This is a genomic window from Flagellimonas sp. S3867, from assembly GCF_014698935.1.
Taxonomy (GTDB): Bacteria; Bacteroidota; Bacteroidia; order Flavobacteriales; family Flavobacteriaceae; genus Flagellimonas.
Window position 1 is genome coordinate 193806 of record NZ_JACVMN010000004.1, and the last position, 53418, is coordinate 247223.

General features: G+C 40.9%; 49 protein-coding genes (1 of these 49 cut by a window edge). 21 read left to right on the forward strand and 28 right to left on the reverse strand.

The genetic code is table 11. The features are described from left to right. Together IAG46_RS17005 and IAG46_RS17010 are read left to right on the forward strand one after the other, a co-directional pair. A protein-coding gene (locus tag IAG46_RS17005; RefSeq protein WP_190811587.1) for a phosphatidylserine decarboxylase family protein crosses the window boundary here: on the forward strand, positions 1 to 101 show its 3' portion. It extends 565 nt beyond the left edge of the window; 101 of the gene's 666 nt are visible here — the last part of the coding sequence; its start codon lies off the left edge, out of view; the stop codon is at positions 99 to 101. Further along, positions 94 to 360 carry an acyl-CoA-binding protein gene (locus tag IAG46_RS17010; RefSeq protein ID WP_190811588.1) on the forward strand — a complete coding sequence of 89 codons (267 nt, stop codon included), beginning with the start codon at positions 94 to 96 and terminating at the stop codon, positions 358 to 360. Before IAG46_RS17005 ends, IAG46_RS17010 begins: the two co-directional genes overlap by 8 nt. Before the next feature lie 64 nt (positions 361 to 424). Here the strand turns inward: IAG46_RS17010 and IAG46_RS17015 are convergent, their stop codons facing one another. The 8 genes from IAG46_RS17015 to IAG46_RS17050 form a co-directional block, all read right to left on the reverse strand. Then, on the reverse strand, positions 425 to 2794 hold the full coding sequence (locus tag IAG46_RS17015) for a spondin domain-containing protein (protein WP_190811589.1): 2370 nt from the start codon (positions 2792 to 2794) through the stop codon (positions 425 to 427). 120 nt (positions 2795 to 2914) lie between these two features. Beyond that, complete coding sequence (locus IAG46_RS17020; protein WP_190811590.1) at positions 2915 to 3553, reverse strand: Crp/Fnr family transcriptional regulator; 639 nt, start codon at positions 3551 to 3553, stop codon at positions 2915 to 2917. 40 nt (positions 3554 to 3593) lie between these two features. Further along, positions 3594 to 4868, reverse strand: coding sequence for a sterol desaturase family protein (locus IAG46_RS17025; protein ID WP_190811591.1), 1275 nt, complete (start codon positions 4866 to 4868; stop codon positions 3594 to 3596). 74 nt (positions 4869 to 4942) lie between these two features. After that, positions 4943 to 6331 (reverse strand): Gfo/Idh/MocA family protein, encoded by a 1389-nt coding sequence (locus IAG46_RS17030; RefSeq protein WP_190811592.1) that lies wholly within the window; start codon positions 6329 to 6331, stop codon positions 4943 to 4945. A 195-nt stretch (positions 6332 to 6526) separates the two neighbouring features. Next, entirely contained in the window at positions 6527 to 6949 is a 423-nt protein-coding gene (locus IAG46_RS17035) for a nuclear transport factor 2 family protein (RefSeq protein ID WP_190811593.1), read from the reverse strand. Between the two features lie 36 nt (positions 6950 to 6985). After that, entirely contained in the window at positions 6986 to 7504 is a 519-nt protein-coding gene (locus tag IAG46_RS17040) for a DOMON domain-containing protein (RefSeq protein WP_190811594.1), read from the reverse strand. 52 nt (positions 7505 to 7556) lie between these two features. Then, positions 7557 to 8015 carry a MarR family winged helix-turn-helix transcriptional regulator gene (locus tag IAG46_RS17045; RefSeq protein WP_190811595.1) on the reverse strand — a complete coding sequence of 153 codons (459 nt, stop codon included), beginning with the start codon at positions 8013 to 8015 and terminating at the stop codon, positions 7557 to 7559. A gap of 77 nt (positions 8016 to 8092) precedes the next feature. Further along, on the reverse strand, positions 8093 to 10378 hold the full coding sequence (locus tag IAG46_RS17050) for an FdhF/YdeP family oxidoreductase (protein ID WP_190811596.1): 2286 nt from the start codon (positions 10376 to 10378) through the stop codon (positions 8093 to 8095). Positions 10379 to 10578: 200 nt separating this feature from the next. Between IAG46_RS17050 and IAG46_RS17055 the strand changes: the two genes are divergently transcribed. Next, the gene (locus IAG46_RS17055; protein WP_190811597.1) at positions 10579 to 12900 is read left to right on the forward strand and encodes an outer membrane beta-barrel family protein; all 2322 of its coding nucleotides are present in this window, start codon (positions 10579 to 10581) and stop codon (positions 12898 to 12900) included. Position 12901: 1 nt separating this feature from the next. Here IAG46_RS17055 and IAG46_RS17060 read toward each other — a convergent pair whose 3' ends face one another. From IAG46_RS17060 to IAG46_RS17075, 4 genes are all read right to left on the reverse strand, one after another. After that, on the reverse strand, positions 12902 to 13432 hold the full coding sequence (locus IAG46_RS17060; protein WP_190811598.1) for a peroxiredoxin-like family protein: 531 nt from the start codon (positions 13430 to 13432) through the stop codon (positions 12902 to 12904). Positions 13433 to 13538: 106 nt separating this feature from the next. Beyond that, on the reverse strand, positions 13539 to 13979 hold the full coding sequence (locus tag IAG46_RS17065; RefSeq protein ID WP_190811599.1) for a carboxymuconolactone decarboxylase family protein: 441 nt from the start codon (positions 13977 to 13979) through the stop codon (positions 13539 to 13541). A gap of 64 nt (positions 13980 to 14043) precedes the next feature. Next, positions 14044 to 14619, reverse strand: a complete 576-nt coding sequence (locus IAG46_RS17070; RefSeq protein WP_190811600.1) for a Crp/Fnr family transcriptional regulator — start codon at positions 14617 to 14619, stop codon at positions 14044 to 14046. 38 nt (positions 14620 to 14657) lie between these two features. Continuing rightward, positions 14658 to 17282 carry a valine--tRNA ligase gene (locus IAG46_RS17075; RefSeq protein ID WP_190811601.1) on the reverse strand — a complete coding sequence of 875 codons (2625 nt, stop codon included), beginning with the start codon at positions 17280 to 17282 and terminating at the stop codon, positions 14658 to 14660. Positions 17283 to 17481: 199 nt separating this feature from the next. On the opposite strand from IAG46_RS17075, the gene IAG46_RS17080 reads away from it, so the two are divergent. Next, complete coding sequence (locus tag IAG46_RS17080) at positions 17482 to 17868, forward strand: DUF1573 domain-containing protein (protein ID WP_190811640.1); 387 nt, start codon at positions 17482 to 17484, stop codon at positions 17866 to 17868. A gap of 56 nt (positions 17869 to 17924) precedes the next feature. Here IAG46_RS17080 and IAG46_RS17085 read toward each other — a convergent pair whose 3' ends face one another. Next, entirely contained in the window at positions 17925 to 19259 is a 1335-nt protein-coding gene (locus IAG46_RS17085) for an aspartyl protease family protein (RefSeq protein WP_223826744.1), read from the reverse strand. A 148-nt stretch (positions 19260 to 19407) separates the two neighbouring features. On the opposite strand from IAG46_RS17085, the gene IAG46_RS17090 reads away from it, so the two are divergent. The 9 genes from IAG46_RS17090 to IAG46_RS17130 all read left to right on the forward strand — a co-directional run bounded on the left by IAG46_RS17090 (position 19408) and on the right by IAG46_RS17130 (position 28184). Next, positions 19408 to 20598 carry a pyridoxal phosphate-dependent aminotransferase gene (locus IAG46_RS17090; protein ID WP_190811602.1) on the forward strand — a complete coding sequence of 397 codons (1191 nt, stop codon included), beginning with the start codon at positions 19408 to 19410 and terminating at the stop codon, positions 20596 to 20598. Beyond that, on the forward strand, positions 20598 to 21614 hold the full coding sequence (murB, locus tag IAG46_RS17095) for a UDP-N-acetylmuramate dehydrogenase (RefSeq protein ID WP_190811603.1): 1017 nt from the start codon (positions 20598 to 20600) through the stop codon (positions 21612 to 21614). The genes IAG46_RS17090 and murB overlap by 1 nt, the downstream gene beginning before the upstream one ends. Before the next feature lie 199 nt (positions 21615 to 21813). Beyond that, complete coding sequence (locus tag IAG46_RS17100) at positions 21814 to 22380, forward strand: RNA polymerase sigma factor (RefSeq protein WP_190811604.1); 567 nt, start codon at positions 21814 to 21816, stop codon at positions 22378 to 22380. Continuing rightward, entirely contained in the window at positions 22377 to 23135 is a 759-nt protein-coding gene (locus IAG46_RS17105; RefSeq protein ID WP_190811605.1) for an anti-sigma factor, read from the forward strand. The genes IAG46_RS17100 and IAG46_RS17105 overlap by 4 nt, the downstream gene beginning before the upstream one ends. Before the next feature lie 73 nt (positions 23136 to 23208). Continuing rightward, positions 23209 to 23418: a membrane or secreted protein gene (locus tag IAG46_RS17110; protein WP_190811606.1), complete on the forward strand. Its 210-nt coding sequence runs from the start codon at positions 23209 to 23211 to the stop codon at positions 23416 to 23418. A 32-nt stretch (positions 23419 to 23450) separates the two neighbouring features. Then, complete coding sequence (locus IAG46_RS17115; protein WP_190811607.1) at positions 23451 to 24011, forward strand: RNA polymerase sigma factor; 561 nt, start codon at positions 23451 to 23453, stop codon at positions 24009 to 24011. 49 nt (positions 24012 to 24060) lie between these two features. Then, positions 24061 to 24936 (forward strand): lipoyl synthase, encoded by an 876-nt coding sequence (gene lipA, locus IAG46_RS17120; protein ID WP_190811608.1) that lies wholly within the window; start codon positions 24061 to 24063, stop codon positions 24934 to 24936. Between the two features lie 18 nt (positions 24937 to 24954). Continuing rightward, a complete protein-coding gene (gap, locus tag IAG46_RS17125) occupies positions 24955 to 25965 on the forward strand; it encodes a type I glyceraldehyde-3-phosphate dehydrogenase (protein WP_190811609.1) in 1011 nt (336 codons plus the stop codon). Then, on the forward strand, positions 25962 to 28184 hold the full coding sequence (locus IAG46_RS17130) for a response regulator (protein WP_223826745.1): 2223 nt from the start codon (positions 25962 to 25964) through the stop codon (positions 28182 to 28184). The genes gap and IAG46_RS17130 overlap by 4 nt, the downstream gene beginning before the upstream one ends. On the opposite strand, the gene lpxK is transcribed toward IAG46_RS17130, so the two are convergent. After that, on the reverse strand, positions 28181 to 29176 hold the full coding sequence (gene lpxK / locus IAG46_RS17135; RefSeq protein WP_190811610.1) for a tetraacyldisaccharide 4'-kinase: 996 nt from the start codon (positions 29174 to 29176) through the stop codon (positions 28181 to 28183). The two genes, IAG46_RS17130 and lpxK, sit on opposite strands and share 4 nt — an antisense overlap. Positions 29177 to 29224: 48 nt before the next feature. On the opposite strand from lpxK, the gene IAG46_RS17140 reads away from it, so the two are divergent. Beyond that, entirely contained in the window at positions 29225 to 30319 is a 1095-nt protein-coding gene (locus tag IAG46_RS17140; protein ID WP_190811611.1) for a Nif3-like dinuclear metal center hexameric protein, read from the forward strand. 6 nt (positions 30320 to 30325) lie between these two features. Continuing rightward, positions 30326 to 31105 (forward strand): zinc ribbon domain-containing protein, encoded by a 780-nt coding sequence (locus IAG46_RS17145; RefSeq protein ID WP_190811612.1) that lies wholly within the window; start codon positions 30326 to 30328, stop codon positions 31103 to 31105. A 50-nt stretch (positions 31106 to 31155) separates the two neighbouring features. On the opposite strand, the gene IAG46_RS17150 is transcribed toward IAG46_RS17145, so the two are convergent. From IAG46_RS17150 to IAG46_RS17170, 5 genes are all read right to left on the reverse strand, one after another. Continuing rightward, positions 31156 to 32511, reverse strand: coding sequence for an NAD(P)/FAD-dependent oxidoreductase (locus tag IAG46_RS17150; RefSeq protein ID WP_190811613.1), 1356 nt, complete (start codon positions 32509 to 32511; stop codon positions 31156 to 31158). 307 nt (positions 32512 to 32818) lie between these two features. Next, entirely contained in the window at positions 32819 to 33367 is a 549-nt protein-coding gene (locus IAG46_RS17155) for a ClpP family protease (protein WP_190811614.1), read from the reverse strand. Positions 33368 to 33451: 84 nt separating this feature from the next. Next, positions 33452 to 34279: a mechanosensitive ion channel domain-containing protein gene (locus IAG46_RS17160; protein ID WP_190811615.1), complete on the reverse strand. Its 828-nt coding sequence runs from the start codon at positions 34277 to 34279 to the stop codon at positions 33452 to 33454. A gap of 26 nt (positions 34280 to 34305) precedes the next feature. Further along, positions 34306 to 34494 (reverse strand): hypothetical protein, encoded by a 189-nt coding sequence (locus IAG46_RS17165; protein ID WP_190811616.1) that lies wholly within the window; start codon positions 34492 to 34494, stop codon positions 34306 to 34308. After that, positions 34495 to 35067, reverse strand: coding sequence for an RNA polymerase sigma factor (locus tag IAG46_RS17170; protein WP_223826746.1), 573 nt, complete (start codon positions 35065 to 35067; stop codon positions 34495 to 34497). Between the two features lie 153 nt (positions 35068 to 35220). On the opposite strand from IAG46_RS17170, the gene IAG46_RS17175 reads away from it, so the two are divergent. Further along, the gene (locus IAG46_RS17175) at positions 35221 to 35895 is read left to right on the forward strand and encodes a hypothetical protein (protein WP_190811618.1); all 675 of its coding nucleotides are present in this window, start codon (positions 35221 to 35223) and stop codon (positions 35893 to 35895) included. Positions 35896 to 35904: 9 nt separating this feature from the next. Here IAG46_RS17175 and IAG46_RS17180 read toward each other — a convergent pair whose 3' ends face one another. Next, a complete protein-coding gene (locus IAG46_RS17180; RefSeq protein WP_190811619.1) occupies positions 35905 to 37053 on the reverse strand; it encodes an MFS transporter in 1149 nt (382 codons plus the stop codon). Between the two features lie 129 nt (positions 37054 to 37182). Here IAG46_RS17180 and IAG46_RS17185 point away from each other — a divergent pair, with 129 nt between their 5' ends. Continuing rightward, entirely contained in the window at positions 37183 to 38049 is an 867-nt protein-coding gene (locus IAG46_RS17185) for an AraC family transcriptional regulator (RefSeq protein ID WP_190811620.1), read from the forward strand. Here IAG46_RS17185 and kynU read toward each other — a convergent pair. After that, positions 38038 to 39306 (reverse strand): kynureninase, encoded by a 1269-nt coding sequence (gene kynU / locus IAG46_RS17190; RefSeq protein ID WP_190811621.1) that lies wholly within the window; start codon positions 39304 to 39306, stop codon positions 38038 to 38040. The genes IAG46_RS17185 and kynU overlap by 12 nt on opposite strands. Before the next feature lie 52 nt (positions 39307 to 39358). After that, positions 39359 to 39823: a GNAT family N-acetyltransferase gene (locus tag IAG46_RS17195; RefSeq protein ID WP_190811622.1), complete on the reverse strand. Its 465-nt coding sequence runs from the start codon at positions 39821 to 39823 to the stop codon at positions 39359 to 39361. Between the two features lie 65 nt (positions 39824 to 39888). On the opposite strand from IAG46_RS17195, the gene IAG46_RS17200 reads away from it, so the two are divergent. Beyond that, positions 39889 to 40530: an O-methyltransferase gene (locus IAG46_RS17200; RefSeq protein ID WP_190811623.1), complete on the forward strand. Its 642-nt coding sequence runs from the start codon at positions 39889 to 39891 to the stop codon at positions 40528 to 40530. Here the strand turns inward: IAG46_RS17200 and IAG46_RS17205 are convergent. The 6 genes from IAG46_RS17205 to IAG46_RS17230 all read right to left on the reverse strand — a co-directional run bounded on the left by IAG46_RS17205 (position 40496) and on the right by IAG46_RS17230 (position 46000). Continuing rightward, positions 40496 to 41068, reverse strand: a complete 573-nt coding sequence (locus IAG46_RS17205) for a phosphatase PAP2 family protein (protein ID WP_190811624.1) — start codon at positions 41066 to 41068, stop codon at positions 40496 to 40498. The genes IAG46_RS17200 and IAG46_RS17205 overlap by 35 nt on opposite strands. Before the next feature lie 2 nt (positions 41069 to 41070). Beyond that, positions 41071 to 41349 carry a twin-arginine translocase TatA/TatE family subunit gene (locus tag IAG46_RS17210; protein WP_190811625.1) on the reverse strand — a complete coding sequence of 93 codons (279 nt, stop codon included), beginning with the start codon at positions 41347 to 41349 and terminating at the stop codon, positions 41071 to 41073. A gap of 82 nt (positions 41350 to 41431) precedes the next feature. After that, positions 41432 to 43738, reverse strand: coding sequence for a M1 family metallopeptidase (locus IAG46_RS17215; RefSeq protein WP_190811626.1), 2307 nt, complete (start codon positions 43736 to 43738; stop codon positions 41432 to 41434). A 60-nt stretch (positions 43739 to 43798) separates the two neighbouring features. After that, the gene (locus IAG46_RS17220) at positions 43799 to 44302 is read right to left on the reverse strand and encodes a DUF6702 family protein (protein WP_223826747.1); all 504 of its coding nucleotides are present in this window, start codon (positions 44300 to 44302) and stop codon (positions 43799 to 43801) included. A gap of 161 nt (positions 44303 to 44463) precedes the next feature. Further along, entirely contained in the window at positions 44464 to 45261 is a 798-nt protein-coding gene (locus IAG46_RS17225; protein WP_190811628.1) for a carboxypeptidase-like regulatory domain-containing protein, read from the reverse strand. Then, positions 45251 to 46000, reverse strand: a complete 750-nt coding sequence (locus tag IAG46_RS17230; protein WP_190811629.1) for a carboxypeptidase-like regulatory domain-containing protein — start codon at positions 45998 to 46000, stop codon at positions 45251 to 45253. Before IAG46_RS17230 ends, IAG46_RS17225 begins: the two co-directional genes overlap by 11 nt. Positions 46001 to 46216: 216 nt before the next feature. Between IAG46_RS17230 and IAG46_RS17235 the strand changes: the two genes are divergently transcribed. From IAG46_RS17235 to IAG46_RS17245, 3 genes are all read left to right on the forward strand, one after another. Beyond that, a complete protein-coding gene (locus IAG46_RS17235) occupies positions 46217 to 48886 on the forward strand; it encodes a hypothetical protein (RefSeq protein WP_190811630.1) in 2670 nt (889 codons plus the stop codon). Between the two features lie 3 nt (positions 48887 to 48889). Beyond that, complete coding sequence (locus IAG46_RS17240; protein ID WP_190811631.1) at positions 48890 to 50056, forward strand: gliding motility-associated C-terminal domain-containing protein; 1167 nt, start codon at positions 48890 to 48892, stop codon at positions 50054 to 50056. Positions 50057 to 50221: 165 nt separating this feature from the next. Then, positions 50222 to 53418 (forward strand): hypothetical protein (locus IAG46_RS17245; protein WP_223826748.1); only part of this gene is annotated, 3197 nt, incomplete at its 3' end.

Sequence of the window (53418 nt, forward strand, 5' to 3'; positions counted from 1 at the left end):
ATCTACTATTACCTTTAGATTGTGACATTGCTGTTAAATTGGGCCAAAAAGTAGTTGGTGCCAAAACCTGCATTGCATCAATTCGGAAAAAAGATGACTGATGAGGATTTAAATATTCAATTTAGGGAAGCTGTTGACTTTGTAAACAGCTACACAGAACCTATGCCTGCTGATTTATTACTCAAACTGTACGCCTATTTTAAAATTGCCAATAAGAATTACAATAATCCTGGCAGTAAAACCCCGCTGATCAACGCTTTTAAGGCAAATGCACTTATTCAGGCAAAAAATATCAGTGCTGAAGACGCCATGCGTAAGTATATCCAAATTGTTGATGCTGAAATTAGAGGCAGCAAATAACAAGAAAAGCCGGAAAATAACTTTCCGGCTCTCCACAATTTAAAAAAACAAAAACGGTCCTGATCTATTGAGGTTGAATATCAATTCTTACCAAATTGTATCCTCCGCGGGGGTCTTGAAGGTATACAACACCAGGGCCATTATTATAAACACCTTTACCAAATTGAACATCTTCCAACTCGCTAACTCTTCTTATTGTGGTATTAGCATCTGCAGGACCTTCATTTGGACCTGATTGTCTAGGCGCTTGGTAGATTCCAAAACCTACAGGCTCGTCTACCTCCGTACCAGCATCAAAAAGATAGGACTCATCACTTTCAGAAGTTCCTGAGAAAGGGGTTCCGTTTTCATCAAATAAGGCCACACCATTGTTATTATAACTGATGAACCAATCATTGGTCTGAACCAACATAGTGCTTATACCCAATTTGTAATCTTGGCCTTGGGGTACATCAATGGAGAAGGACAGATATCCTCCTGGGCCAACGGGTGCTGTTTCATTACTTGCTGCAACGGGTAGTCCCAGGTTGTTAAAATAGGATACTGCAACTGCGTTGTTACCATCTTCTGATAATTCTTCCAAACCACTTCCGTCTCTAGCTTCACCACCTTGTACGAAAAAAGGATCGCTATCGGTGTTAAAAGCATAGACTAATCCTGGTGAGAAAACACTCAAAGATGAAGCCAATCGTAATGGCGAACCATTGCTTCCGGTCTCTGTGAACCATCCGTAAAGTTCTCCGGGCATACCATCTTCGGCAATTCTTTCCAGGCCTACTGCTCTATCTTCTTCTCCTAACGTGAACAATGGCTCAGGAAGTGCATGAAGTACGGCAATACCAGGAGTAACAACAAATCCATTACTTGAACTAGCTGGTTGTCCTGGGTCCGGAGCGTTTATGGCTGTAATTGTCAATGTGAAGGTTCCTGCAGAACTTCCATCTCCGTTGGTATAATCCAACACAGCCGTTACGTAAATATCTCCCGTATCTCTTCCTTCAACCAATCTAACCTCTGTATTTGCATCAGCAGGACCAACATCTGCTCCAGCAGGTGGAAAAGAAGCTGGGTCATTGTCTGCTTCTGTACCTAAATCGTATAAGGAAAGTTGATCGGCAATGTCTACGCCGTTCAAAGCTTGACCGTTAGGGAATAAATCAATTCCATTTAAATCAGTTGGGGCCAAAAACCAGTCGTTGCTATTCCCCATCATGGTCACAGGTGTAAACTTGGTACCAGAAACTGCCTTAAATGATATTTGATATTGAGCACCATTGGTGGTCAATGGTCCGGGATCAGATGCTCCAACCGGAGTTGTAAAGGTATGGACGTTCAAGTAGTTGATAACGTTACTAATGGTTACATTGAAGGTGGTCTTTGCCACTTCAGTGTCATTGGCCAATCCTAAAGATGGGTTTACTTCCTCAGTCCAGTCAGCAGCTGAATCTCCTTCTCCATCATATTCAATACTATAGCTATCCAATCTTACGGTTGGAACAAATTCGCCTGCTGTCCAGATACCCGCCTCAACGGCTACATTCTCACGTGCACTTCCGGCGGCGCCCCATTGTACAAAATCCATTATAGCATCGGCGCTAGTAAAAGAATTATTTGAATAAAGTCCCAATCCACCTTCGGTATCAGGTAAAGCATAGGGTACAACAACAAATTCCCCTGCGGCTAGTTCAATGCTACCACTTTCAGGTGTAACATTTTCCAATTGTACATAAGTACCAGGGCCAAGACACAACCAATATGAGCTTAAGTCAACTGTTACATTTCCATTGTTATATAGCTCAATCAGGTCTTTGCTTCCATATTGCACTTCATTGATGACAATAGATCTAATCTCTTCAGGAACAGTCAATAGGTTGTCCTCTCCAATGGTCACAGTGGTGGTTTCGGCCCAATTTGAAGCTCCAACACCTTCTCCATCAAAAATTATGGTATTATCCGCATTCCCAAGAACTGGAACGAATTCACCTGCAGTCCAAACACCGGCTTCAACTGCTACATTCTCTCTAGCGGTAGATCCAGCGCCCCATTGCACAAAATCGACCAAGGTTGAGGCATCGGTAAAGTCAGAGTTGTTACTGTACAACCCCAATCCGCCTTCTGCGTTTGGCATCTCATAAGAAATAGATAAATAGCTTCCTGCAGTCAATTGCAAATTGCCATTAACGGTCAAATCACTTACTCTTCTATATGTACCTGGGCCCAGGCATAGAAAATAATCACCCAAGTCTACGGTACTGTCACCGTTATTCACAATTTCTACCCAATTGCCAAGGTATTGAACTTCGTTCAACCTCACATCAACCTCAGCGGTCGGTTCGGGCTCGGTTGGAATTTCTCCAACAATGTCATTGTCATCATCGCTACATGATGCCAAAATAGCTGCAAACAGCACTACTTTAAATAGATTTCTTCTCATAATTCTTTTTTTAGATTAATTATGGGCCAAAACTACTTTCCGGAGCAACTGAAAAACGGTGATCAAAATCACCGTTTTCTGTTAAATCTGTATTAAATGCCGTTATACTTTTGTGATATTCTAGCAACCCATCAGCTCGATACATCTTTTATGTTGCACCAAAACACCGGTCTTTTCAAGCTTTTTGGTGATTCTAGAAATAACTTCTCGAGAGGTGCCTAAATCCAGGGCAATCTTTTTATGTGAAAGATGTATTAGATTACTTTTATCCCGTTTAGCCTTGTTCTCCAAATATTTGACAAGACGGTCCTCTATACCAAAACAAACAATCTCTTTTGTGGTTTGCAACAAATCGGCGAAGTTTCGCTGAAAATCATTTATAATGATTCTGGCAAAAGTGGGGTATTTTACAAACCACTCCTTCACCTTGTTGACAGGAAGGGTCATTACAACCGTATCTTCCTCAGTTATGGCTGAAAATTGTACTGGTTTTGGGTCAAATAAATGGTTGAAACTCAATATACAGGATTCCCCAGAATTGATATAGTATAATAAAAACTGTACATCTTCTTCTTCGGCGTACATCTTAATCTGACCTTTTAACACAACCGGTAAAAAGTTCAAATATGCACCTTGTTTTACCACATAACTACTGCTTGGAAATTCATGGTAACTACACGATTCTATAATTTCTTGATAAAGTCTTTCTTCTATTACAGGAAAGCACTGCTTGATGTATGATTGGTTAGTGTCCACCATAGCCTTATTGTTATTTGGTAAAGGATTTCTACGTTAAACCTTAAGTCTCAGAAACCACGCTAACCTTTCGCAATGGTTGATCGTAATAACTGAAATAAATCCCAGCAATAATTGAAATTATGAAGTAGAGCACCATTATATTGCTACCCATAGGTAAATAAAGGTTCAAACCAAACCAATCTTCAGTTAAAAAAATCAACGATACGCCAGCGACACTTCTAACTATTTCAATCCAGGCGGCATACGATATCCTATCCATTAAACTGGTATATCCATAGATTCCCAGAAAAACAAACCCACCAAATAGTAAGAGGTTATTGAACCCTATTTCTGTATAGTTGTAAAACATGAATAGCAACAGTGCAGTATTAAACAGCAGTTGAAAGATCGCATATCCTTTTAGTCTAACAGAAGTTTTTGGTTTGTACTTAGCAAAGTTATAGACATCTTCGATTTTGGAAATGGGATACTTCTGTGTCACATCTTCGGGGCGCCAACCGGTTGGCATAAACCAAATCCGAAATTTGTCCCAAATATTTCTCGTTCTCCATGCATCTCGGCATAATCTCCAAAAATGTTGAAAATTGATTAAGATGGGGTTCCAAGTTGCCGCCGGTTTTAGTACCCCATATTGTGGTGGTACTTCGTCCAACTCTTTTTGAAATGTTCCAAACCATCTATCCCAAATACAAAGTATCTGTCCTAAATTCTTATCAATATACTCTGGATTTATGGCATGATGCACCCTATGTTGCGAAGGTGTTACAATGATGTATTCCAACCATCCCATTTTGCCGATATGTTGGGTATGATACCAGAATTGCGCGAACAAATGTGCAGGAGCCAAAATAGCAATTACCTCTCCCGGAATTCCCAAAAATGCTGCCGGGAGTAGCAATAAAGGAAAATAACCGACCACATTGGAGATAGACTGTCTTAGGGCACAAGCCAAGTTGAATTCCTCACTACTGTGATGGATTACATGTTGGTTCCAAAAAATATTGATATGGTGACTCAATCTATGGTTCCAATATCCGGCAAAATCGATGGCGATAAAAGCGATTAACCACACCGCCCAAGTAGCTTCAACCTGCATAAGGGCAAGATGCTCTGCCAAATAGGGATAGGTAACCAACACGATTGCCAATCCCAAGGAATCCTTAATAATATTGGTAAGTCCGGAGCTAAGACTACTCACGGTATCCATAACATTGTGTTTTTGGTTTTTAATAAAATGCCCATAAAGCACTTCAAAAAGCACCAACGCTATGAAAAAAGGTATTGCGTATAATAAAGCAGTGGCGTAGGTTTCCATATCTCACAGATTTTTAGTGTGATTGAGCGAGATTGGGAGTTAATTTAGTTTAATTTTCTAAACTATGCCACTTTTTATTGCACAATAGCCAACGGAGCTGTTTCTTTCCAGTTACCGCGAGTAAAGTCTGGGAAAGGTTGTGGTGCCCCCCCACTAGCCACAGAACGTTCGCTAAGTGGCGATACGGCGCTCCAAAAACAACCTTCATAGACATTCTGGTCTAATGGAAGACCTTTTTGCAGGCATTCTACAACACGATACATCATAATTCCGTCCATTCCTCCATGACCGCTACCTTTTGCGGCTTGGTTCAATCTTTTGTACAATGGGTGGTCATATTTTTCATAAAGTGCCTGAAGTTGTTCCCCTTGCACCCATGAATGGTGGTCTTCGGTCAACCCTTCAACTCCACCTTCCAAGGCAACTCTTGTGGGAAATCCGGCAAGTGTTCCCTTTGTACCCTGAATAAGATTCAACCTAGAGTAGGGTCTTGGGCTTGTTTCGTCCCATTGCACCATAATTGTTCTTCCCAAGGCTGTTTTGATAATACTTGTATTTAAATCACCTCCCTTATAATCCAATTGGTTCCATTTATGATCACCTGGATAATTCTTTTTGGCATAATCGGCTCTTCCCCTGGCAGGTGTTGAAAAGGAAACCATGCTTCCGAAATTGTCCTCTCCCCTACCAAGATTCATGTATTGGGCAACCGGCCCTAAGCCATGTGTAGGGTATAAATTTCCATTTCGGTGTGCATAATGGGGTGTTCTCCAGGATCCTGTTCCCCTTTTTTGCTCATTCATTTGTCCTCTCAACTCATGAATATACGCGGCTTCACCATGCAAAACTTCGCCGATAACACCCTGTCGGCACATGTTCAAGAACATCAACTCATCACGACTGTAGTTTACATTCTCCAACATCATACAGTGCTTTTGGGTACGCTCACTGGTATCTACGATATCCCACATCTCCTGCATTGTAACCGCAATCGGGACCTCAACAAATGCGTGCGCGCCCTGGTTCATGGATTCAATGGCCATGGGAGCGTGGTTGACCCAATTTGTGGCAATGAACACGACATCGGGTTTTACCTCTTGTAACATCTGCTTCCATTTATTCTCTTCGCCCCAATATTGTGCAATATTTTTATGCCTATTGGGTTTGGACACTTCCTTTACCCAGCCTACCTTTTGTTTTACCATATCTTCATACAAATCGCAAATGGCAACCACCTCTGTATTGGGTAGTGATGCAAAAAAATTGACATGCCCTCCACCACGGGCCCCAACACCTATGAACGCAGCTCTAACATTTTTCAACTTTGGGGCAGCAAAGTCTCCCATATAGCTTGATTGGGAAGGCCTTTCAACAGCAGCTTGCAAGTAACTGGGGATTACAGAAACTGCTGCAGCGGACAATGATGTCTTCTTGATAAAATTTCGCCGGTCGATGTTTTTCATGTTGATTTTTATTGCATGTTAACGATAACATTGAGTATATCCGAAAGTATGAAAAAATTAATACTTGTCATATTTTATTTTTTAATAAGCTTAGTAACTGAAGGGGGCTAAGTCAAAATACAGAAGTAGCAACAATAGCCCAAACAAAAAAAGGCCTTCCAGGTGAAGGCCTTTTTTTTTAGTGGTAAACTTCTACTACATGACTGGAACGTCGGAAACCAGTTTCCAACTTCCATTACTGTCTTTTACCAATACCAAAAGTGATTTGAATGTTGATTTCTGCCCTTTCATTACAACCTTTGCACAGGCTGTATTGCCATTTATCTCAATATTACCAAAAGTGAGTTTTCGGATATCTCCTCCCCACTCCTTGCTCTCAATTTTTTCCAGATATACTGAACGAGGTACCACACTGACCTCCGAAGAGCCAAAAAACTGGTTCATCACAATTCGATAGTTACCATCCAAAAGTGTTTCCAATTGATTCACGTTATGGGTGTCCCCTGCTTTGGAAAAATTTGTAATAGTCTCTTTGATGGCCTTAACCTCTTCGTTTTGGGACTGACAGCCTACTGAAAACATGAGTGCTGAAAGCCAAATAATGATAGAATGTTTCATGGTAATTGTTTTAAATATTAATATTTGATTTAGGGATTAAAGAATTATGGGCACCGCGGTCCGTTTGAGGGAATGGTGTTGAAAATCGTCTTCTTGACTGAAGGCAATCAACAAGCTGTATTCGCTGCCTTGTTTTAAAGGCTTTTTGAATTTGCTCGTTGGGGCAATGGGAAGCGAAAATGAAATGGTGGAGCCAAATTCATTTTCCACACCTTGGACATCCTTAACCTCGGCGTATCCCCCCAATTCGGAAATGGGTGAATAATTTCCGGGCTTAACCGTGTAATGTTCCACCACATTGGTTTTTTCTCCAATTACATTCGCCATCAACAGGTATGTACCCGAAAGCTGTTCGGTATCATTGAACCCAATGGCCAACCATCCAGCTGTGGGTGCATTTAATGTGAAGTGAATTCTTTGGTTTCCGTAGTGCCATTTAATATGCATTCCCAACTTTGATATCTCATTCTTGGAATAATGTTTTGTACTCCAACATGTTGCAGGGGCCAAAGCAACCAAAGCTGCCATTGTCTTGAGGGTGATTTCGCTTTTCATTTTACTTCAATTTAATAGATAGTTGATATATCAAGTTATTTTCTAAATTTTTTTAACTGAAATTTTCTTTAATTCTCTTTAGTAGCTTAACTAGCATTTGGACTTCCTCAGTACTAAAACCTTTAACAGTTAATCTTCTCATATCATTTACCAATGCCATATGTTCATCTACAAAGTCCTTACCTTGTTTTGTCAATACAATTCCATACTGCCTTCGGTCATTTTCATCCCTTACTCGAATTACGAACCCCTTTCTTTCCAAAATATCAAGGGTTCTGGTAATTGATGCGGGATCCCTATAGGACTTGGAAGCTATTTCCTTTTGTGATAAACCTTTAGATTCTTGTACAATTTTCAGTAAAACCCATTGCTCCACGGTTATGCCCATACCCGCGTCATCCATAATGCGTTGCGAGTAAATCTTACTCTGCTTGCTGGTAATATCCAACTGAAACAGGATAACATCTTTGATATCCTTAATATTCATTTGCTGGTTTGCACCTTCTTTCATGACAATACAAATATGATTAAATTAATTGATATATCAACTAAGTTAAATGTTTTTGCTTTTGCTATTGGTTATTCATGCTATTTAGTCTCAATTCTGACGATAACAGATTTACTAGCTGGAGTATTGCTTTTATCCGCATATAGGTCTATTGGCACCAACACATTGGTTTCTGGAAAATAAGCGCATAGATTTTTTGATGGAATGTCATAGGGAATCACTTTAAAGTTTTCAGCTCGTCTTATTTTTCCAGAATAATCACTGACCAAATCAACTATTTGTTGGGGGTACAGCCCTTTGGTTTTTATATCATCCGGATTCATAAAAACTACTCTTCGCTCTCCATAAATTCCACGATACCGGTCATTCATACCATAGATCGTTGTATTAAACTGATCATGGCTTCGAACCGTCATCAACAAGAATTCTTCCTTGGAAAGCTGGTGTTCCGGAAGTTTGCAAACGGAGAATTGAGCTTTTCCTCCCGGTAATCTTGAAAAATTTGCTTCCCTTGCATTGTTTGGCAAATAAAATCCGGAACCTTTGGAACGACCTGAATAATCTTCATAACCCTTCAAAACTTCAGAAATCTTCTTTCGAACCAAGTCATAATCCGTTCCCAAAGTCAGCCATTCAATTTTTGAAGTAGACCCAAAATAGGTGTTTGCCATTTCAGCAACAATTTCCGGTTCACTTTTTAGCTGATTGCTTACCGGCTTAAGTCTTCCTTTGCTTTGGTGCACTTTGCCCATACTGTTCTCCACGGTCACAAAGCGTTCTTTATCTTGCTCAGTCCTTCCTAAAGTTGGTAATATCAGGGCCGTTTTACCAACGGTGAGATGCGTTCGATTCAATTTTGTACTCACAGAAACCGTTAAATCACAGTTCTCCAATGCTTCTGCAGTATATATTGTGTCTGACGCGGCAGAAACAAAGTTTCCTCCCAACGCAATGAACACTTTGGCCTTGCCTTGATGCATGGCTTGTATTGCATTTACGGTATCCAATCCTTCATGGTTTGGAGGATCAAAACCGAAGGTGTCCTTAAGAGCTCTGTTCAATGGCTCGGAAACATAGTGCATGATTCCCATACTCCTGTCGCCTTGCACATTGCTATGACCACGAACCGGGCAGGTACCCGCTCCTTTTTTTCCAATACTGCCTTTGGCCAACAATAAATTCACACATTCCTTAATGTTTTCCACACCATTTTTATGCTGGGTAAGCCCCATGGCCCAACAAATAATAATTTTTGATTTTTTTGCCAGTAAATCAACGGCATGATCAATTTGAGCGGAATCTACCCCGCATAATTCCAGCAGATGGTCTTCATCATACTGTTCCAAATCGTTCAGCAGTTGCTGAAAGCCATTGGTTTTATCTTTGATAAAATCGTGGTCAAAAACAGATTCCCCGTTTTTTTCCTTTTTCGCCAATCGTTTCATCACCAGCTTGAGTAGTGAAACATCTTGGTTAATTTTTACTTGAAGAAATATATCGGTCAGTTGTATTCCCTTACCTAATATGCCACTTAGCTGCTGCGGATTTTTGAACCGATTTAGTCCGCTTTCTGAAAGTGGATTTACCGTAATAATTTTTCCGTCATTTTCCTTGCATTTTTGCAACGCGGTGAGCATTCTAGGATGATTTGTTCCCGGGTTTTGACCAATCACCATAACCACCTCTGCCTCATGCAAATCTTCTAAAACCACAGAGCCTTTTCCGATACCCAAGGTTTCAGAAAGGGCCACTCCACTGGATTCATGGCACATATTGGAACAATCGGGCATATTGTTTGTGCCAAAAGCGCGAACAAATAGTCCGTATAAAAAAGCCGCTTCGTTGCTGGAACGGCCCGAAGTATAAAAAATGGCCTCATCAGGAGAATCCAATGCATGTAATTGTTCAGCTATCATCTTGAAAGCATCTGGCCATGAAATGGGCTCATAATGCACCGAATTTGGCCTTAGCACAAAAGGTTCGGTAATTCTTCCGCTCTTCCCTATTTGGTAATCCGTCCATGTAGAAATTTCTTCAACCGAATATTTTTTAAAAAAGGACTTGTCCACACGCTCAAAAGTGGCTTCTTCAGCGATGGCTTTTGCCCCATTTTCGCAATATTCACCTAATTTGGAAGGTGTATCGGGGTCGGGCCATGCACAACCCGGGCAATCAAAACCCTCTTTTTGGTTCATTCGAGAAAGGGTTTTCAACGAACGAAACAGACCCGACTCCTTGCTTACGTATTCCAACGCCGCTTTTACCCCAGGGATACCTGCGGCATATTCTGAAGGTTCGGTAACTTTTAATTCTGAAAATTCAATATTTCCAGTAACAGAAATGTTGCGTTTTACGGAATCTGACATGTCACTAAAATACAATTGTCTTTCAATTCATCCCCTCTCATTTTGGAATTTCTTTTGAATTGTGCTCAACAGCCTTTTACAACCTATGCAACTATTGAATGTACTATCTTTGAGCAAATTGCAGATAGGTGGGCCTTTTACTGAAAAACGGGCATTGTTGTTTCGTACATTTCATAATCTTTTTACTATCAGTTTTGACCATGCAAGCACAGGAAAAAACTGTTGAATTTACAGGAAAAGTGGTGGACACATCTACTGGGCAGGAAGTGGCCTATGCCACGGTAATGATCGCCGATAACAATACAAAAAAAGCAATTGTTGGCACAACCACGTCAGAAGATGGCTCTTTTACACTAAAAACCGACGCAACAAACTATTTCATAGAAATCAGTTTTATTGGTTTTAAAAAGAAAATTATACAACAACCGAATCCATCGGGTGCTAAAATAAATCTGGGTATTATCCAAATTATGGAGAACACGCAACAATTGGAAGAGGTTGTAGTGGAAGGAGAAGTCTCCAAAACCGTTTTTAAACTGGACAAACGGGTCTTTAATGTTGGAAAGGATTTAAGCAGTACAGGAGCAAGTGCCTTAGAAGTTTTAAACAATGTCCCTTCGGTAAATGTAAACATCGAAGGTCAAATCAGTTTAAGGGGAAGTCAAGGTGTTCAAGTGCTCATCAACGGCAAACCATCGATAATTGCAAGTGATGAAAGTAATGCATTGGGAACCATTACCGCGGAAATGATCGACCGTGTGGAAGTAATCACGAATCCATCAGCCAAATATGACGCCGAAGGCACATCTGGAATCATCAATATTGTAATCAAAAAAGAAGAACGACGTGGTTTAAACGGTTCCGTTTCTGTTAATACCGGTGCTCCCGATAGTCACAGTGTGGGTGTCAGTTTAAATCGAAGAACAGAAAAATTCAATCTATTCACCCAATTGGGTGCAGGTTATCGCGAGTTACCCAATGATTTGGAAAGTAGAAATACCGACTTGACAACCAACACTACAATATCATCCGTTGGTGAAGAATTCCGTAATGAAGCCTATTACAATTTTGTTTTGGGAACGGACTATTACTTTAACCCAACAAGTGTGCTTACCCTTTCTGGAAATTTTGCACTGGAAATTGAAGATCAACCTTCCACAACCAATTTTGCATCCATATCAGGTGGTGATATTGTTACCTCTCAATGGGAGCGCACAGAAATTACCGAGGCAACAAATCCCAAATTCCAATATGAGTTACAGTACAAGAAGGATTTCAAGGGAAATGAAGATCACACCCTTTTGTTTAGTGCTTTAGGCAACTTTTTTGGTAAGGATCAATCTTCTGAGTTTAGTGATATTACCATTTCTGGAACAAATAATGATGATACCCAACTTACGCGCACTGATTTCAAAGAAGCTGTATTCACGTTTAAATTGGATTACACCAAACCCTTTTCAGAGCAAGTAACCCTGGAAACCGGAGCTCAATATGTACTGAATGATGTGAGTAACGATTATGAGGTTCAAAATTTGGTAAATGGAGCATTTGTAATAGATCCAGGTTTGACCAACATTTTTGAATACGACCAAAAAGTTTTGGGTCTATACACCACAGGAGCCTATGAGGGCAAAAAATGGGGTGTAAAAGCCGGGTTACGTTTGGAACAGACCAACCTCAACACCTTTTTGACCAACACAGGCGAAGATAATTCGCAAGACTATAACAATCTTTTCCCAAGTCTACATACCTCTTATAAATTCTCGGAAAAAGTTTCATTACAGGCCGGATATTCAAAGCGTATTTATAGACCGCGTCTTTGGGATTTGAATCCATTTTTTAATATTCGAAACAACTTTAGTATCCGACAAGGGAATCCTGACCTTCTACCTCAATTTACGGATTCATATGAGATTACCACTATCTTCTTTATAGGGAAAACAGCTCTCAACTTTGGTGTTTACCATCGCTACACCACTGACGTCATCGAACGTGTCTCCACATTTGAAAACAATGTAAACACCACAAGACCGGAAAATATCGGCACCAACAAAATCACCGGTATTGAATTCAACACAAAATATAGCCCCGCAAAATGGTTGACCTTTAACGCCGATTTCAATTTTAACCGGTTTAACCGTGAAGGCATTTTCGAAGCTGTGGTTTTTGATTTTGATGCAGATAGGTGGTCGTCAAAACTGATGACCAAAGTGAAATTTCCGGCAGATATTGACCTTGAGGCCACCGGCAACTATAGATCAAACTACCAAACGGTACAAGGCGAGGTAAATGACTATGCATTTATGAATCTAGGCCTTCGTAAAAAACTATTGAAGGGAAAAGCCATCCTAAACTTGAGTGTACGGGACGTTTTTGCATCGCGAATCAGTGAGAGTCAGATTGCACAAGCAGATTTTGAGGTGTATAACCGTCGCCAACGAGGTCGGTTTGTGGCCTTTGGATTTAGCTATGGTTTTGGAAAAGGTGAAGCCATGCAGTATTCAGGTGGAAGAAGAAGATAAATTACTTCCAATCCAGAATTTCCTGCAAAGGCACGTGATCTCCAAAATCCTTTCCGTAGTATACTTTGTGGATTTTCATATCCGAAGCAATCAAAAAATCTGCTGGAATTATGGGTCTATCCTTAATGGATTTCATATTGAAGAATCCACTGAACATCATCCGCACCATTTTTGCAGGATTCATCATCGCTTTTAGCATTCCAACCGAAGATTCTTCAATACCGTAAAGTTTGTATAATTCCAAAGACGGGTCGGCTATAATGGGAAACGGGGCATTTTGTTTTCCGGCATATTTTACTATTTCTTCACTGGTAGCTGCAAAAACGGTAATCGGTTGAATACCCTTTTCCTTGATTTGGGGATATGCCTTGATCAACTGATGGATCCTCATATTGCAAAAAGGACAGGAAGCTCCTCTAAAAAAACTCAATAAAACCCTTTTATTTGGGTAATCTGTAAGTTTTACCATATTCCCCAAATAGTCCGTGGCCACGAACTTCTTGGCTTGCTCCTCTACCTGTACTTTTCCCATTTCCTGTTATCAGTCGACAACAGAGGTTGTTCTTAACTTTAACCATCATATTTTTTTTGATTACACCTCTGTTGAACTATCCAATCATTGAGTATTTGTCCACAATCTATGGAGCAATGGGTTTGTGGGTGCTAATCGCTATCCTGTTCCAAGCATTTATATTTACAACTGCCATTATGATCAAGGCCAAATATTTTTCATCAAATCTTTCAATGGCTTTTTGATATGTTTCGGTCTTTAATCCTTTTTCTTGGATCATGGTAATTTCTTCGGTAATCTGAAGGACAATCTTCTCCTCTTCCGTGAAAATATCCGTTTCCCACCAAGCGTCCAATAAAAAAATGCGCTGTTGGGTTTCACCTTTATCAAGGGCCACTTTGGTGTGCATATCAATACAAAAAGCGCAGCCATTAATTTGTGATGCCCTAATGTTTATCAATTCCTGGTGAACATTGCTTAGTTCACTCTGCATAACACAGTTGCCAAAGGCATAAATGGCCTTATAGGAAACTGGTTCTGTTACATCAATTTGAATTCTTTTGTCCATTTTTAATCGTTTAGAATTTTGATGTAAAAGTATTTGCTGGTGGAATGAAAAAACTTAAACTGGTTTAAGAACGCTTCTTGGCTCGTATTTCACTCACATATTCTGGGGTAAGACCCAAAAAAGAAGCTATTAGATACTGGGGAACACGTTGAGCGAATTCAGGGAAATGTTCGGTAAAATGGAAATAGATATCCTCTTTGGAGAACTTGGTCAAATATTTCATTTTCTGAAGCGAAGAGCCATAAGCAATTTGATAAATGCTCCTGAAATACTTTTCTAGCTCCGGAAATTGGTGTAGCAATTGCTCTTGTTTATCAAAGGAAATGGACAGTATTTCGGAATTTTCCACCGCTTGTATGTAAAAATCCGAAGGAATTCTTTTGTAGTAGGCCAGATTGTCGGTCATCCACCAATTCTCTATGGCAAATTGAATGGTCTGTTCTATTCCCTTATCATTGATAAAAAACATACGTAGACAACCATTTAGCACAAAGTAATTGGAATTACATTTAGAACCGGCATTGGCGATAATTTCCTTTTTCTCAACTTTTTTAAAGTCAAAAAAACTTATGATTTCCTGAAAGTCTACCTCTTCAACACTAATAAACTTATTAAGGTGGTCAAAAAGTGGTTTTGACATTTTTTATACTATTGACTGTTACCTATAGGTGAAATCTTCTATTCCAAACTAGCCAAGCTTTTTTGCAGGGTCTCAATCTTTGCTTCGGCATCGGCTGCTTTCTTTTTTTCTATGTCCACAACTTTTTCTGGTGCGTTGTTCACAAAACGGTCATTGCTCAGTTTCTTTTGAACGGATTGCAAAAACCCTTTGGTGTAATTTAATTCCTCTGTAATCTTTTTAATTTCTGCCTCAATATCTATGGCACCGCTAATAGGAATAAAATACTCGTTGCTCTTTACCCTAAAGCTCAATGCACCATCCAACGTGGCATCGATGGTTTCAATTTTGGAAAGGTTGGTCAATTTAGTGATGATCACATCCATTTGACCGCTTCCATTTTCGCTATTTAAAACGGACAGTTCCAAAGCTTCTTTTTGCGGAATGTTTTTTTCTTTTCTGATGGTTCTAACACCAGAAATAACTTCTGCTGCAAAATCGAAATCCGTTATTAATGAAGAATTCACCTCATCTTGTTTAGGCCATTTGGACACAATTAATGCCTGTTCTGGAGTTCGGTCAGTGATATGTTGCCATACTTCTTCGGATAAAAAAGGCATAAAAGGATGCAAAATCTTTAGATTTTGCTCAAACAAATGAATCACAGCATCGTATGTGAACCTGTCAATTGGTTGTTGATAGGCTGGTTTGACAATTTCCAACAACCACGAACAGAAATCATCCCATACCAACTTGTAAATAGCCATTAAGGCATCGGAAATTCGATATTTAGAGAAATGATCCTCAATTTCAGCTAGGGTTTGATTGAACTTTGCTGTATACCACTCAATACCAATTTTAGCTGATTCGGGTTGAGGCAAATCCGCTATTTCCCAACCTTTTATCAATCTAAAGGCATTCCAAATTTTGTTAGCAAAATTTTTACCCTGTTGGCAAAGCGCTTCATCAAACATTAGGTCATTCCCTGCAGCCGAACTTAACAAAAGTCCCACACGTACCCCATCCGCACCAAAATTCTCGATCAATTTGAGCGCATCCGGAGAATTACCTAGTTGTTTGGACATTTTTCTTCGCTGTTTGTCTCGAACCAAGCCGGTGAGATAAACATTTTCAAAAGGTCGTTTCCCGCGGTATTCATACCCTGCGATAATCATTCGAGCTACCCAGAAAAACAAAATATCTGGTCCAGTGACCAAATCGCTAGTTGGGTAGTAATAATTAACCTCATCATTCTCTGGTTCCAAAATACCACCAAATACACTTATAGGCCATAACCATGAGGAAAACCATGTATCTAAAACATCAGCGTCTTGACGTAGATCGGAATCTTGGATTTCTGGATTTTTGGAGCTGGCTTTTTTTATCGCTTCTTCTCTAGATTCGGCTACGACAACGTCGTCCTTCGCATCTCCATAGTAATAGGCCGGAATCTGCTGCCCCCACCACAACTGACGGGAGATGTTCCAATCGCGGATATTTTCCATCCAATGGCGATAGGTATTTTCAAACTTTTTAGGGTAAAGCTTTACATCACCTGTCTTTAATACTCCTTCAATGGCCGGTTTGGACAAATTTTCCATCTTTAAAAACCATTGATCGGACAAACGAGGCTCGATAACCGCCTTTGTACGTTCTGAAGTACCAACTTTGTTGGTATGCTGCTCTGTTTTGACCAAAAACCCTTTTTCGTCCAATTCTTTGGAGATTTCTTTTCTGACGACAAAGCGATCCTTACCCTGGTAATGCAGTCCATAAGAATTGAGAGTTGCATCCTCATTAAAAATATCAACAACTTCTAAATTGTGTTTATCACCAAGGTTTTTGTCGTTTTCATCATGGGCGGGAGTCACTTTTAAGCAACCTGTACCGAATTCAATATCTACATACTCGTCTTCGATAATAGGAATCACTCGGTTACAAATAGGAACGATTACCTTTTTGCCCCTTAAATGGTGGTATCGCTCATCATTTGGGTTGATACAGACCGCGGTATCTCCTAAAATAGTCTCCGGACGGGTGGTAGCAATGGTAACTTTTTCATCGGAACCTTCTATCTGATAAGCCAAATAGTACAAAGTGCCCTGTCTTTCTTCATAAATAACCTCTTCATCGGAGAGGGTGGTTTTTGCCTCAGGGTCCCAATTTACCATTCGATAACCCCGATAAACAAGTCCTTTTTCGTACAAATCCACAAAAACCTTGATCACGGAGGCTGACATATCGTCATCCATTGTGAATTTAGTGCGGTCCCAATCGCATGAACATCCCAATTTTTTAAGTTGTTGAAGGATAACCCCGCCATATTCATCAGTCCAGTCCCAAGCGTGTTTTAGGAACTCTTCCCGCGATAAATCGGCCTTTGCAATGCCTTCATCTTTCAATTTAGCCACAACTTTGGCCTCCGTGGCAATGGAAGCATGGTCCATACCAGGTACCCAACAGGCATTTTTCCCTAAAAGTCTGGCCCTTCTGATCAGTACATCTTGTATCGTATTGTTTAACATATGGCCCATATGCAACACCCCAGTAACGTTTGGTGGAGGAATTACAATGGTATAGGGCTCCCTTTCATCTGGTTTTGAACTAAAAAAATCGTGCTTTGTCCAGTACTTGTACCAGTGCTCTTCTACCCTATTGGGCTCATATTTTGATGGAATTTCCATTTTTCGGTATAGTTTTTGTCATTTGTGACCCGGATTGGTGTCTGGAAGGGGTTTTGCAATAGTTAATTATTGTAATACCACGGCTAAAGGCCAATCCTGAAATACGAAACAAAAATAAGTAACGTTATTACATAACAAAAGAATTTTGGATGCAGGTGTGAAAACATTTACATTTGAAGTTCACCCAAAACTAGAAATGATGAAAAAATCTGTACTCATGTTATTTGTTGGGCTTCTTTCTTTAGGTACCTACGCCCAAGAAGCAACAGCAAAAATTGAATTTAAAAGCGAGACCATTGATTATGGCGAAATTGCTAAAGGAAGTGATGGTGTCCGCGTATTTGAATTTACCAATACAGGTAGTGTTCCTTTGGTAATTAGCAATGTTAAGTCTAGCTGTGGATGTACTATTCCAAAGAAACCTGAAGATCCTATTTTACCCGGTAAGACTGGTCAAATTCAGGTTAAATATGATACCAACAGAGTTGGGCCAATTAGAAAGGCCATTACTGTAACCTCTAACGCGGCCACGGCTACTAAAGTTCTTAAGATTAAAGGGACTGTAAAAGCTGAGGGAGCTAAATAAGAGTAGAAAAATATTTATTTTGATGAAAGCCTTTTCGATTGTTCGGGAAGGCTTTTTTAATCGAATACATTCTTAAGAACAAAGGAAAACAGTAAATCCGTGTTATACCGTTCTATTAGAACACGAACGCGTTTTCCTTCTTTTTCATTCAGCATTTTTAAAACCTCCTGAAGTTTATAATTGTGGATTTTTTTGCCATTGACCGCTAAAATCACATCGCCTTCCAGCAATCCGGCCTCTGCAGCGGGGCTTCCCGCTCGGATACCAGAAACAATAATCTCAGGAACCAAGCTTAACCTAGTCTTATTCTCCAATAGTATTTGAACATTACCAAAGGTATCTTCATCACTTCGTACAATTCCACTAAAATCGGCTATACTTTCCGCAATGTATCTCAGTCCGTTATGTTGTAACGCTATCCCAGCAAGGTTATATTGAAAAGGCGCTCTATAATTGCCATTCTTTTTAAACGTAACATGGCCATTTCCATAATCAAAAATAAGGTTGAACCGCTTGAGAATCTCCCCTCCCACGCTTCCATTTCGATCTCCTAAATTTTTTAGAAAACTGTATGATTCTTTGTACGGAAAAGCCGCTTTGGCATCCTTCAGTTCAAAATCACCAATCTTAATTCCGCTGACCTTGGTTCGTTTTCCAAAAATATTTCCACTTAACCCTCTGCCTAGGAAGTCTTCATAATGCTTTTCAGGAATCTCCAATCCCTGCTCAGGTTGATGAAAAAGCCAAAGGGCATCGCTACTTCCGGTATCCACCAATAGTTTCACTGGAACGTCTTCGGCATCTTTCATAAGCACAGTGCCTTCTACATAAGCCTTTCTTCGTTCCACTTGTAAGGGTAAGGTCTGCGATTTGCTATGTGGATTGTGTTTGTATAAGTCAGGGTTATGCAACTTAATATTTTGTGTACCGTAATTGATTTCTACAACAAAATCCCTAAACAGGTCATATCCCAAAATTCCATGTACAGGTATACCAAGTGATGTGGAAAAGTTAATCTCCTTGTCCAAAACCACGTATAAATCTTGGTTGTAGTTCCTCACCTTTCCAAGTTTGAAAGTATTTCCAATAGAACTTAGGGCTTTCATGGGCTCTCCATCGCCCAAGCCTTTGATGGTAACTTCAGAAACATTATTTATTTGAATAGAATCTTTATCGGAAAGATTGAATAGTATGGGCTTGCTCACTCCAGAATCTAAGACAAAGGTGAGGTCCGCCCCATTGATTTCTACAGGAATAATAATAAGATTATTAACGAGTTCAAAATGAAGCTTCTGGTACTTCTGATTTTTTGGCAATTTAAATCCCTGTGCAGAAACCAAAATGGGAAGCACGACAAAAAGAATCGCAAAAAAATGTAGGTTTTTCTTCAATTTGCTTACTTCTAAAAGGTTATCTCTTTTAAAGATACAAATTAATGGCAGATATATCCTCTAATTTAACATTCCATTACTATTCAAATAATGCCTCAATGTGTTGTTTTCGAGTGCTGGTTTTCTCATTTTTGCTAAAATTTATTGCATGCCTGGTATATCCAAAAAAGGGAGGCAAATGCCAGCTTCTCCTATCCGAAAATTGGTACCCTATGCGGAAGCAGCAAAGAAAAGGGGCACCCATGTTATCCATCTGAACATTGGACAACCCGATATAAAAACACCCAAGGTGGCACTGGATGCCGTTAGAAATCATAATATTGAGGTACTTGCCTATAGTATGACAGAGGGTTCTGAGATGTACAGAACCAAAATTGCAGCCTATTATGCCAAAAATGATATTCACGTATCTTCAGAGGACATCATAGTCACTACAGGCGGTTCCGAGGCTTTATCTTTTGTAATGGGAACAATTATGGATGCTGATGATGAAATCATCATTCCTGAGCCCTTTTATGCCAATTATAACGGTTTTGCTACAGCCCTGGGAGTAAAAGTGGTTCCGATAGTATCCCGTATCGAAGATAATTTTGCCTTACCTCCCATTTCCCATTTTGAAAAATTGATTGGTCCAAAAACCAAGGCCATTTTAATATGCAATCCAGGAAATCCTACTGGATACCTGTACCGTAAAGAGGAAATTCAGCAATTGGCACAATTGGTTAAAAAGCACAACCTCTTTTTGGTTGCTGATGAAGTATACCGGGAATTTGCATACGAAGGCAGGGTCCATTATTCCATTTTGCAAGAAAAAGGACTTGAAGAGCATGCCATTATAGTAGATTCTGTCTCTAAAAGATATAGTATGTGCGGAGCACGTATTGGCTGTTTGGTTTCCAAAAACAAAACGGTGATACAAACCGCCCTGAAGTTTGCCCAGGCCAGATTGTCTCCACCCACTTTTGCACAAATTGCCAGTGAAGCGGCGTTGGAAACCCCACAATCGTATTTTGATGATGTTATCAAAGAGTACGCTGAAAGAAGAAACATTCTTATTGCTGAGCTGCAAAAGTTGGAAGGTGTGCGTGTTGCCGTTCCCCAAGGAGCGTTTTATTGCGTTGTAAAGCTTCCAGTCTCCAATTCCGATGATTTTGCTCAATGGTTGCTGGAAAAGTTTGAAATGGACGGAGCAACCGTGATGGTCGCACCTGCTGCCGGTTTTTATGCCACCAAAGGGCTGGGAACCAATCAAATACGAATTGCATACGTGTTAGAAAAAGAATTACTTGTAAAAGCGGTACAGATTTTGGGAGAAGCTTTAAAAAAGTATAACACTTAGTGAATATTCAAGAAAACATATCACTTAAAAACCACAATACCTTTGGTATAGAAGCCAAGGCCAAGGCTTTTGTTGAAATAAACGGATTAGCACAGCTTCAAAAAGTGTTGGAACTAAAAGCCTATCCAAATAAATTCATTTTAAGTGGTGGCAGCAACATTTTGCTCGCCAAAGATGTTGATGCGCTCGTAATGCATATCAACCTGAAGGGTATTTCTGTGGTCGAAGAAAATGAAGATGAGGTTGTTTTAAAAGTGATGGCTGGTGAAAACTGGCATGATTTGGTGCTATGGACCTTGGAAAAGGGATACGGTGGTTTGGAAAACCTGTCATTAATACCCGGAAACGTAGGTACTGCACCCATTCAGAATATAGGGGCTTACGGCGTAGAATTAAAAGATGTTTTTGAGAGTTGTGCCGCCATGGAAATTGCGGCTGGCGAACTGATCGCTTTTGACAACGATGCCTGTAAATTTGGTTATCGGGATTCCATATTTAAGAATGAAGCGAAAGGCAAGTACATTATTACATCTGTCTCGCTAAAACTCACCAAAAAGAATCATACTCTGAATACAGGCTATGGCGCCATTGAGGATGAACTCAAAAAAAATGAGATCGTATACCCTACAATACGAGACATTTCCAATGCAGTTATCGCTATTCGCCAAAGCAAACTGCCCGACCCCAAAGAAATTGGCAATAGCGGCAGTTTTTTCAAAAACCCTATAATTTCAAAAAAGACATACCAGAAACTAAAAAAGGAAAAACCAGATTTGCCCTCTTATAAGGTAGATGAAGACCATTACAAGATTCCTGCAGGTTGGCTTATTGAACAATGTGGCTTTAAAGGAAAACGATTTGGGGATGCAGGGGTTCATGAAAAACAGGCTTTGGTGCTGGTAAATCACGGCAATGCCTCTGGAGAAGAGCTGTTAAAATTGGCTGAGCAAATTCAAAATACTGTGAGTCAACGATTCAAAATTCAAATCAGTCCAGAGGTGAATGTAATAAAATAACCCCTGCATTGTATCAATAACAGGGGTTATACCAAACCAAACTAACCAAAATTGTATATACTTGAAGTATAATTGTTGGCTTTATAAAAGATTACAACCCCAACAAATAATCCTTTTTCTAACTTAACGTTGTAGTATATACGAGATAAACATTATTTTAGATTTTAGCCCCCTAAAATTTTACCTTAACCACCCTTTGATGAGTACACTGATTGAAAGACATATTGTTTCACTTCTTGCCGAAAAGGACGACAAAGCCATATCGCTATTGTATGAAAATTACGGTGATACCCTTTTTGGCGTAGCTTACAAAGTGGTAAGAGATGAAGATTTAGCACAGGATATTCTGCAAGAAAGCTTTATCAAAATCTGGAAAAAAGCGGATTCATATGATCCATCAAAAGCCAAACTCTTTACTTGGCTCTTCCGGATTACAAGAAACACGGCTATCGATAAACTTAGAAGTGTCAGCAATAAATCGGATAAAGAAGTCCAAATAGACGTTTCGGACGTATATAACTTAGGAGTAAGTGGCATTCGGCCTGAATTTATGGATGTCCAAGAGAATCTTGATAAAATAGAGCCCAAATATAAAATTGTATTGGAAGCCCTATTTTTTGAGGGAATGACCCAACAAGAAGCCAGTGAAGAACTGGATATTCCTTTAGGAACAGTTAAGTCAAGACTTAAGATTGGACTTAGAGAAATGGGTAAAATTTACGGAACGAGCATCACGCAACTCCTGTTGATAATTTTATTGTCATGAAAGAAAAAGTAAAATATTTTTTGGATTCCGACATACTGGAAAAATACCTTTTGGGAGATACTACAAAAGAAGAAACCCTTAAGGCAGAACGTTACATTACCATGTATCCTGAAGTTAGGGAAACTTATGATCAGCTCCAGGACAATTTGGAGGCTTTTGCCAAAATGTATGCCAGAAAAACGCCTGAAGGCCTAAAAGAGATAATCCTTCATAGTGCTAAAAAGGAAAAAGCTGTTAAAAATAAATTTTATCGCTATGCCGCTGCGGCCAGTATTGTAATTATGTTTTTTGCTGGATCCTCGTACTTCTTATGGAACCAAAACAAGAACTTACAGGAAGAAAACACCCTGGTTACCAATCAAATTAAGGGCATTGAAGAAAATATGAAAAACCAATTGGAAGACGTAAGAAACCAATTTATCGTGTTAAACAACCCTGCTACGAGAAGGTATGCCGTTAATGGAAAACGTGAGGGCAAAGAACTTAAAGCCGTTGCATATGTCAATCCAGTGAAAAAACTGTCCTATATCAACGTTAGCAATGTGCCTAACCTTCCTGAAAATAAAGTTTTTCAAATGTGGGCAGAAGTTAATGGCGAACTCGTCAATTTAGGTGTGATCAAAGATTTTAATGACAAGGACAAGCTTTTGGCGTTGCCCTATGCCGAAAATGCAATTGGTTATATTACCATAGAACCAAAAGGCGGAAACACTTCACCAACGGTCAAAAATATTGTGGCCAACATATCATATTAAGGTTCAACTAAAGTATGGCCAAACTTAAATCGCTTTAAACAGGTATTTTGTACCTTTGCGTAAAATTTGGAATATGAAGTTAGCGTTGTTGACCATTGGTCTTTTAGGACTTGCTTTCGCAGGAATTGCCATAAAAATTTGGTCCAAAAAAGATGGAAAATTTGCAGGAACATGTGCCAGTCAAAACCCTTACCTAAACCAAGGGGGTGAAGCTTGCGGTTATTGCGGAAAACTTCCCGATGAACAAGAATGCAAGAAAGATTCAGTTCTTGAGGCTCACTAAACCTTCTTGAACGTTCCACAAAATCAGATTTTTTGCTTAAAGCCGAACAAGCTATCCAAGAAAATATCAAAAAGGCAAAAGAAGGAAATCAAATTGCCTTCAGTATACTCCTAGACACATTTTGGAATGATGTCTATGCCTTTCAAATGGCTCGGACCAAAAATGAAAACGACGCAGAGGACATCACTATACGAACATTCTCAAAAGCATTTGACAAGATAAATTCCTATGATGAGACCTACGAGTTCAAAACTTGGCTCATCACCATATCCAAAAACCTTCACGTAGATCTTATCCGCAAAAGAAAAAGAAGTCTTTTGGACGAGATGGACACTGATGGCGACGAGGTAAAAAAAGTGCTGGACGAATCCCCCTCGGTCGAAGACCGACTCATCACAGAGCAAAATCTGGCTAAATTGTTACAGCACATCAAAAAATTGAAGCCCCACTACCAAAAGGTCATCAATCTCCGTTATTTTAACGAGTTGAGCTATGCCGAAATTGCTAAAGAGCTTAATGAACCCGTCAATAACATTAAGGTAAAATTGCTTCGTGCCAAGAAGCTTTTGGCAGAAATCATTACAAAAAAGTGAATGGGGGTTTCCTTCCCAGTTTCGTATCTTTGTACCTCAATTATTTGATATGGGCACAGCCACTATTGATAACGTTCTACCACCAAAAGGAAAGCCAAAATGGCTAAGGGTAAAACTTCCCACAGGAAAAAAATACACCCAGTTGCGAGGATTGGTCGACAAGTACGATCTACATACCATATGCACATCGGGTAGTTGCCCTAATATGGGTGAATGCTGGGGAGAGGGAACGGCTACTTTTATGATTTTGGGTAATATCTGTACCCGCTCATGTGGTTTTTGTGGTGTTAAGACCGGTAGACCCGAAAGTGTTGACTGGGCAGAACCCGAAAAAGTGGCACGATCCATTAAGATCATGAGTATAAAACATGCTGTAGTCACTTCTGTTGATAGAGATGACTTAAAAGACATGGGGTCCATAATTTGGGCCGAAACCGTGAAGTCCATTCGAAGAATGAACCCAGAAACCACTTTGGAGACTTTAATCCCCGATTTTCAAGGGGTCGAAACTCATTTAGACAGAATTATTGCAGTTGCACCCGAGGTCATATCCCACAATATGGAGACCGTAAAAAGGCTTACACGAGAAGTTCGCATACAGGCCAAATATGAAAGAAGTTTGGGCGTATTGGACTATTTAAAGAAAAATGGGGCCAACCGAACCAAATCAGGAATTATGCTCGGTTTGGGTGAAATGGAAGAAGAAGTGATCCAAACCATGGAAGATCTAAGAAAAGTAGATGTTGATGTGGTCACTATCGGACAATACCTTCAACCTTCAAAAAAACACCTGCCCGTAAAAGAGTTTATTTTACCCGAGCAATTTAAAAAGTACGAAGAAATCGGCTTAAAAATGGGCTTCAGGCATGTGGAAAGCGGTGCTTTGGTGCGTTCGTCGTACAAGGCGCATAAGCATATCCATTAATTCTTCCTTACAATTTTCATGAAACAGCTCAACATAGGCATAAATGGCTTTGGACGTATTGGCAGAACTCTATTTAGATTGCTGCAGGACCATCCGCACATCAAAGTTTCGGCAATTAACGATCTGGCCGATGCCAGAACCCTTGCCCATCTGCTAAAATACGACAGCATACACGGCACCATCAATACCCAAGTCGATTCTAATGATCATGGTATTATTGTCAATGGTGAAAATGTCGCTGTTCTTAATCATGAACATCCAAAACAAATTAATTGGTCAGATCATGATGTTGATATCGTGGTAGAAGCTTCGGGAAAGTTTAAAAAGAAGGATCAATTACAGCATCATCTTAAAAATGGAGCAAAAAAGGTTATCCTATCCGTTCCTCCGGAGGAAGATGACGTAAAAATGGTGGTAATGGGGGTAAATGAAACCATATTGGCACCCGAAGATCAAATTGTATCCGCAGCATCATGCACCACAAACAATGCCGCCCCAATGATCAAGGTGGTAAACGAGCTTTGCGGAATAGAGCAAGCCTACATTACCACTATACATTCGTACACTTCAGACCAAAGCCTTCACGATAGACCTCATCGCGATTTAAGACGATCTCGGGCCGCTGGTCAGTCCATTATCCCAACTACCACCGGAGCAGCTAAGGCACTAACCAAAATCTTTCCTGAATTGTCGGATGTGATAGGAGGATGTGGTATTCGCGTCCCTGTCCCCAACGGTTCGCTTACCGATATTACTTTCAATGTTAAAAAGGAGACGTCCATTGCCGAAATAAACCATACTTTTGAACATTACGCCAATAACCAATTAAAAAACGTGCTGTTTTATACGGAAGACCCCATTGTTTCCATTGATATAAACAATAGTTGTTATTCTTGTACGTTTGATTCTTTGATGACCTCTGTTATTGGAAAAATGGTGAAAATAATAGGATGGTACGACAATGAAACTGGGTATTGCTCCAGAATAATTGATTTAATAGCTTTGTTTATAAAGAAAAACTACGTTTGACGTCAAACCCAATATATAACCATTTTTGCCATGCAAAATGGGTTGTTCTGTGCATTTTCCTATGTGCCCAGATATCCTTTGGTCAGAACGATGTCAATTCTACAGCCGATGTACAGTCCATTTTCGACCAATTTACCGTGTATCGTCATCAAAATAAGATTGACAAGGCCCTAGAAACTTTGGACAAGGCTGCTGAGATTGCCGAAAACAACGAAGATGCCAAGCTCCTATTAGATACCTATCACCAATATGCTCGCATATTTTTGGAAGAAGGAGATCGTGAGACCACCATTTTTTATTTAGATCGCGCTAGTATTCTGTTAAAGGACCTCTCCTATTCATTCGGTCAAGCCACACATAATTATCTTGAAGCAGCACTTCGCTTTGATGAAGGTAATAATTTTCAATCGTTGAAATTGCTGGAAGAATCCAGAAAGGTTAGCAACAACAGAAATCTGGGCAACAACATTCTGTTATTGGAGGCCTACATCTTTACCAATATTGAGCGTTACGACGATGCCATTAAAAATTTGCATGCGCTTATCGTTAATTCCGATGACAAAGAAAGGGCATACCTTGCCACTAAAGCAAATCTGCAATTGGCAAGCATAAGTCTTGAGCTTAATGATTTGGAGGAAGGAATCATCCATTCCAAAGCCGCTCTTGAACTTGCTCAAAAACATGGATATTTCAAAGACATTAAAACCGCCAATGAAAAACTATCGCTGATTTATGAAAAAAGCAGTGATTTTGGTGAGTCGCTTTACTACAAGAAAGCATTGGTGCAAATCAAGGATTCAATTTTCAATATTGAAAAGACGAGATTAGAAACAAAAACGGCGGACAAAATACGTTTCGAGCATCAAATGAATGAGATCAACAAGCTCACAGCCAAAAACGAAGAGTTGAGCGAATCCAAAAGTCGTTCGGAAATTACGTTGATCTTGACCTCAGCATTTTTGACCATAATATCGCTTTTGGCAGTTTCCTTATTTAGAAACAACCAAATAAAGCTTAAGACCAACGATCTTTTATACACAAAAAACAAAGAGCTGGAGTTGGCTCGGGATTCTGCGGTTTCCGCAATGGAAGCTAAAACCAACTTTCTTTCAACAGTTACCCATGAGCTGCGTACGCCACTTTATGCGGTTACCGGTTTAACACATTTATTATTGGAGGAAAACCCTTCAGAACATCAAACAGAGCACTTAAGGTCTTTGAAATTCTCGGGGGATTATCTACTAAACTTTATCAACGATATCCTTCAAATCAACAAAATTGATGCCGACAAGCTGGAACCCTTGAATATTGAATTCAAGTTACATAAGGTTTTAAAGGATGTTGTTGATTCCTTACAGCAAAATGCAAATGAAAACAGTACAAGTTTGGTTCTTGACTATGATCCAAATATTCCACAGCACTTGCTGGGTGACCCCATAAAGATTTCGCAGGTATTCATGAATTTGGTAGGCAACGCGCTTAAATTCACAAAAGACGGCAAAGTAGAGGTCATTGCAAAATTGCTTAAAAAAGAAGAAGACAAGGTAAAACTGTACTTTGAGGTAAAAGACGATGGTATTGGCATCTCGGAAGACCAGCAGCAAAACATTTTTGACAGTTTTGAGCAAGGCTCCATTCAAATAAACCGCGAGTATGGTGGCACCGGACTTGGCCTGACCATTGTAAAGAGTTTACTGGGTATTTTTGACAGTAAAATCAATTTGGAAAGTGAGCTGGGAGAAGGAAGTTCTTTCTTCTTTGAATTGGATTTAAAATGTGATACCAATGCCTTGGAAGAAGTATCCTTTGAATTGGCCCCTGAAGAATTCGATTTTAAAGGATTGCATTTGTTGGTGGTTGAGGACAATAAAATCAACCAGGTCATCACCAAAAAAATGCTTACCAAAAAGGAGATTACATGCGATATTGCCAACAACGGTAACGAAGCTATTGACCTTGCCAAGTCCAACACGTACAATGCCATTTTAATGGATATTCATATGCCCGGCATAAGCGGGGAAGAAGCCACTCGGCAAATCCGAAAATTTGATTCGGAAATCCCTATCATTGCCCTTACGGCCATTTCTTTGGATGATAGTTTGGATAGCTTTTACGAAGCGGGGTGCAATGATGTGGTGACCAAGCCATTCAAACCTGAAGTTTTCTACCAAAAAATTGGAGAAAACATTTTTCAGAAAAAAGAGCAGGGATTGGTCTAAATCTGGGCTAAAATTGCCTGCTTTAAAACCTCTCGGTCTTCGTCTCCAAAATTGTGGGCCACTTCCAAGTAATATAGGTTTTCTACCCTACCCTCCAACCTTACATAATCTTTCTCAGTGGTGAGTACCGTTTCAAAATTTGCAAACTTTTCTATCTCATCAGCTGAAAAATAATGATGATCGCCAAACTCAAAATGATCAAACTGTAACCCTTGACTTTCTAAATGGGTAACAAGCGGTTCAGGAGAAGCTATGCCCGTCACCAAGGCAAATTTCCTTTCCCTTAATGCATTCAATCCAATTTGTTCAGCCCCATTGTTTATCTTTTCGGCATAGGTTAAGCTTGCAAAAAGCACTTTTTGATGCGTTTTGGGGTCGATGCTCCGGGTAATGCTATTCTTCTCTTCGTTCGAGATATCTGCAGGGCATTTGGTCACAACAATTAAATCGGCCCGTTTTGCCTCCATTTTACTATCTCTTAAATCACCAGTGGGCAAATACCAATCATCTACAAACAAATTGCCATGAGCCGTCAATAAAATGGAAAATTTGGATTTTACCCGCCGATGCTGAAAGGCATCATCCAAAAGTATCATATCGGGTTTTGTAGTAGATTCGAGTTGCTGAATTCCATTTTGTCTATCCCCATCTACAGCAACCGTGATATTGGGGAACTTTTTATGGAGTTGAAAAGGTTCATCTCCCAAATCTTCAACTGAGCTGTTCGGTCCTGCAAACAAAAATCCTTTGGACTTTCTTTTATAGCCCCTACTCAAAACCGCTATGCTCCTTTTTTCCAATAACCTTACCAAATATTCAATCATTGGGGTCTTTCCGGTGCCTCCAACACTCAGATTCCCTATGCAAATGGTGGGTGTTCTATAGGTCTTGGATTTGAAAATCCCCATATCGAACAAGCGGTTTCTTATAAAAACCACCAGGGCATAGATCAATGAAAACGGAAATGCGATTTTGCGAAGCAATTGCAGCATAAAGCGAAAATATAATATTTTATCTTTAGCCAACTTAAGAAACAGCAAATGACAGTAAAGGATATCACAAAAATACTGGAAGAACTTGCTCCATTGCAACATGCAGAGGATTTTGATAATGTGGGCCTTCTGGTGGGCAATGTCAATATGGATGTTAGGGGAGTTCTGGTGACTCTCGACACTTTGGAGGAGGTTGTTGATGAAGCCATCAAAAAAGAGTGCAATCTCATTGTCAGCTTTCATCCTATAATCTTTAAAGGGTTGAAGAAACTTACTGGGTCCAATTATGTGGAACGTGTGGTCTTGAAGGCAATTACCAACAATATTGCCATCTATAGTATGCATACGGCCCTGGACAATAGCAATGCCGGGGTGAATGCCAAAATCTGTGAGGTATTAGATATTCAGAACCCAAAAATTCTTATTCCTAAATCAAAAACCATAAAAAAACTGGTAACATATGCTCCTATTGAGTCAGCTGAGGAGGTCAAATCGGCTTTGTTCCGTGCAGGTGCCGGTGAAATGGGAAATTACAGCAATTGTAGTTTTAGCAGCGAGGGAGTTGGCAGTTTCAAACCCGAAGAGGGTACAAATCCAACATTGGGAGAGATTGGAAAAGTACAATTGGAAAAAGAAATGCAAATCAATATGATTTTTTCTTTTGAAAAACAGGCCACTATTCTGTCTGCACTTTTTAAAAACCATCCATATGAAGAGGTCGCCTATGAAATTTTAACCCTGGAGAATACAAATTTGGATATAGGTATGGGGATGATAGGTGAGCTAGAAACTGAAATGGAAGAAGGGGCTTTTCTTAAAATGGTAAAGAATCGAATGAATGCCTCTGTAGTCCGTCACTCAAAATTACGAGATAAAAAAGTAAAAAGAGTAGCTGTTTTAGGGGGTAGTGGCGCCTTTGCAATCCCTTACGCCAAAAAAGCAAAAGCAGATGTTTTTATCACTTCCGACATAAAATACCATGAGTTTTACCAAGCCGAAGGGCAATTGGTGATCGCTGATATCGGGCACTTTGAAACTGAGCAGTTTACAAAAGAGTTATTGGTTGATTATCTTATCAAAAAAATTCCTAATTTTGCAGTCGCGTTATCGGAAAGTATAACAAATCCCATCAAGTATTTATAAAAATTTATGGCGAACAAGAAAGAAAACACCGTGGAAGAAAAACTAAGAGCACTTTATGATCTACAGTTGATCGATTCCCGGGTTGATGAAATACGAAATGTTAGAGGTGAATTACCATTGGAAGTACAAGATTTGGAAGATGAAGTACTAGGCCTTAAAACCCGTATGGATAAATTAAAAACCGATGTTGAAACGGTTAATTTTGAAATTGCTGCCAAAAAGAACCTTATTGAGGAGTCGAAGGTATTGATGAAAAAGTATGCCGAGCAACAAAAAAATGTACGCAACAGCCGTGAATTTAACTCTTTGAGCAAAGAAATAGAGTTTCAAGAGCTTGAAATTCAGTTGGCCGAGAAAAATATAAAGGAATTCAAGGCCCAGATAGAGCAGAAAAAAGAGGTGATATCCGAAACCAAGGAAAAATTATCTGAACGTGACGGACATTTAAAGCACAAAAAAGGAGAGTTGGATGCCATTCTTGCTGAAACTGAAAAAGAAGAAAAGGCGCTTTTGAAGAAATCGGAAGAATTCGAAGATAAAATCGAAGAGCGATTGATTCAAGCGTACAAACGTATCCGACACAATGTAAAGAATGGTTTAGCGGTTGTTCCTGTTGAACGTGGCGCCTCTGGCGGTTCTTTCTTTACCATTCCACCACAGGTTCAGGTTGAGATTGCTTCTCGCAAGAAAATCATTACCGATGAACACAGTGGAAGGATTTTGGTCGATCCTTTACTTGCTGAAGAAGAACAAGGTAAAATGCAAAAATTATTTTCTAAGATTTAGATAACAACGCATTTAAAAAACATAAGCCACCTAAAGGTGGCTTTTTTGTTTCATTCAGTTTCCAATTCCAATAAAGCGAGTATTTTCTTTTCCACCGCTATGGTTTCCCATTTATTCTCAATATCTGGAAGTTGCATTACCTGCTGCATTATCCTTTCTTGCATATCGCCAATGGCCAAGGCTTCGGCATAAGGTCTATCTGAAAAAGTGACCCTACTATATACAGGAATCCATTTATCTGGATATTTTTTTGCGAATTTTTTCTCTATTTTCTTCTGCAACAGAAATTCCTGGTCTGCAGTTTTGCTGCTCATTTCAACAAAATTTCTGTAACTGAGTTCTGCAATGGCATCCGCGTTGGGCTTGCGCTGCTTTTGGTATTCAGAAAATATGGTTTCCCAGTTATCACCGTGGGTTCCCATAAGTTCATTTAGTGCAAAAATATCCTCAAAACCAGCATTCATTCCCTGTCCATAAAAAGGAACGATTGCGTGTGCCGAATCTCCTACCAAGGCAACCTTGTCCCAATACGTCCATGGGTAACACTTCATGGTCACCATGGCACTTGTTGGATTGTTGAAAAAATCTTTGGTGAGATTTTCAATTTCCTTTCTAACATTTGGAAAATATGTCTTAAAAAAGGTTTCTGCCTCTTTTTTAGTGGTGATACTTTCAAATGATACGGTTCCTTCAAAAGGCAAAAATAGCGTACAGGTAAAGCTCCCATCTATATTAGGCATGGCGATAAGCATAAACCTTCCCCTAGGCCAAATGTGAAATGAATTTTTCTCTAATTTATGGGAACCATCTACATTAGGTGGAATAGTAAGCTCTTTATACCCTACATCAATAAAACTTTGGGAATAATCGAACCTGCTTCGGCGCTGCATTTTATGGCGCACTCTAGAAAAAGCACCATCACATCCAAAAATTAAGTCATATTGGTATTCTTTCCATTCGCTTTTCTCCGATTCGCCGGTATATAATCTTGCTCCTGGCAAATTGATATCCCAAACTTTTTCATTGAATTGAAATTTTGCCCCTGCTTTTTCGGCCAAATCAATCATTCGTCGATTCAAAACACCTCTGGAAATCGACCAAATCGCCTCTCCATCTTTGCCATATTTTTGAAAATAAACGGGCTTCTCGTTCACATGCATTGCCCTTTTTTCCAAAGGAATGGCAATTTCTTTGATGCTATCTTCCAATCCTACTTCGCGTAAAGCCCGCCAACCCCGATTGCTCATGGCCAAATTGATAGATCGACCCGAAAATTCAATAGTTCGAATATCTGGTCTCCGGTCAAAAACTGTTACTAAATGACCTCTTTTTCTTAAATAAATTGCCAACAGGGAACCCACCAATCCAGAACCGATGATGGCAATATTTTTGGGGATTTGTGTCATAAGTACCGATGGGTCAGTTCGTGTTAAACGATAAAAATAAGGAATAAAGTGGGATTGGATTTGCTCTGAATGGAGCAAATTCGGCTAAAATCAATCACTTTTTGTTTCAAATCCAACAGCAACATTGTTCAAAAAATAATTTCACATTTTTTAACATTTCAAAAAGGACTTTTGGTATCAAAATTGCCGTATATATTATAAATATCCCGCTTCGGCGTCCATATATATGCAAAAAGTCCTTCATAAATTTTATGAAGGACTTTTTCCCTTTTTGCACACTTCGACAAGCTCAGTGTGACAATATATCTTATTCCAAAATGCCGTCTACAATACCGTAGGCAACAGATTCTTCGGCGCCCATCCAATAGTCACGGTCAAAATCTTTCATGACCTTGTCGTAGTCCTGTCCACAATTTTCTGCCAAAATCTTTGCGCCAAGTTCTTTGGTCTTGATAATTTCTTTGGCTTGAATCTCGATATTGGAGGCCTGCCCTTGCGCTCCGCCACTTGGTTGATGAATCATCACTCGAGCGTGCGGCTGAATAAAGCGTCTCCCTTTTTCTCCAACAGACAATAGAATGGATCCCATTGAAGCCGCCAAACCTGAACAAACCGTAGAAACTGGGCTTTTTATCTGTTTGATGGTATCGTAAATCGCAAAACCAGAAGTCACATATCCACCTGGACTATTGATAATCAACTGAATTTCCTTGTTATTTTGAAGATCCAAATAGAGTAAGCGGTCTATTACGTGCTTTGCCGAATCATCATCCACCATTCCCCATAAAAAAACTTTGCGCTCTTCAAGCAATTTCTCTTGGACCAACTCTTGTACCTTTCCTTTTTTTGAACTCATTCTTTAGCTTTTGAAAGTTTCAAAATTAATCAAATTCCAAAGAAGTTTTTGGCACAATCCATTCTCTTTATAGAAATATCCGAATTACGACTTTATCTCGACCTTTTCAGAAACCACATCTTTAATTGGAATTACAAATTTTCCATTTTTGGTGACCAAGGTCAAGGAGTTATTTTCTATCGCCTCAATGGTCCCAGAATGTCCTGAAATAACCACTTTGTCACCGACCGCGTAAGTCCTTCGGGTATAAAAAGACCTTAAAAGGTCGGTAATGACATCCCTTGACCCTAAACCAAGACCTAAAGCAAAGGCAAGTAAGAATGCACCCAAAATCATGGTGATGTTATTGGTAATAATGGAAGTGTCTATTCCCGCCTGGTTCAGAGCAGTAATCGAAATAAATATCACAATGATGTAAAAGAGCATATTGCTCACCACATTAGACCCTCCAAATTCAAGGGAGTCGAATAGCTTTTTCACTGTTTTCTTCACAAAATTTCCGATATAAAGTCCAATCATCATCAACGCCAATGCGCTAAACAATCGTGGTAGGTAGCGTAAAAGATTTCCTATTTCGGTAGAGATGATTTCCCAACTCAAAATATCGGCTGCGACAATCAAGAAGACCAAGAGTAAAAACCACTTGACAAACCCTAGGATCACCTTGATAATATCAATTTTTAGGTCTCCTTTACCAAACAAATCCATCTCATTGATTTTTTCACTCAATGCGTCGGCTTTGGCCAGCTTTAAAATCTTTCCAAAAATAAACAGTATGATTTTTGTGACAATCCACCCGATCAAAAGAACGATCAGTGCACCAATTATCTTGGGCAGGGCCATTGCAATGTCCCTTCCCATGGTTGTGAGAGAGTCGAAGGTCAGGTCTTTCCATTCATTTATAGTTTCCATATTCGTAGTTTTTTAAGTATTCTTAATTAATTATTTCCCAAAGTCTTAAAGAGTTTCCGTAATGCTGAGCCCACATTGAAAGAAAACAATGATGCTAGATCAAGAATCAACTTTGCAGCTGCTATGTCGTTCATTACCTTTTTCTTCATTCCAGGTGGGACCTCTCTTAATGAGGCCTCTAATTCCCTAAATGGATTTCTTTTCTTCTTTGCCATCTATGGTAAGGTGTTATAGATTTCCAATAGTTTTTCTTTTGCTCTCTTCAAACGCATCTTAACTGCGCTCTCCCCTATTTCCATAAGGGTAACAAGGTCTTTTATCGATGCACCATCTTGATATTTCAATAACAAAATGGACTTGTCCTCAGCAGAAATCTGCTCCAAGGCCTCTTTTAGTTTGTTGGTCTTCATCTCAAAAAGGCTATCATCAGGTACTTCGGCGGTAAGCTTGTACTCTGAATCTTCAACCGGTATCGATTTATCGCTCATTTTCCGTTGCTTGTTCCTATTTACATAGTTTACACAGAAGTTATAGGTAAAAGAGTACAGCCAAGTCGAAAACTTGGATTTCCCTTTGAACATCTTCAGTTTTATGAACAATTGCAAGAAAACATCCTGTGTTAGGTCTTCAGCTTCGTCTTCGGATCTTGCAAATCCATAGCACTTGTTATAGACCATTTTTGCATAACGGTCATACAGCTTACCAAACAGTAAAGGATTGTTGTTGGCCACAATCTTTTTCACCAGCTCCTCATCCGATAAATGGGCATACGGGTCATCTGTTTCCAATGATTTCTTATCAAGGTTATTTATAAGAATTAGAAACAGCCTTTTGAGAAAAGTCACTCGAATCGAATTGTGGTTATAGAATCAGTTAAAAATGAAACAGAATTGTTCCTGAATATAAATTAAATTCAAATTACATTTGAAAAAAAATTGAAAATGAAGAAAATTCCCATTTCGTTGCTGTGCCTCTTCCTTGTTTTGACCGGTTGTAAAAACAAACCAAAACAGATTGAAAAAGAGGAAACTCCTGCCCAAAGCGTTGCTGAAAAGATTGCCTATGCCCATGGGTATGACAATTGGAAATCGGTAAATGAATTCACTTTTACCTTTAATGTGGATAGAGACAGTTTACACATGGAACGCAGCTGGTCCTGGAAACCAAAGACCAATGAAGTGACCTCTATTATCGGTTCGGATACCATAAACTATAACAGAGGTTCAATGGATAGCATAGCCAAAAAGGCCAATGGTTACTTTATTAATGATCGCTATTGGGTTCTGGCACCATTCAACCTGATTTGGGATGCCAACAACTATACCTTTGAACATCAACTTGAGGAAAAAGCTCCGATTAGTCAAAAACCAATGCAAAAGTTAACCATTGTGTATGGTAATGAAGGTGGATATACCCCTGGTGATGCTTATGATTTCTATTTTGGAGATGATTTTATTGTTCGTGAATGGGTATTTAGAAAGGCCAACCAATCCGAGCCATCTATGACGACCACATGGGAAAATTATACTAAACTGGGTGGGTTACAGCTCGGAAGAGATCATAGAATGGTTGAAGGTTCTTTTAGTTTGAATTTTACCAACCTGAAAGTTAACTAAAGGTATTGTTCACGATTTTCTTCTTTTTAGGGAGACTGTTACCAACAATACTAAAAGTACACAACCTAAAAGAACGTAAAAACTATGTTTTAGTGAAGCTTCCTCGGCTACAAATCCTAAAATAACCGGTCCCATCAAAAATCCTAAATAACCCGTACCGGCTATAAAGGAGACCCCTTTAGCCGATTCAACTCCCTTTACATTTCCGCCAATACGAAAAAGCTCGGGAATAATCACTGAAAACCCAAGTCCATTAAGTGCAAACCCGGCAACAGCCAATAGGGTGTTTCCAGATAACACCAATCCATATCCCAATGCAGCAACCACGGTTCCGAGGACAACAATTTTTACAGATCCTATTTTTTCGCTGATACCATCACCCAAAAAGCGGCCCAAGGTCATTGTTATTGAAAATGCCAAAAATCCTGAACCGATCATAGTCTCGGGTGCTAAAGTTATCTCTTTGAGATAAAGACCGCTCCAATCAATAATCGCGCCCTCACTCCCCATTGTCACAAATGCAATGATTCCGAGTAGCAATAGTGGTTTCAAAAGTTTAAGGCTAAACTGCTCCTTATCAACCGGTGCAGCAACGATATTTAGGTATTTTTTATAGAAAAAAAGGTTTATCAGAAAAACCACAACTACGGTCATTCCCATATGTAATGCAGGGTTACCAATAAACGGAATCAAAAAACTTCCCAAACCAACTATAACACCTCCCAGACTGAAAAATCCATGTGCGGCTGACATAAAATTCTTTTTGTCCTCTTTTTCAATTTCAGTGACCAAAGTGTTCATTGCAATGTCCGTAAGTCCATTAGAGAGACCAAAAACAAACAATGAAATCATCAAGAGATAATAGTTTGGCGCCAACAAAGGGAAAAGTGCTGTGATACTGCACAGCAAAACACTGTACCAAGTAGCTCTTCCCACTCCAAGTTTATTGATGATTTTGGAAGCCATCGGAAAAATAGCAAACACACCCAGGGAAAGGCAAAAAATGGCAATCCCCAGATCGGCTTTATCAATATTGAGTTTTTCCTTAACGGATGGGATATATATGGCCCAGGTACCAAACCAAATATTTAGGCTTGTAAAAACCCATGCAGGAGCAAAATATCGAGGATTGGAAAAAATCAGCTGTAATGATTTCATTGCTAAAATTTACGATACCCACAAAATAACTAAGGATCGGACAAAGGTTCATATGATAGAATATTCCAGAAATAAATCATTTTATTCATTTATTTGGTATTTTATCCATTATTAGGGTAATTTTACCGTATGAAGCCTATTCTAGAAGCCATAAACCTGCAAACCGACTCTTCTCTAAAAGTGGAGTGCTACGATAACTCTAGCTACTGCAAGTCTACTGGATGGCATATCCATCCCGAATTTGAATTGGTTTTTGTAAAAAATGGCGATGGATGCCTGAACATAGGTTCTAGAAAAATGAACTATTCCAACGGCACGTTGGTTTTTTTGGGAGGGAATATTCCACATGCAGATTTTGGCAATAAGGATCATGAAGATAACCTAGAGGTGGTCATCCAATTCAGAAAAGAATTTTTAGTGGAAAAGCTAAAGGTATTCCCCGAACTATCTGGCATTAAAGACCTGATTCAAAAATCCAAGCAGGTAATGGTCTTCGACTCAACCATAAAGGATTCGTTATGGAATTATTTTAAGCAGTTTGATTCACTGGACAATCAAGGAAAGCTGATTAACCTACTTACGATTTTAGATCATTTGAGCAGATATGGTAAATATGTATGTCTTTTTGATTCCTATCCTGTAAACAAGTACAAAAAAAATGAGATTGATCGCCTTGAGGAAATTTTTGAATATGTGAACTACAACTATTCAAAAAACATTTCGGTGGCTCAAATTTCTTCGCAATTGGGCTATACCTCCAATTCTTTTTGTCGTTTCTTTAAAAAAATGACCAACCGTAGATTTATTGACTTTGTAAACGAATATCGCATAGAAAAAGCTGTTGAAGCTTTCAACGAAAGTAATAGCTTGATTGCAGAGGTCATGTATAATTCTGGCTTTAACGACCCTTCTTATTTTACCAAGCAGTTTAAAAAATATCAAAGTGTAACACCAAGTACTTATTTGAAGTCCAAATATGGGCTTTCATCTGTTTAGGATGCCTTGCTTAAGAATCTGACCAAAGTTGTACATGTCAGTATAAGAGCAATAAAAGGGCGCTGGGGCCAACCGAATTACATTTGGTTCGCGCCAATCTGTAATTACCCCATTTTTCATTAAATAATCGAATAAGGCCTTGCCCTCTCCATGTAGAAATACCGATAGTTGACATCCACGCTCCTCAGGAGTTATTATTTCAAAAGAACTGGTCACTTCTTGATCTATCTCGTGAAGTACAAATTCAAGATAGGCTACAATTTTTTTTTGTTTTGTGATCAAAGCTTCCATTCCCACCTCATCAAACAATTCCAGCGAAGCCAAATAGGGTGCTATTGAAAGTATGGGAGGATTGCTCAACTGCCATGCATCTGCCGTTTCAATGGGGTCAAACTCCGGCTGCATTAAAAATCGGGTTTCTTTTTTGGTTCCCCACCAACCCTCGAACCGAGGAAGGTCTTTTTTACCGAGATGTTTTTCATGAACAAAAATACCCGAAGCATTACCGGGTCCACTGTTCATATATTTATAGCTGCACCATGCCGCGAAGTCGACATCCCATTCATGAAGTTTGAGTGCCACATTGCCAGCTGCATGGGCCAAATCCCAACCCACAAAAGCACCAGCAGATTTTCCCGCCCTGGTTATGGTCTGCATATCAAACACCTGTCCATTGTAATAGTTCACCCCTCCTATTAACACTAAGGCCAGTTCGTCCCCTACTTCATCAATTTTTAATAAGATATCTTCCTTTCTCCAAAAATGTTCTCCATCGCGTTTTTTTACCTCAACAATGGCTTCTTTTGGATCAAACCCATGAAATCTAACTTGGCTTTGCAGCATATACTGATCAGAAGGAAAGGCTTTTTCCTCACATAAAATTTTGAACCTTTTTTTGGTGGGCCTATAAAACGATACCATCAATAAATGAAGATTCACCGTCAGGGTATTCATCACCGAAATCTCCTCTGGTTTTGCCCCGACAACTTTGGACAGTCCTTTTGCAAGCTGCTCGTGATAGTCCCACCAAGGTTTCTCGGCATAAAAATGCCCTTCCACGGCTAGTTCGCGCCAATCTTTCATTACGTCATCGACAAACTTTTGGGTACGCTTTGGTTGTAACCCCAATGAGTTACCGGTAAAATAGATAACCTCTTTCCCATTTACTTTTGGAAAGTGAAATTCATTTCGGTATTTAGCCAGCGAATCTTGGGTGTCTAACCGTTGTGCAAATTCCAATGAATTTTGAAATGTCATATGTAGCAATGGTTTCTAATGATTGTTGTTAAAACTACTCTTTACGGTTTAATTATTCCAGTCGCATTTCAATAATATGCTTTTTAAAGCCCACTTTTTCATACGCTTTTATCGCTGGATCGTTCCCGTCGTATACGGTGAGGCGCATTTCTTTAAGTCCTTTTGTAAATGACCATTCTTTTAATGCATCCATGATTCTAGCATTTAATCCCTTACCCCTAAATTCAGGTAGGGTGAACATAAAGCCCAAATACGAATAGTGTTCGTGATCCAGATAATGCCTCGCTCTTCGTGATTGTGCATAACCTGACGCCACAATATTTCCATCATGCTCTACAACAACTACACAGGAATTATCATCTGGAATCATTTTCTCGATATCATAATAACTAACAGGGTCTTCCCTAATAGTGATATCGAAAGGTCTTTCCGCCCTAATCAGTTCTTGTTCAAAGTGAAGTAGAACGGGTAAGTCATCATGTATTGCTTCTCTTAAAGTAAAATCGCTTAACGACATATTGAATCATTAATCAAATTGAATTCCAATGTAGTTCTTTTCTATATTTTTACGAAAATTTATACATGCATTTCCTATCTCCTTTATTGGAAAATTATATTGTTGAAAATTCGGAGGCAGAACCACCCTTGTTGACAGCACTTACCCGAGAGACACATTTAAGGGTTGTTCAGCCCAGAATGATCACCGGGCATTTTCAAGGAAGGGTGTTGAGCTTGTTAGCCAAGCTGTTAAATCCCAAAAACATTTTGGAAATAGGCACTTATACCGGGTATTCTGCCATCTGCTTGGCAGAAGGTCTGCAAAAGGAAGGTGAACTCCATACCATTGAAATTAACGAGGAACTGCACCAAATGCAACGAAAGTATTTTGATAAAAGTGGTTATGGAAATCAAATTATTCAACACACCGGTGACGCTGTGGAAATAATACCTTCATTGGATATTTGTTTTGACCTTGTTTTTATTGATGCGCAAAAGGTAAATTATGATGCCTATTTTGAGGCAGCAATGGAAAAAACAAAAACCGGGAGTATAATTCTTTCGGATAATGTGCTTTGGTCCGGCAAGGTTGTTGAACCTGTTGCCCAATCGGATAAGGCTACTGCTTCACTTGTGGAATACAACAAAAAATTAAAAAACGACTCTCGGGTGGAAACTGTTATTTTACCTATTAGGGATGGTTTGACCTTGAGTCGGGTGCGTTAAATTTCATATAAATCGCATAGAAGAGGAATGCGGAGAGGGTCCCAATTATAGCGCCAGTTAAAATATCCAGAGGAAAATGGACTCCTACATATATTCGGCTATAAGAAAACAACAAAGGCCAAACAAAGAAAATCCAAGTCCATCTCGCCTTTTCCCGAAGTAACAAATAGACCAATAGTGTAATTGCGAACGAGCTTGACGCATGACCTGAAAAGAAACTAAAGTCAACAGGAGTCTTAAGTATCCGAATAAACGAATTTATGGTTTCATCATTACAGGGTCTTGGTCTTTCTACCCAAATTTTTACGGTATGGGTCAAAAAGGTTATAAACCATGCTAGCAAAGAAACCAAGGCTACCTGAAAAAAAGCTTTTTTCAAAGGAAATTTAATCACAAATAATAGCAGAAACAGTAGAAAAAGGGGAATCCAACTATTAATTTCTGTAACAGTGACCCAGAAGTTGTCGTATTTGTCAGTCCCAAGGGAGTTGAGATAAACAAAAACATCTTTATCCCATTGAAGGAGTTTTTTGTACATGGTTACTTGGTACTCCTTTTAACAGCACCGGTAACTTCATCCACATTCTTTTTTACTTCGTTGAGTTCTTTGCGGATATCTTTGGTGAAGTCGGTGTCGATACCCTGTTTTTCTGCACTTTTTTGGATTTCACGCTTAATGTCATCCGTGGCATCCCTTAGTTGGCGCATACCCTTACCAAGTCCTTTTGCTATGCCGGGAATTTTATCGGCACCAAACACCATAACCACTATAAAGAGGATAAAGAAAATCTCGGCGCCGCTTATAAATAGAAAATGCATAGAACAAATATAATGAGAAGTTGGTTGGAAAATAAAAAAAGCCCTGTGAAATCACAGGGCTTTTAACTCTTATTTTAAACAATTATCCTTTGATATTTTCTTTAAACTTATCAAAATCTGATTTCTCTTCCTTCATTGGCCAAGCATTATTGGTGGTATCGATATCGGCAGTTTCCAACTTAGGATCCACTACGATGCCCACAAGTTCTTTCTGTGATGAAAGCACTCTTTTTACCTCGGTATCGTTCTTTCTCCATATTTCGGCGGGATAAGTAACGTTTTCCTTGCTACCATCTGCATAGGTATATTCAACGATCAAAGGCATTGGTATACCTCCTGGCTTGTCAAAAGTTACTTCATAGAAATACTTTGGCTCTTTGACCTGTGCCCTCTCCGCTTCGGTCATGTTATCCATCATAAACTCTTTCAAGTTTGTAGAAGTTTCAATTGGAGACTTTCCTTTTAGAGCGGGGTCATAATCTTCGCTATCCTCTTCAGCCAAATACACTAATGGTGGTAAATCGGCCTCTGTAAGATTCCTATCGGCCATATACTTTTCCATTTCTTTTGTGGGCTTATTGGACACGTAGTATTTTTTAACTCCTTTTACTCCTATATCAACATAGTCAGTAGTATAGAACCAACCTCTCCAATACCAATCCAAATCAACCGCAGATGCATCTTCCATGGTACGGAAGAAATCTTCAGGGGTTGGATGCTTAAATTTCCAACGTTGTGCGTACGTTTTAAAAGCGTGGTCAAATAACTCCTCACCCATCACAGTTTCTCTAAGAATATTCAGGGCGGTGGCGGGCTTGCCATAGGCATTTGGGCCAAGTTGGTATACATTCTCTGGATTAGACATGATTGGAGAAATAAAGCTTTGGTCTCCTGCCATGTACGGTACTATTTTAGCAGCTTCTCCTCTTCGTGACGGATATTTGTCGTTCGGTGCAATTACAGTTGGATAGTTTTTTCCAAACTCTTGCTCCGTTAAATATTGCATAAAAGTATCAAGACCTTCATCCATCCAACCCCATTGACGCTCATCTGAATTGACGATCATTGGGAAGAAGTTGTGTCCCACTTCGTGAATGATCACACTGATCATACCATATTTGGTTCTATCAGAATAGGTGCCGTCTTCATTTGGTCGACCGTAATTCCAGCAAATCATAGGATACTCCATGCCTTGATTTTTGGCATGAACTGAAATTGCTTTGTGATAAGGATAATCAAATGTGTGTTTTGAATAGGTCCTCAAGGTCTGAACAACTGCTTTTGTAGATTGTTCTTCCCAAAGCGGGTTACCTTCTTTAGGATACATGGAAACAGCCATTACATCCTTACCACCAATTTTAACAGCCTGCATATCCCAAATAAATTTTCTGGATGTAGCGAAACCATAATCACGAACATTGGTTGCCTTAAATTTCCAAGTTTTCTTCTTCTCGGAAAAACCTTTCTCGGCAGCAGCAGCTTCCTCCTGTGTTACAATAATCACAGGCTTATCATAAGATTTTTTAGCCTGCTTGTAACGCTTCATCATTTCTTTTGAAAAAACGTCGTCTCTATTTTGAAGTTCTCCGGTCGCATCCAAAATATGATCAGCAGGAACTGTTATGCTTACGTCATAATTACCGAATGGAAGTGCAAATTCTCCACTTCCCCAGAATTGATGGTTTTGCCATCCTTCCACATCACTATAAACCGCCATTCTTGGAAAGAACTGGGCAATTACATAGGCACGGTTGCCATCTTTAGGGAAATATTCATAGCCTGAACGACCTCTACCATTAACATGATCATTTATGTTGTACCACCATTTGATAGAAAATGAAATCTGCTCTCCACTTTTCAAAGGTTTTGCAATATTTATCCTCATCATGGTTTGATTGATGGTATAGGACAAAGGTCTTCCGTTTGCGTCCTTCACAAATTCAATATTGAAACCTCCGTCAAAAGGCTCATTGATATAGGTGTTGGCAAAATTACCCGCCGTATATGCAAAGTTTACACCATTGCCATTTCGCAAGGGTGATTTTGAGTCTTTTGTACGTACATTCTGATCTAGTTGTACCCAAAGAAATTCCAAATCGTCTGGTGAATTATTGAAATAGGTGATGGTCTCCTCACCATTGATCTTGGCATTCTTGTCATCCAGCTCAATATTCATTTTATAATCCGCTCGCTGCTGATAGTAATCCGGACCAGGCGCCCCTGAAGCGGAACGATAAGTATTTGGGGTAGCGAACTCCTCATACAATTGTTTGAACTTGCTTTGATTATAATGGCCAGGCTCCTTTTTTTCTTCGCCTTCTTCCTGAGCTACGGCCAGAGCACCAAAAAGGAACAGCATAGAAGCAAAACAATACTTGATTTTGAACATTTTATTTTTGATTTTAAACGGTGAAAAATAAGTTTTTTTTAACCAATTGTTAAGGATACGTTATAAGTTTAACATTCCTTTATTATTCTCTCGGATAAGAACAAAACTCTTCTTGTTCCCTTTCCATTTGACATGCACTAGATTCTGTTGTTCTTCGAACAGGTCGGTCAATATTTCATTTTTAACGGTTATGGTCTTTACATCTGCCAGGTTCACATTGGTCAGCTCCAAATAGCAAATGACAACATCATTATCGTAGCGTTTACCTAAAAAAGTGTAGTCGACATTTTCATTGTCTAGTTCAATAGCAAATTTGGTCTTAAAATATTTTTTGATATACTCATCGGCAACTTTGGACTCCTCTTCCGCGGTAAGCTTGGCAATGACGCCATAACGTTCTTCCAGCACTTGCTCAAGATCATCAATAAAAATGCGGCTTGTAATTTGAAATGCTGAATCTTTCTCGGAATATACCATATTGGTGACACTCACATAGAATTTATGTGATGCTGTAAAGGAAAGTGAAAGTACTGCCAAAAGTAAAATAGCTACTTTCTTGCCCATTTTCAAGTTCATTATATGGTAATAGACCCTGTTATTCAATTTATGTTACGTTTTAAATGTTAAAATTGATATCTCGACTGCTCTTTCAGCCACACTTTGACATGCTCGGTGTGACAAATTTCCCACCCATCTAAAATTAGCAAGGGGTATGCCAAATTATTTCAATCGATGTTGTTATTTTTTCTGTATGCCCTGCTCTTAACCACCATAAAATCCCAAACCTTAAGTTTGTCCTTTGAGTCGACTATATTTTGAAATCCCTCATCCACCTCGCAGAAATACATGAAGTCATCTATTTTCTCAACAGGGATTTTCAATGTGGTCACGAAAAGTGAATCGATGTAAAAGTGTTGAACACGTTGAGTTCTCGAATACGTTTTATCCACTTTTACCCTGTTTTTCAGCATTTTGGTTCTGCCAGTAATGGCATTTACAATTGGGGTCAACCCAACAGCAAGTGGCCTTTTTAATGAATACATTCCTTTAGATGCTTCTTGTAACTTACGTTCACTTTGTGTTGGGATTTTAGCATCTGCATTAGGTAAACCTAGAGCTTCTGCACTTACATCTTTTTCTAGCTGTAAACCATCTAGATCTTGGTCGAGGTCTCCCGATAAATTATAGGGTTTTACTACAACTTCATCCAATTCGTTCACAAATTCTTCCAGGGGAACTGAAATAAAACTGGTATTCAAAAGCACCTCGTTAACCGTCAATATTTTTCTTTTGAACTGCACAGCTGAAAAAACCAAGGTATCATTGAGTTTAACAGGAATTGAAAAGTTTCCATCTATATCAGTAATAACAGCTCTGGTCGAAGTGATATTTTGAACCACCACCCCAACTACATCTTTTTGTGGGCTATAGACCCTTCCCTTGAGCTCTTTAGTGGCTCTTTGCTGTGCAAATACAGAAAAGCTTAGCAAACATAATACTAGGAAAAGTAATTTATTCCTCATTTAACTCAGTCAAATACGTTTTGCTATGGGTAACCAAAAAATCGATTAGCTGAAACTCATTTTCCTTTTTCAGCAGGGTTTTTGATGGCACCTTATCATCGCAATACAGTAAAAAAGCATCGATATTATCCTGAGGAAGTTTAAGGTCAACTACAAAAAACTCATCATCATAAACTTGCCTGAGCACTTCACTAACCTTCAGAGGATTTGCCTCTCCTTCATCGCTTTTTTTCTTGGCCAAGGACTTGTAAAGAAGTTTAAAAACGTTGGCTATATTGAGTCCATCACGCATTCCACGTTCGGCCCTGGACATTGCAATATTTTCTACCTCAGTACCTCGGTCAATCTCATATTCAAACCCCTTAAAATCCTCATTTTGCATCTCCAAAAACTTGTCTTGGTTTTCTGGGGTCACGACAACTTCATCAAGTTCTGTAACTTTCTCGGTCACCTCTACAACCAACCTGTTATTGCGTAATATTTCCTGCGTGACTGTTACCACTTCAAGTTGATAATTCACCGCTGTAAAAACCAATTGATCCCCTTCTGCTACCATAATCAAAAACTCGCCGTCTTCATTGGTGATCGTGGCCGTTTCCGCTGTTGCATTGATAACGTTCTCATTGGGCACATTTGAACCTCTATAAAGTACCTTTCCCCGAAGTGCCTGTCTGCTTTCTTGGGCAAAGGCCACCGTTGCGAACCCTATAAAAACTAATAGCAACATGAGGTTTTTCATAACTGAATGTATTTAGCTGAAGTTAAAGAAAACCCTTGAAGCCCACATAAAAAAATATTGCGGTTCTAAACTTTTGTTAATTCTATCCGAATTACTCAAGTAACCTCTATCCCGTTCACCTTTGAACTAGGGTATTTTGACGGTAATAATTAGAATAATCCAAACATATCGATAGTTTTGCGGTTTACGTTTGGAAATCCTCAAATAACAAACACTGTGAAAACGCGAATTGTACATTTGATCATTGGCCTACTTATGATCAGCTCCCTTAAGGGACAGATAAAAATTGGTGATAATCCACAAACATTAGATCCCTCTTCGGTTCTTGAGTTGGAAAGCACTTCCAGGGTACTCGTTATTACCAGAGTAACCGATACTCAAATGAATACCATTACCCCTCTACGTGGTGCCTTGGTGTATAATACAGATCAACAATGCGTCCACTACTACAATGGTACGGATTGGATAAACATTTGTGAAGCTTTGGACAACTCATTCACCGTGAGCACTGATGCTGTTTTTAATCAATTTTCCAGAGACAGTACAGTTGTTGTAACTCAGGTAGACGATAATTACAATTTTGAGGTAAATCTTATTACCGGCGACAACATTGTACCCACCTCTATAAATGGAGATGTTCATATTCAACCTAGCTCTATAACTGGAGGATTATTACAAGACGCAACCATCACATTTGACAAACTTGCTGATGGAGAAAATACTGGTGAAGTGCTTCAATGGAACGGCAACGAATGGATTTTGGTAGATGAAACCGGTCTGGTGGTCACCGAAGTAGATGGAGAAATTGGTAATGAGGTTTTGGATGCCACTATTGGAGGATCTTTGGAGCGTTCCGGAGCAGGAACAGATGTAGACCCTTTTACACTTGATGTAAGCGATGGTGGCATAAGCAATACTGAATTGGCACCAGATGCAGTAACTACGGACAAAATTCAGGATGGCAGTGTTAATACAGATGATATAGCGAACTTGGCCGTTACCAACGTCAAGTTGGACAAAGCCAATATTCCACTTAGTGGGTTTGGACCTGCTGCCACCAATTTAGATCTAGGAAATAATGTAATCAGTAATGTTCTAGACCCGGTTCTTCCTCAAGATGCTGCAACTAAGAATTATGTGGATACCGAGATCACAGCTTCTACACAGACCATTGTAAGTACCGATGCTGGCAATTCTATTACTGCAAGTGGAACAGATGGTGGTGCTTTTTATGATGATTCCGCACTACAAACCGCTATTACCACAAATACCACAAATATTGGAACAAATCAGACCAATATCGCAACCAATGTAACAAACATAGGGACCAATACAACGGATTTGGCCAATCATATTACGGCAGATTTGGATATAGATAACACAAATGAAATTCAAGATATTAGTACAGACGGTTCTGCTGGAGACATCTCAATAAATAGTGGAAGTAATATTACTTTAAATGTAAATGATGCGGATTTCGACCCTACAAATGAGATACAGGATGCCGCAGGAGTTTCTTTCGATGATACTACTGCTAATCTTGGGGAAACCGATGTGCAAGGAGCATTGGAAGTGCTTGCAGCGGGTAGTGCAGCGGATGCAGATCCTGATCCAAATAACGAGATCCAAGACCTTGACTTTACCGCTGGACAGATAACCCTTTCCGGTGATCCAACACCCACCACAATAGATCTAAGTGCGTACGACACCAATGCAGCAGATGATTTTGATGGAACTTGGGGAAGCCTTACCGGAATACCTGCAGGGTTTGCGGATGACATAGATGATGTGGACGATGCGGACAATAATGCAACCAATGAGATTCAGGACCTTGACTTTACAGCTGGACAGATAACCCTATCAGGTGATCCAACTCCGACAACAATTGACCTAAGCGCATACGACACCAATGCAGCAGATGATTTTGATGGAACTTGGGGAAGCCTTACCGGAATACCTGCAGGGTTTGCGGATGACATAGATGATGTGGACGATGCGGACAATAATGCAACCAATGAGATTCAGGACCTTGACTTTACAGCTGGACAGATAACCCTATCAGGTGATCCAACTCCGACAACAATCGATCTAAGTGCATACGACACCAATGCTGCGGACGACTTCGATGGGGCATGGTCGAGCCTTACAGGGGTGCCTGCAGGATTTGCGGATGACACGGATGATGTGGACGATGCAGACAACAATGCAACCAATGAGATTCAGGACCTTGACTTTACAGCCGGACAGATAACCCTATCAGGTGACCCAACACCCACAACAATCGACCTCAGTGCGTACGACACCAATGCAGCAGATGATTTTGATGGTGCTTGGGGAAGCCTTACTGCAGTGCCGGCAGGGTTTGCAGACAATACTGATGACAACACTACATATACAAACGGTGCTGGACTTAGTCTTGTCGGAACAACATTCTCCGTGAATAATCTTGCTGGAGAAGTAACAGGACCTACCAACGCTACTGTTATTGCAAACGATGCGGTCACAACAGCAAAAGTTGCAGACAATAATGTTACCCCGGCAAAAATTGAACCATCGCCAACTAACGGACAAGTATTGACGACTATTGGGGGCTCAACTGTTTGGCAAAGTCCATATCATGCTATAGGTAAAGCAAATAGCTCAACACTCACAAATTCTAATGGTGTAACTTCTATAACACCATTAGGAACAGGCAATTATCAAGTGAATTTTGCATCTAACGCATCTTCCGTTAATTACGTAATTCAGCTTACATTGCTAAATGCGGGTGCAAATGCAACTATTGAAGTAGTAACCCAAGCAAACAACAATTTCACTGTTCAAATAAGCGATACAATTGGCACGGCTATAGATGCTGAATGGTATTTCACAGTTACTGATTTTTAAGCTTTGAAAAAACTTCTTTACATACCAATTTTATTCTTGGGTATTGTTGTAAACGCCCAAACCGCCCTATACAATAGCGGCAACATCCGTATCCACACCAATGGTAATATTGGTTTTCATACCGATCTGATCAACGATTCTGCTTTTGACCAAAACCAAGGCTTGGCTGGATTTTATGGCAACAATGTGATTCAGGTTTTGGGAAACATTGCTCCATCGTTTAATGATGTGGAGTTTATGGTCCCTAGCAACATATTTTTACAGACTTCTGTAAATGTGCTTAACAATACCAACTTTATAGATGGCAATGTGCTTACACCGCAAAACAACCAAGCCATCAACCTGAACTTTATGGATACCGGTTTCTTTACTGGCGAAAATGACGACTCCAAAGTATCGGGCTTTGCCGCAATGACCAATCGGGACTTTTTCTCTTTTCCTGTGGGCGACCAAAGCCAATTACGACCTTTGATGTTGGATTCAGAAGCAGTGACTCCGATGGCTGTTTGTGCCTATTTTTTTGAAAACCCTTCCAATCCTTCCTCAATTTTGGAGAGTTTTAACGTAGACCAAAAAGTTCGAGACATAGGCACGGTGACCGACAGGGAATTTTGGATAATCCAAAGTGATGTTCCGGCAAAAGTGACTATTAGTTGGAACCAACGTAGCGATTTGGCAGCCATTCCGAACACTACTATAGACGCCATAATTGTTGTAGGTTGGAGCAAATCATCCAATCAATGGATTGTTATAGGAAACAGTGCTGTTAGCGGGGATGTTTCTCAAGGTTTCGTCACCTCTGAAACTTTTGTGCCGAGTGAATTTGCCGCGATTACGTTTGGCACCATTCCTTTGCCTACAGATACCTTCGCAGTCAATAATCCCACTTTGGGAAACTATTTTTTGAGTCCGAACGGAGACGGCGTCAATGATTTCCTGGTTATCGATGGCATGTCAGAATCCCCGAACAACAGTTTAAGATTATTCAATCGATTTGGGCAAAAAGTGTACGAAAAAATCAATTATATAGATGAATTTGGTGGAGAATCCAATACCGGAAATTTCATTTTAAGTCAAGATATTGGACTCCCAAAAGGTGTTTATTTCTACTTGGTTACCCTTGATGACCTGGAACTTGAATACCAAGGCTTTTTGTTTCTCGATAGATAATTTTGTAGGAATATACTTTCTTTATTTTATTCTAATTAACTAAAATATAATATCTTAGCGTACCAATTGTTGTTTTTTGCAACACTAACAAGCAACTACACAACATAATCTGGTACTTCATCGACCTCTCTGGTACTTTTAACAAGCTATCAAAACTAGGTCGTAATGAAATTGAAGTCACTTTTTTACCTTTTTATACTTCTTAGCCCCATTTTTCTATTCTCCCAGGTCAAGATTGGAGCTAACCCTAATTCTATTGACCCAACTTCAATAGTCGAATTAGAAAGTTCAAATAAAGCACTTGTTTTAACGCGATTGACATCCGCACAAATGCAAAGCATTGATCCTTTAAATGGTGCTTTGGTATACAATATTGAAACATCCTGTGTGCATTACTACAACGGAGCACAATGGATAAACCTCTGTAATTCATCCAATCAAGCTGGCTTCAGTTTTGTGGATAACGGAGATGGTACATTCACTATCAATTACGACAACGGAACAGTTTTTACCTCATCAAATCTAACTGGACCCGCAGGGCAACAAGGACCACAGGGACCGGCAGGTGCTGATGGAACAAACGGAACAGATGGCGCGGACGGAGCAACCGGACCTCAGGGACCGGCAGGTGCTGATGGAACAAACGGAACAGATGGCGCGGACGGAGCAACCGGACCTCAGGGACCGACAGGTGCTGATGGCGCTGACGGGGCAATAGGACCGGCGGGGCCACAAGGAATACAGGGACCTGCCGGAGCGGATGGCGCTGACGGAGCAGTCGGACCACAGGGACCGATAGGATTGACAGGGCCCGCAGGTGCAGATGGTGCTGACGGAGCAATAGGACCACAGGGACCAGCGGGTGCTGATGGAACAAACGGAACAGATGGCGCTGACGGGGCAACCGGACCACAGGGACCGATAGGATTGACAGGGCCCGCAGGTGCCGATGGAACAGACGGTATCGACGGGACAAACGGGGCCGACGGGGCAACCGGACCACAGGGACCAATAGGATTGACAGGACCCGCCGGTGCAACCGGACCGCAAGGGCCGGCAGGAACGGATGGTGCCGATGGAGCAGTTGGACCACAGGGGCCACAGGGCGACCCGGGACCACAAGGAATACAGGGACCGATAGGACCCGCAGGAACGGATGGTGCCGATGGTGCTGACGGAGCAGTTGGACCACAGGGGCCAATAGGGTTAACGGGACCCGCTGGGGCCGACGGAGCAGTTGGACCGCAAGGACCGGCAGGAACGGATGGTGCCGATGGAGTTGACGGAGCAGTTGGACCACAGGGGCCAATAGGGTTAACGGGACCCGCTGGGACCGACGGTGCCGACGGGGCAACCGGACCGCAAGGACCGGCAGGAACGGATGGTGCCGATGGAGTTGACGGAGCAGTTGGGCCACAGGGGCCACAGGGCGACCCGGGACCACAAGGAATACAGGGACCGATAGGACCCGCAGGGGCCGACGGAACAAACGGAACGGATGGTGCCGATGGTGCCGACGGAGCAGCTGGACCGCAAGGGCCGGCAGGAACGGATGGTGCCGATGGAGTTGACGGAGCAGTTGGACCACAAGGACCGGCAGGAACGGATGGTGCCGATGGAGTTGACGGAGCAGCTGGACCACAGGGGCCACAGGGCGACCCGGGACCACAAGGAATACAGGGACCGATAGGACCCGCAGGAACGGATGGTGCCGATGGTGCTGACGGAGCAGTTGGACCGCAAGGACCGGCAGGAACGGATGGTGCCGATGGAGTTGACGGAGCAGTTGGACCACAGGGGCCTCAAGGAATACAGGGACCACAAGGAATACAGGGACCGATAGGACCCGCAGGAACGGATGGTGCCGATGGTGCTGACGGAGCAGTTGGACCGCAAGGACCGGCAGGAACGGATGGTGCCGATGGTGCCGACGGAGCAGTTGGACCACAGGGACCACAGGGCGACCCGGGACCACAAGGAATACAGGGGCCGATAGGACCCGCAGGGGCCGACGGAACAAACGGAACAAACGGAACGGATGGTGCCGACGGAGCAGTCGGACCACAGGGACCAGCGGGTAACGATGGAACAGACGGTATCGACGGGACAAACGGGGCCGACGGTGCAACCGGACCACAGGGACCAATAGGATTGACAGGGCCCGCAGGCGCAGATGGCGCTGACGGAGCAGTCGGACCACAGGGACCAGCGGGTGCTGACGGAGCTGACGGGGCAACGGGACCACAGGGACCAGCAGGTGCGGACGGAACAAACGGAACAGATGGCGCTGACGGGGCAATAGGACCACAGGGACCAATAGGATTGACAGGGCCCGCAGGTGCAGATGGAGCAGTCGGACCTCAGGGGCCGGCAGGTGCGGACGGAACAAACGGAACAGATGGCGCTGACGGGGCAATAGGACCGGCGGGGCCACAAGGAATACAGGGACCTGCCGGAGCGGATGGCGCTGACGGAGCAACCGGACCACAGGGACCGATAGGATTGACAGGACCGGCTGGGCCACAAGGGCCAGCGGGTAACGATGGAACAGACGGTATCGACGGGACAAACGGGGCCGACGGTACAACCGGACCACAGGGACCAATAGGATTGACAGGGCCCGCAGGCGTAGATGGCGCTGACGGGGCAACCGGGCCTCAAGGGCCAATAGGATTGACAGGGCCCGCAGGTGCAGATGGCGCTGACGGGGCAACGGGACCACAGGGACCAGCGGGTGCTGATGGCGCTGACGGAGCAATAGGACCGGCGGGGCCACAAGGAATACAGGGACCTGCCGGTGCAGATGGCGCTGACGGTGCAACCGGACCACAGGGACCGATAGGATTGACAGGGCCCGCAGGTGCAGATGGCGCTGACGGAGCAGTCGGACCACAGGGACCAGCGGGTGCTGATGGCGCTGACGGAGCAATAGGACCGGCGGGGCCACAAGGAATACAGGGACCTGCCGGTGCAGATGGCGCTGACGGGGCAACCGGACCTCAGGGGCCGATAGGATTGACTGGACCTCAGGGACCAGCGGGTGCTGATGGAGCAACAGGACCTCAGGGACCGGCGGGTGCGGACGGAACAAACGGAACAGATGGCGCTGACGGAGCAATAGGACCGGCGGGGCCACAAGGAATACAGGGACCTGCCGGTGCAGATGGCGCTGACGGGGCAGTCGGGCCTCAAGGGCCAATAGGATTGACAGGGCCGGCTGGGCCACAAGGGCCAACGGGTAACGATGGAACAGACGGTATCGACGGGACAAACGGGACCGACGGTGCAACCGGACCACAGGGACCAGCGGGTGCTGATGGAACAAACGGAACAGATGGCGCTGACGGGGCTGATGGCGCAGT

Coding starts and splice junctions, on each gene's coding strand:
- IAG46_RS17010 (WP_190811588.1), top strand. CDS start 94: ATGACTGATGAGGATTTAAATATTCAATTTAGGGAAGCTGTTGACTTT.
- IAG46_RS17015 (WP_190811589.1), bottom strand. CDS start 2,794: ATGAGAAGAAATCTATTTAAAGTAGTGCTGTTTGCAGCTATTTTGGCA.
- IAG46_RS17020 (WP_190811590.1), bottom strand. CDS start 3,553: ATGGTGGACACTAACCAATCATACATCAAGCAGTGCTTTCCTGTAATA.
- IAG46_RS17025 (WP_190811591.1), bottom strand. CDS start 4,868: ATGGAAACCTACGCCACTGCTTTATTATACGCAATACCTTTTTTCATA.
- IAG46_RS17030 (WP_190811592.1), bottom strand. CDS start 6,331: ATGAAAAACATCGACCGGCGAAATTTTATCAAGAAGACATCATTGTCC.
- IAG46_RS17035 (WP_190811593.1), bottom strand. CDS start 6,949: ATGAAACATTCTATCATTATTTGGCTTTCAGCACTCATGTTTTCAGTA.
- IAG46_RS17040 (WP_190811594.1), bottom strand. CDS start 7,504: ATGAAAAGCGAAATCACCCTCAAGACAATGGCAGCTTTGGTTGCTTTG.
- IAG46_RS17045 (WP_190811595.1), bottom strand. CDS start 8,015: ATGAAAGAAGGTGCAAACCAGCAAATGAATATTAAGGATATCAAAGAT.
- IAG46_RS17050 (WP_190811596.1), bottom strand. CDS start 10,378: ATGTCAGATTCCGTAAAACGCAACATTTCTGTTACTGGAAATATTGAA.
- IAG46_RS17055 (WP_190811597.1), top strand. CDS start 10,579: ATGCAAGCACAGGAAAAAACTGTTGAATTTACAGGAAAAGTGGTGGAC.
- IAG46_RS17060 (WP_190811598.1), bottom strand. CDS start 13,432: ATGGGAAAAGTACAGGTAGAGGAGCAAGCCAAGAAGTTCGTGGCCACG.
- IAG46_RS17065 (WP_190811599.1), bottom strand. CDS start 13,979: ATGGACAAAAGAATTCAAATTGATGTAACAGAACCAGTTTCCTATAAG.
- IAG46_RS17070 (WP_190811600.1), bottom strand. CDS start 14,619: ATGTCAAAACCACTTTTTGACCACCTTAATAAGTTTATTAGTGTTGAA.
- IAG46_RS17075 (WP_190811601.1), bottom strand. CDS start 17,282: ATGGAAATTCCATCAAAATATGAGCCCAATAGGGTAGAAGAGCACTGG.
- IAG46_RS17080 (WP_190811640.1), top strand. CDS start 17,482: ATGAAAAAATCTGTACTCATGTTATTTGTTGGGCTTCTTTCTTTAGGT.
- IAG46_RS17090 (WP_190811602.1), top strand. CDS start 19,408: ATGCCTGGTATATCCAAAAAAGGGAGGCAAATGCCAGCTTCTCCTATC.
- IAG46_RS17100 (WP_190811604.1), top strand. CDS start 21,814: ATGAGTACACTGATTGAAAGACATATTGTTTCACTTCTTGCCGAAAAG.
- IAG46_RS17105 (WP_190811605.1), top strand. CDS start 22,377: ATGAAAGAAAAAGTAAAATATTTTTTGGATTCCGACATACTGGAAAAA.
- IAG46_RS17110 (WP_190811606.1), top strand. CDS start 23,209: ATGAAGTTAGCGTTGTTGACCATTGGTCTTTTAGGACTTGCTTTCGCA.
- lipA (WP_190811608.1), top strand. CDS start 24,061: ATGGGCACAGCCACTATTGATAACGTTCTACCACCAAAAGGAAAGCCA.
- gap (WP_190811609.1), top strand. CDS start 24,955: ATGAAACAGCTCAACATAGGCATAAATGGCTTTGGACGTATTGGCAGA.
- lpxK (WP_190811610.1), bottom strand. CDS start 29,176: ATGCTGCAATTGCTTCGCAAAATCGCATTTCCGTTTTCATTGATCTAT.
- IAG46_RS17140 (WP_190811611.1), top strand. CDS start 29,225: ATGACAGTAAAGGATATCACAAAAATACTGGAAGAACTTGCTCCATTG.
- IAG46_RS17145 (WP_190811612.1), top strand. CDS start 30,326: ATGGCGAACAAGAAAGAAAACACCGTGGAAGAAAAACTAAGAGCACTT.
- IAG46_RS17150 (WP_190811613.1), bottom strand. CDS start 32,511: ATGACACAAATCCCCAAAAATATTGCCATCATCGGTTCTGGATTGGTG.
- IAG46_RS17155 (WP_190811614.1), bottom strand. CDS start 33,367: ATGAGTTCAAAAAAAGGAAAGGTACAAGAGTTGGTCCAAGAGAAATTG.
- IAG46_RS17160 (WP_190811615.1), bottom strand. CDS start 34,279: ATGGAAACTATAAATGAATGGAAAGACCTGACCTTCGACTCTCTCACA.
- IAG46_RS17165 (WP_190811616.1), bottom strand. CDS start 34,494: ATGGCAAAGAAGAAAAGAAATCCATTTAGGGAATTAGAGGCCTCATTA.
- IAG46_RS17175 (WP_190811618.1), top strand. CDS start 35,221: ATGAAGAAAATTCCCATTTCGTTGCTGTGCCTCTTCCTTGTTTTGACC.
- IAG46_RS17180 (WP_190811619.1), bottom strand. CDS start 37,053: ATGAAATCATTACAGCTGATTTTTTCCAATCCTCGATATTTTGCTCCT.
- IAG46_RS17185 (WP_190811620.1), top strand. CDS start 37,183: ATGAAGCCTATTCTAGAAGCCATAAACCTGCAAACCGACTCTTCTCTA.
- kynU (WP_190811621.1), bottom strand. CDS start 39,306: ATGACATTTCAAAATTCATTGGAATTTGCACAACGGTTAGACACCCAA.
- IAG46_RS17195 (WP_190811622.1), bottom strand. CDS start 39,823: ATGTCGTTAAGCGATTTTACTTTAAGAGAAGCAATACATGATGACTTA.
- IAG46_RS17200 (WP_190811623.1), top strand. CDS start 39,889: ATGCATTTCCTATCTCCTTTATTGGAAAATTATATTGTTGAAAATTCG.
- IAG46_RS17205 (WP_190811624.1), bottom strand. CDS start 41,068: ATGTACAAAAAACTCCTTCAATGGGATAAAGATGTTTTTGTTTATCTC.
- IAG46_RS17210 (WP_190811625.1), bottom strand. CDS start 41,349: ATGCATTTTCTATTTATAAGCGGCGCCGAGATTTTCTTTATCCTCTTT.
- IAG46_RS17215 (WP_190811626.1), bottom strand. CDS start 43,738: ATGTTCAAAATCAAGTATTGTTTTGCTTCTATGCTGTTCCTTTTTGGT.
- IAG46_RS17220 (WP_223826747.1), bottom strand. CDS start 44,302: ATGGGCAAGAAAGTAGCTATTTTACTTTTGGCAGTACTTTCACTTTCC.
- IAG46_RS17225 (WP_190811628.1), bottom strand. CDS start 45,261: ATGAGGAATAAATTACTTTTCCTAGTATTATGTTTGCTAAGCTTTTCT.
- IAG46_RS17230 (WP_190811629.1), bottom strand. CDS start 46,000: ATGAAAAACCTCATGTTGCTATTAGTTTTTATAGGGTTCGCAACGGTG.